Raw genomic sequence first — 52125 nt, 5'->3', positions numbered from 1 at the left:
CTCGTCCAGCTCCATCGAGCCGACCACGGTGCGCAGGTTGGTCTGGGCCAGCTGGGTGATGGCGTACATCAGGTTATCGACCTTGTAGGCCGCCTGGGCCGCGTCCATCACCTGGATGAAGACGATGGCGTCAACCTTCACCGAGACGTTGTCCTTGGTGATGACCTCCTGCTGGGGCACGTCCAGGACCTGCTCCATCATGTTCACCCGGCGGCCGATGGCTTCGAAGAACGGAGTCAGGAAGCTGATGCCGGGCTTCAGCGTTCGGGTGTAGCGCCCGAACCGCTCGACCGTGAATTCGCGGCCCTGCGGCACGATCTTGATGACGTTGAAGACCAGCAAAATCGCCAGGACCAGAAGGACCAGCGGAAAGACAAACGAGGCCAAAACCAAGCTCCCTACACAACCGACAGGCGTAGGTTAGCGCGGGGCGGGGCCCTCCGCCATGGAATCCGGAGCGGTTTCGCCCCGCGGGATCATGCGGATGGATTGCGAGAGCTTCAGGGCCAGGGCTTGACCCTTGCGGGCCGACTGCTGTTCGGCCTTGCGGCTGGCGGCGTCACACAGCGGGAACTCGCCCTGGCGAGCCGCGAAGCCGGTGTTGAACCGCTCGCGCAGCTGGGCGTCGAAGCCCTGTTCGGCTTGTTCGACCTCGGTCAGGCGGACCATGCGCGAGCGCCAGAACTGGTCATTGAGTCCTTCGCAGGTCTGACGCAGGGCGTGGCTTTCGCCCAGCGTATAGGCCAGGTCCAGCAGGCGCTGGCGCTCTTCCGGCTCGCGCTCCTGGGCGACAGAGGCGGCAGCCATGCAGGCGATGATCAGGGCGGCGACAGGCAAGCGAAGCATGACGGCAGTATTCCCGGCTCGCGGTCCGATGTCACCACCACGCGCCCTTCGCGCGAGTCCGTGGCGATGTGAAGGCGCATCAGGCCTTGCGATGGCCATGGATCGGCGCGACGGTGCCTCCACTGCAAGGAGGTCGGTCATGACTGAAGTGCATTACGGCGTCGTGCGCGTCGGCGATCACTGGTCCATCGTGGGCGACCACCTGCGATTTGGACATTACGCCACCCAGCATCAGGCCGCAGAGGCGGCCGGGCGACTGGCCGAGCAGTCCACGGGTGTCGGCATGGCGGTCCTGCTGGCCGTGCAGGACGAAGACTTCACCCTGCCAGCGTCGACCCTCCTCAGCTGAACGGCTCAGGCCTCGAGAGCCGACCGGGCCAGCCACGGCTTGACCACGCGCCAGACCTGCAGGGCCGAGGCGACGAAACCGACAATCGAAGCCACGATCTGGAAGGCGTTCCAGACGGCGGCGATCAGCGGCCCCTCCACCAGCATCGCCACCACCGGATAGATCAACTGGCTGACGACGATCCGGAACTGGGCGTAGGCCTCTGAATATTCGATCGCGACCTGGCCGATCGTCGCGATGATCAGCACGGCCAGAACCGGCGACCACAGCAGCGGCAGGATCAGCAGCAGGGCCAGTAGCGTCACCAGGCACTTGGCGATCAGGCTCGTCCGTGAGGCCACGGTCACCCCCACCCCGATCACCACCGCCAGGCCCAGAAGGGCGAAACTGATGGGCAGGACCATATCGGCGACCTCAATCAGATCTCGCCCCAGGGCGAAGGTGACAAAGCCAACACCGGCCAGGACCAGCACGAAGGACGCCAGCCAGAGGGCGCCATATTCGCTGAGCCGCGTTTTCAGAACATAGCCGGTGCGCATGCCGCGTTCTCCCTGGGACGACCAAGCCTGCCTTGGAAGCTTCGCCGCGTCGATTGGAAACTAAAGCACCGCTTGCGCGCTATGGCCAAGCAAGCTGAACGGTCGTGGAGGATCCATCATGGCTGACACCGGTGAAACCCAGACGCTGCGCGAACCGATCGCCGCGCGTTCCGATCTCGTCTCCAATCGCCTGCTGGGCGCGCTGCGCCGGCGGGAACTGGACCTGCTGGCGCCCCATATGCGCAAGGTCGAGCTGCAACGTGACGCCATGCTGTTCGACTGCGGCGAGGACGTCATCACCACGCACCTGCCCTGCCACGCCACCATGATCTCGCTGCTGGTCGTCTCCCGGGAGGGCCAGGAGGTCGAGGTGGCCAATGTGGGTCGCGAAGGCGCCATCGGCGGCATCGTCAGCGCGGGGTTCAAGCCCGCATATGGCCGCGCCGTGGTCCGGGTGCCCGGCTATGCCTTCTGCATTCCCACCGCCCGCCTGGAAGACGCCAAGGGCCAATCGCCGGCCCTGGCCGATCTCTTCGCCCGCTATGCCGACGTGCTGCTGGCCCAGATGATGCAATCGACGGCCTGCAACGCCCTGCATGGCGTCGAGCAGCGCTACTGCCGCTGGCTGCTGTCGACCCATGACCGGGCCGGCGACGAGCCGATCCGCCTGACCCAGGAGACCCTGGCCCAGATGATGGGCGTGCAGCGCACCACGGTCACCGCCGTGGCCCGCGCCCTGCAGGACGACGGCCTGATCGCGACCGGCCGCGGACGGATCGAGATCCTCGACCGTCCGGGGCTGGAGCGGCGGGCGTGCGAATGCCATGACGCCGTCGAGCGTCACTTCCAGAGGCTGTTGCCCGAGGTCGATATCAACGATTGAGGGCGGCGATCCGGCTGATCGCGGCGCGGGCCTCGGCCACCAGTTGCTCGACGATCACGCCGGCCGGCAGCACCTCGTGGATGCCGCCCGCGCTCTGCCCCATGGCGAAGCACGACTTTTCGGCGTCCAGGCCTTCGATCTGGCCGCCGATGCCGCCCATGGCGCCATTGCGGATCGAGACCATGGCCTGTTGGGGGAAGCCCTGGATGTCGGTGGGGCGCGACTCCCAGTCCTCGACATAGGGATTCTTCCTCACCCGCATCGGCTTGCCCGAATAGCAGCGGGTGCGGACGGTGTCCTCGTCGGCGGCGTCGACCACCGCCTGACGGTAGAGGTCGCCGGCATGGGCTTCGGTCGAGGCGATGAACCGCGTGCCCATCCAGACGCCCTGGGCGCCCAGGGCCAGGGCCGCCGCCAGACCCCGACCATCGTGCAGGCCGCCGGCGGCGACCACCGGGATCTTCACGGCGTCCACGGCCTGGGCGACCAGAGGCAGGGTGCCGACCAGGCCGGTATGGCCGCCGCCCTCGCCGCCCTGGCAGATCACGGCGTCGCAGCCGGCCTGCTCGGCCTTGACCGCATGTTTCACCGCGCCGCAGACGACCATGACCTTCAGGCCCGCGTTTTTCAGGCGCTCGATGATCGGCATCGGCACGCCCAGGCCAGCGATGAAGGATGACGCCCCCTCGGCGATGATGACCTCAACGCTGTCGGTCAGGGCGTCGGGGGTGGCGGCCAGCAGGTCGACGCCGAACGGCCGGTCGGTCAGGGCGCGGACCTGGCGCATCTGGTCGCGGATGAAGTCGGGAGACGTCCCGGCCATGCCCAGCACGCCATAGCCACCGGCGTTCGACACGGCCGCAGCCAGGGGGGCGTAGGAGACGCCGCCCATGCCGGCCAGCAGGATCGGGTGCTCGATGTCCAGAAGATCGCAAAGGGGCGTGTGCAGCGCCATGAAACCCGTCCTCCCGTTATTTTCCGGGAGCATGGGCGTCGCGTCGGCAGGCTAGCAAGCGTGCCGCGAGGTCAGCGGGGTCAGACCCGGTCGGTGCGGACCGCTTCGGCGGTGGCCTCGGTCGTGAAGAAGCAGGCGGCCATCGCCGTCAGCATCATGGCGATCAGCGCCAGCATGCCACGCGGGGGAGCCAGAGCGACGACGTCTTGCGGGGTCATCTTTTCGTTTCCTCGAAAGGCGCCCGGATCTGACGTCCAGGCTGCCTTCCGACAAAGCTTCCCACCAAGCCCCGCGCTCCGCAAGACCCTTGCGACAAAAGGGTTTTCTTCGACTCCGGAGTCCAGAAATCAGAAGATCGAATAGCCGCCGTCGATGATCAGGGTGTCGCCCGAGTGATAGCTCGAGGCGTCCGAGGCCAGATAGACCGCCATGCCGCCAAAGTCGGCGGGCTCGCCCCAGCGGCGGGCCGGGACCCGGGGAATGACCTTCTCGGCGAAGGCGGAATTGCCCTGGGCGCCGGCCGTCATGTCGGTGGCGATCCAGCCGGGCAGGATGGCGTTGGCGCGAACGCCATAGCGAGCGTGTTCCACGGCCACCGACTTGATCATCGAGATCACCGCGCCCTTGGTCGCCGCATAGGCCTCGTTGCGGGCCGCGCCCTCGATGGCGGCCAGCGAGGCGATGCCGACCAGCGAGCCGCCCGGATCGCCCGACTTGGCGCGGTCCACCATGTGGCGGCAGGCCTCGCGCAGGGTGAAGAACACGCCGTCCAGATTGACCGCCAGAACCTTGCGATAGGTCTCGGTCTGCATGTCCACGAAGGACGGCGAGCCAAAGCCCACGCCGGCATTGGCGAACACCGAGTCGATCCGGCCCATGGCCGTCACCGCCTCGACCATGGCCTCGGCCACCTGGGTCTCGTCGGAAACGTCGACCGTCTGGGCCTTGACCCGCACGCCGTGCTTCAGCAGCTCGCCCTCGGCGATCTGATTGCGGTCGGCGTTGGAGCCCCAGATGACGATGTCGGCGCCCGCCTGGGCCATCGCGCTGGCCATGCCCAGGCCGATGCCGCGATTGCCGCCGGTGACGAGGGCGACCTTGCCGGCCAGATTGAACGGCGCGTAGGCCATGGCGTTTCTCCCTTGAACGTTTGTTTGAAAGAGAGGCGCAGCCGCAGCCCGCGTCAAGGGCGCCCCTACGTCCGGGGCCTCAGGCGGCGAACCGCTCATAGGTTTCGGTGATCATCCGCCGGGTCTCGTCCCACTCGACCAGGGCCATGGCTTCCTCGCGGGAGACGAAGCGCGCTTCGGCCGCATCGTCGCCGGCCACCGGCTCGCCCGAGATCCAGCGTGCGGCGTAGTCGATCAGGACATAGTGGCGGGTGATCTCGCCCGGCTTCCCGTCAAGCGAGGGCCTGGCCGGAAACACCCCGTCGATCACGTCGATCAGGCCCAGGATCGTAGCCTCGACGCCGGTCTCTTCCTTCAGTTCGCGCAGGCCGGCGGCGATCGTGGTCTCGCCCAGCTCCATACGGCCGCCGGGCAGGCTCCACTGGCCAAGCCGGGGCGCCGTGCCGCGCTTGATCAGCAGCACCTGGTCGTCGCGCAGGCAGACGACGCCGACGGTTGGCACGGGATGGTTCATGGGAATCCGGTCTTCAGATCGATGCTGGACTTGACGCCGATAAGGGTTCCGCAGTCGTCCAGCCAGGTCTGGGCGGCCGTGCGGCCCCGTTCCTTGAGGTCCAGCAGAAAGCTCCACTCGGTGTTGAACTTGGTCGACAGCGACAGGTCGGCCAGCGGCCCGTCGGCGGTGATGGCGTGGACCAGCATCTTGCGATAGCGGCCCTTGGCGGTGTCCTTCAGCAGCCCCTCATCCAGCAGCTTCTGCACGAAGCCGATGGCCCGCAGCTCCGAGGCCAGGGACGAATTGAAGGTGATCTCGTTCAGCCGGTCCATGATCTCGCCCGGCGACTTGGGCGTCTCGTCGCGGACAAAGGGGTTGAGGCTGACGACCAGGATGTCGTCGGGGGTGTCGTCATAGAACAGCGGCCACAGGGGCGGATTGGCCAGAAAGCCGCCGTCCCAATAGGGCTCGCCGTCGATCTCGACCGCCTGGAACACCTGCGGCAGGCAGGCGCTGGCCATGATGTGCCGGGACGTGAGCTCGCCCTCGCGGAAGATCTTGGCCTTGCTCAGCCGCACCGCCGTGGCGGCGATGTAGAGCTTGATCGGCGAGCGTTCCCGGATCGCCTCGAAGTTCACCGTCGCTTCCAGCACGTCGTGCAGCGGATTGAGGTTGAACGGATTGAACTCGTAGGGCGAGAGGCTCATGGCCAGCGTCTCGGCCATGCGCCAGCCGGGGGTGTTCTTCAGCCAGTCGGGGCCGGAAAAGGCCTTGGTCCAGATGGCGGAGTCGCCGAACACGTTCTGGCCGCCGGCCCGGTTCGTGCCCCGCCAGAAGGCTTCGAGCGTTTCGCGAGCCCCGTCCCTGCCGCCTTCGATGAGGCCGTGGGCCAGGCAGACGGCGTTCATGGCCCCGGCCGAGGCGGCGGTCACCGCCTTGATCTCGATATCGTCTTCCTCGAGCAGGCGGTCGAGGATGCCCCATTCGAAGGCCCCGTGCGCGCCGCCGCCCTGCAGGGCGAGACTCAAGGGCCGGGGGCCGGCGGGCTTCTTCTTGAACGGGCCTATGGGCATGGCCCGTTTCCCCTATTGCGCGGTCCAGCCGCCGTCGATCTGGAACGCCGAACCGTTGGCCGAGGCCCCGGCGTCGGACACCAGATACAGCAGCATGCCCGAAAGCTGGTCGAAGGTGACAAATTGCTTGGTCGGCTGGCTGGCCAGGATCACGTCGCGCATGACGGCCTCCTCACTGATGCCGCGGGCCTTGGCCTGGTCGGCGATCTGGGCCTCGACCAGCGGGGTCTTCACGAAGCCCGGACAGATGGCGTTGCAGGTGATGCCGAAGGTGGCCACTTCCAGCGCCACCGTCTTGGTCAGGCCAAGCACCCCGTGCTTGGCGGCCACATAGGCGGCCTTGAACGGCGAGGCCACCAGGGCGTGGGCCGAGGCGATGTTGATGATCCGGCCGCGTCCCTGGGCCTTCATGATCGGCACGGCGGCCTTGGTGGCGTGAAAGGCCGAGGTCAGGTTGATGGCGATGATCTGGTCCCACTTGTCGGTGGGGAAGTCCTCGATCGGGGCCACGTGCTGGACGCCGGCGTTGTTGATCAGGATGTCCAGCTCGCCGAACTCGGCCTTGGCGGCGCGGACCATGTCGGCGATCTGGTCGGGCTTGGTCATGTCGGCGCCGTTGTACAGCACCTCGACGCCGTGCTTTTCGGCCAGCTCGGAGCGGGTGCGCTCGATGGCGGTCATCTCGCCCAGGCCGTTCAGGACGATGTTGACGCCCTGGGCGGCGAGCGCGTCGGCCATCGCGTGGCCGATGCCGCTGGTCGAGCCGGTGACGATGGCCACCTGGCCCTGCAACCCGAAATCGACGGCCATGAATAGGCGCTCCCTGATGCTGCCCTAACAAATGCTGCAGCGCAGCATATAACTCGCTTCCGCGAAGGGCGAGCTTTTATAAATTCATCACTAAATGAATTCAGGGCTGGGGACGAGCGAAAACCCAGTCGGTGTCGGTGGAAAGCGCGGGTTGGAACCTGTAGCCGTCCAGGTCGAAGCCCTTCAGGTCCTTGGACTGCTCGACGCGGTTGTCGATGATATAGCGCGCCATCCGGCCCCGGGCCTTCTTGGCGAAAAAGCCCAGCACCTTGAGGGCTCCGGCCTTCTCTTCCTTGAAATGGCAGGTGACGACCGGCAGCTTCAGGGCCTTGGCGTCGACGGCGCCGAAATATTCCTGGCTGGCCAGGTTCACCAGGGTCTTGTCGGCGTGGCCTTCGGCGGCGGCGTTGAGGGTCTGGGCGATCGTCTCGCCCCAGAAGTCGTACAGATTGGCGCCGCGCTTGGTCTTCAGCCGCGTGCCCATCTCCAGGCGATAGGGCTGCAGGGCGTCCAGGGGCCGCAGCACGCCATACAGGCCCGACAGGATCCGCAGATGGTCCTGGGCCCAGTCGAGCGCCGCGCGGTCCAGTTCGCGCGCCGCCAGGCCGCCATAGACGTCGCCATTGAAGGCGATCACGGCCTGCAGGCCGTCCTCGACCTCGGGATCGAAGGCCTGGAAGCGCTCGCGGTTCAGGTCGGCCAGCTTTTCGGAAATGTGCATCAGCCGGCGCAGATCGGCGGCGGTCAGCTTGCGCGTCACCTTGGCCAGCTCGGCGATCCGGCTCTTCAGCTCGGGCGTGGTCAGCGGCAGCACCTGATCGGGCGCGGTGAAGTCCAGCGACTTGGCGGGGGAGATGACCATCAGCATGGGCGGGAGATAGAGGGTCCTGAGCGGGATCGCTAGCGGGAGGTTGGTGATTGGGCGTCACGGGCCCCTCCCGACCGGCGCGTTTCATCTTCCCCCTCCCGGGGGAAGACGGCTGCGCAGCAGCCCGTAGGGGGCAAGTCTGGCGGACACGGGCTCTCAGCCTCACGCGACTGCTCGCTGAAGGGATGGAAAGGGTCGCGGAGCGTCCGGACGACGTCCGGATGAGAAATAGAAAATACCGTTTCGACGAAGCCGAGCGCTCCGCGTGGTCGTTATCCATCAGCGTCCCGTCAGGTGGCCCTGTTCAGGCCTTACCGGGAGTCGAACCGCTCCGTTTCCGGAGCCGCTCGGCGGTCGAGGCGGGCGAGCCAATCTAATGACTAATGAACACACCCGTCTGTCCTCATCCACGCCCACGGCGGGCGGGTCTGGCCAGCAACCAGATCCCCGGACCGGTCGAGTATCCCCCTCGACCCCCGTCCCGCTCGATCACCCCCCGCCGCCGCAATGGTCGCTGGCCTTGCGCCCTTTCCTCGCGACGAGGTGGCTACAGAATACGGGAGGTTTCAGCGCGTCTGATTTGCGCGATCAGGTTTTTTACAAGGCGTTGATCTCGCTGGGGTTTGTTTCGGGAAGAACGGGGATAGAGCGCGGCGTATCCCCTCAAGTCCTCCCCCTGAAGGGGGAGGGGTCGGCCCTTTGGGCCGACGGAGGGGGAAGTCACTGCTGAGTCCTTGCGGTCTTCCCCCTCCGGCCTCCGGCCGCCTCCCCCTTCAGGGGGAGGACTTGGGAGCGCGACCGGCGCCGCCTCACTTTCCGAGCTGGAAAGTTTCTACTTGCCAATCTGGAAAGTCTCCAATAACTTTCCAACATGGAAAGTGGAGAAACGAGAATGACCGACCCTGACGCCAGCCGCATGTTGGCCGAGGTCCAGGCCGCCAATGCCGAATTGGCCAAACGCGCCGTGGCGCCGATCTGGTATCATCCTGCTCTGGGCCTGATGGTCGGCGGCCTCATCGCGGTCCAGGGCTCGGAACTGACCTTTCTGGGCGCCTACTACGCCGTCTTCAGCATCGGCCTTGTCATGCTGATGGCGGCCTACAAGAAGCATACCGGCCTGTGGATCAACGGCTATCGACCCGGGCGAACCCGCGTCGTCGCCATCGGACTGGCGGTGACGGTAACGCTCATCATGTGGGGCTCGCTGTGGCTCTACAGGTCCGCCGGGGTGACCTGGGCCATGGTCCTGGGCGGCGGGGTCAGCGCCGTGATCACCACCGCCGGGGGCTTCCTCTGGGAGGCCGCCTTCCGCCGCGACCTGCGCGACGGCGGCAGCCTGTGAGCATCGGCCTCGACCCCGTGATCCACGCGCCAAACCGCCTGCAGATGTGCTGCATGCTGGCCGGCGTCGACACCATCGACTTCGCCACGATCCGCGAGGCCCTGGATGTCAGCGAGTCAGTGCTGAGCAAGCACATCAAGACGCTGGAGGAAGCCGGCTATCTGAAGATCCGCAAGACCCCGTCCGATGGCCGGGTCCGCACCTGGCTCAGCCTGACCGGCGCCGGCCGCAAGGCGCTGAAGGGGCATCTGGCGGCGCTGAAAGCCCTGATGGCGGGCGCGAGCGGCCTGGCGGTCTGAACCGTCGGGAAGACTGGACAGCGGCGCGCGCCTCGACGAGGTTGCGCGCCCGTCTTCTGGCAGCCCCCATGACACCCCAAGCCCTCGCCCACCTCGCCGCCCTCGCCTGGCCGATCCCGATGGTCGTCGCGCTGATCCTGGTCGCCGCGACCAAGGCCCTGCGCTTTCGCGTCCTGTGGTGTCTGGTCAGCCTGGTCGGGGTCGGCGCGTTCTGGATGCAGATCGACACGGGCCGCTGGGGCTTTATTCCGTTGGCCATCAACCTGCTGGGTCCCGGCCATATGGCCGGCTTCCACAAGGCGGTGATCCCGCTGGGCGCGGTGATCGCGATCGTGGCCGCGCTGCGGGCTAGAAGAGCACGCGCGGGTTCATGATCCGCCGGGGGTCCAGCGCCGAGCGAATGGCCCGCAGGGCCGTGACCTCGACGGGATCCTTGTAGCCCAGAGCCTCGGCCGTCTTCATCGCCCCCAGGCCGTGCTCGGCGCTGATCGAGCCGTGCATCTGGGCGGTGATGTCGTGGACGATCTTCGCGCCGGCGTCGCGCAGGGCCTCGTGGGCGTCCTCGTCGCCGCCGACGGGCCGCAGCACGTCATAGTGGACATTGCCGTCGCCCACATGGCCGAAGGCGACGATGCGCGTGCCCGGATAGGCCTTGGCGATGGCGGCGTTGGCGCGCTCGATGAAGACCGGGATCTGCGACACCGGCACGCTGACATCATGCTTCCAGGCCGCGCCCTCGGGTTTCTGGCCGGCCGAGTGGCCCTCGCGGATATGCCAGAAGGCCTTCATCTGGGTCTGGGTCTGGGCCACGGCCGCGTCGCTGATCAGGCCGCGCTCCAGGGCGCTGGTCAGCAGCCGCTCCAGCGCCGCCTCGGCCGCGCCGGGCTCGCCGCTGGCGATCTCGATCAGCACGTACCAAGGATGGATCGACGGCAGCGGATCGCGCAGGCCCGGCACGTTGCGCACCGTCAGCTCAAAGCCCAGCCGGCCCATCAGCTCGAAGGCCTCGACCGCCCCGCCCGTCTCGTCCTTGGCGCGGGCCAGCAGCTGGATGGCGTCGGCCGGCGAGCCCAGGCCGACGATCGCCACGGCGCGCGAGGCCAGCAGCGGGTGCAGCTTGAGGCTGGCGGCGGTGACCACGCCCAGCGTGCCCTCGGCCCCGATCAGCAGTTGCTTGAGGTCGTAGCCGGTATTGTCCTTGCGCAGGCGTTTCAGGCCGTTCCAGATCTCGCCATTGGGCAGCACGGCCTCCAGGCCCAGCACCTGCTCGCGCATCATGCCGTAGCGTAGCACGGCGGTGCCGCCGGCATTGGTCGAGACCAGGCCGCCGATCGTGCATGAGCCCTCCGAGGCGACCCCCACCGTGAACCGGCGACCGACCTTGGCGGCTTCCTCATGGGCCTGGGACAGGGTGACGCCGGCCTCCAGCACCATGACGTCGTCCAGGCCATCGACATCGCGCACGGCCCGCAGCTTTTCGGTGGAGAGCAGGATCTCGCCGTGCGGGATCTGGCCGGCCACCAGCCCGGTATTGCCGCCCTGCGGCGTGATCGCCACGCCATCGGCGGCGCAGATGCCGACCACGGCGGCGACCTCGCCGGTGGTGCGCGGCATCACCAGCAGCGGCGTCTCGCCCCGCCAGCGGCCCCGCCATTCGACCAGCTTGGGCTCGAGGCGGGCGGGATCTTCACTCCATCCGCCCTCGCCGAGCACGGCCTTGAGGCGGGACAGGGTGTCGGCGGGAACGGGCTTGGTCATGGGGCGGGAGGATACGCTTTGTGAGGGGCCGCTGTCAGTATATACTGCGGTCTATACGGAGACCGACATGGGCATCCTGATCAAGAACCCCGAGGCCGAGCGCGCGGTGCGCGAGTTGGCCGCTCTGACCGGCGAGAGCCTGACCACGGCGGTTGAGATCGCCGTGCGGGAACGACTGGCCAGCAAACGGAGCGAGGTTCGCCCTCATCGCCCCCGGAGCGTCGCGGAGATGGATGCGATCACGAAGAAGTATCTGACCCCGGCGGCTCTGGCGGGCCTTCTGCCGCCGATCACCAAGGCCGACTTCGACGAGATCAACGAAATTCCCGGCTATGACGTGTCGGGCTCGTGAGGATCGTCATTGATAGCTCAGCGCTCGTGGCCATCGGGACCTTCGAAGCCGATCGCGCAACCTTCATCGACGTCATGGAAGCCGCCGACGAGATCCTCATTTCGCCGATGAACTATGTCGAAACAGGCATTGTCCTGACGGGCCGGGGCCATTTCGTTTCGCGCGCAGCCTTTGACGAATGGCTCGCCAGCTATCGGGTGCGCATCGCGTCCGGGCCCGTGGTCGACGCGGTCGCCCTCGACGCCTATCTGAAATTCGGCAAGGGCCGCCACCCGGCCAAGCTCAATCTCGCCGACTGCTTCGCCTACGCTCTGGCAAAATCGCTGGATGCGCCCCTGCTGTACAAGGGCGACGACTTTCCGCTCACCGACGTGCGCTCGGCGCTGGACTAGCCCAGGTCAGGATCGGGAATGCCCCGGATCTTGCTCCAGTATTCCTCGCGCGCGTCGTCGTCGATCACGGCCGGATCGCCCGCGCCCTTGTAGAGCCGGTCGCCGCCGTCCTTGCGGGCCTTGGCGATCCAGAAGGGTTGGCCGGTCTCGATGTCGCGGAAATTGGCCTTCAGGCCCGAATTGCGCAGGGCCTCGAACGAGCGGCCGGCATAGTAGAGGGTCTCGCCGGTCTTGGATGACCCCACCCGACCGATGCGGGCGGGACCGTTCAGGCCCTTGGACTTGTCCTCGAGGTACATGATCTTGAATTTCATCGGCCTCTATCCCACGAACCCGGCCGCACGTCTAAGCCGGTCATTGATCGCCTCGCCCAGACCTTCGGCCGGGATGGTCGCCACGGCGATGCCGACAGGCCTGGTCCGATCGGCGGCGCGCAGGAACGAGAACAGGTTGGCGGCGGCTTCGCTCAGCATACCGGTGGGGCTGAGATTGAACACGCCCTCCCCCGCCGGCCAGGGCCCGAAGGCCAGGAACGCCTCGCCGGCGAGGGGCGCGGCGGCGTTGATGCGCACCGGCGCGTCGGGCGCGTAGTGCAGAGCCAGGCGGCCGGGCGAGCGCTTGGCGTCGTTCTCGGCCTCGGCCAGGGGGCCGACCACGGCCTCCAGCTGGGCGCGGGTCACGGCGCCGGGACGCAGCAGGCGGGGCGGGCCGTCCAGCACGGCGACGACGGTGGATTCCAGGCCGACGTCGCAGGGACCGCCGTCCAGGGTGACGGCGCAGGCGGCGCCGGTCTCGGCAAAGGCGTCGGCATGGGTGGTGGGGCTGGGCCGGCCCGAGCGGTTGGCCGACGGCGCGACCACCGGCCCGCCGAACGCCGCCAGCACGGCGCGCGCCAGCGGATGACCGGGCACGCGGATGGCCACGGTGTCGAGCCCCGCGCGGGCCAGATCACAGACCGCCGAAACGTCGCGGATCGGGGCGACCAGCGTCAGCGGCCCCGGCCAGAACGCCTGGGCCAAAGCCAGGGCCCGTTCGTCGAAGACGGCGATCCGCGCGGCGGTCTCGACGTCGGCCACATGGGCGATCAGCGGGTTGAAGCGCGGCCGCCCCTTGGCCTCGAAGATCGCCGCCACGGCCGCCGGATTGGCCGCGTCGGCGCCCAGGCCATAGACGGTCTCGGTGGGCAGCAGCACGAGCTGGCCGGCGGCCAGCGCGCGCGCGGCCTCTACGACTTGCGCGTCGCCTTCAGCGAGAAGCTGACCTTCACCTTCGCCGCGATCTGATCCGTACTCGCCCATTCGCCCTGTCCGACCCCGAACATCGTCCGGTCGAGGGTGGTTACACCGCGCGCCGTGGCCGTGTCGCCGTCGATCTTCAGGCTGAACGGCAGGCTGAGCGGCTTCTTCACGCCGCGCAGGTCCAGGGTGCCGTCGGCGATATAGCGGCCCTCGCCGGTCTTGCGGAACTTGGCGGCCGTGAACGTCGCCTTCGGGTGGCTGGCGCTGTCGAAGAAGTCGCCGCTGGGCAGGCTCTCGTCGCGCTGAGCGTCGCCGGTCTGGGCCGAGGCCGTGTCGATGCTGACGGTCAGCTTCGAGCGATCCAGGGCCTCGGGTGAAAACAGGATGTCGGCGGTCCAGCGGGTGAAGCTGCCCTCCAGGGCGTCGCCTGACCAGGTGGCGGTGAAGCCGAGCTTGCCGCCCTTGGCCACCGTCCAGGCCACGGGGTCCTTCAGGGCCGGATCCGCGACCGGCGCGGCGGCGGCCTCGGCCGGCGTGGCCGCGGCCTCAGGCGTTGCGGGTGCAGCGACCGGGGCGAGCGGGGCGTCAACAGGCTCCTCGGCGACCACCGGCGCGGCCACCGGCTTGACGGCCGGGCTGTAGAGATAGCCGGCGGCGATCACGGCCGCGAGGCCGGCGGCGGCCAGCCAGGCGCGCGGCTCTTTCCAGCCCGGTTTGGCGCCGGGCGTCATGTGGCTGAACACCGCGTCGCGATCGAGAATCTGGTGCTTGGCCACCGCGCCCAGGTGCAGCAGCAGCAGCAGATAGGTGGTCTTGACCAGCAGGCCGTGACCGATCTCGCCGATCTCGTGCCAGACGTGCTTGGCGCCTTCCGCGAGGTCGGGCAGCAGCGGCAGGTGCGGCCAGGGAACCACCCCGAACAGCAAGGTCGGGATGTTGGTGCGGCTGGCCGAGACGATGATCCAGCCCGTCAGCGGCAGGCCGATCATGATCACATAGAAGCCCCAGTGCACCACTTGCGAGGCGATGCGTTCCCAGTTGGGCTGGCCCACCGGCGGCGGGGGGGATTTGTGGGTCAGCTTCCAGGCCAGCCGGAACAGGCTGAGCAGCAGGATGGTGATCCCGATCGACTTGTGCAGCTGGAAGAGGGCGAAGGTCTCCGGTCCCTTGGGACCGTCCCCCGCCCTCCAGCCCAGGATGATCTGGAAGATGATGGCCGCGGCGATCAGCCAGTGAATGACGATCGCCACCGTCGTGTAGCGCGTGCGTGTCGCGGCCATCAGGCTCTCCAGATTCGGTCTGATCAGACTACTTCTTGTCGAACTCGACTTCGATGTTCAGCGTCACGTCATCGGAAACCATCGGGACGTACTTGGAAACCCCGAACTCGGAGCGCTTGATCGTGGTCGAGGCCGAAAAGCCGGTCTTGACGCTGCCGGGCATGAAGCTGCCGCCGACGCCGTTGAACGTGACGTCCAGCACCACCGGCTTGGTCACGCCATGGAAGGTCAGGTCGCCGGTGACCTTGCCGGTCTTGCCGTCGCCCACATCGACCTTGGTCGAGACGAAGGTGATGGTCGGATACTTGGCCGCTTCCAGCCAGCCGTCGCCGGCCAGTTCCTTGTTGAACTTCAGGCCGAAGGCGTCAGCGCCCGTCGAGGTGTCGATCGAGGCGGGGTCGACCGTAACGGTGATCTTGGAGGCTTCCGGCGCCTTGGGATCATAGGTGAAGCTGGCGTCCAGCTTGGTGAAGCGCAGGGTGTAGTGCGAAAAGCCCATATGGGTCAGCTTGGCGGTCAGCGACGCGTGGGTCTTGTCGAGCACGTAGTTGCCGGCCGGCAGGTCGGCGGGCTTGGTCGAGGTGACACCCGGCGCGGCCAGGGCGGCGGGCGCCGTGATCAGCGCGACGGCGAGCGCGGCGTAGGCGAAGGGGCGGGTCATGGTGGGTGGCTCCAAAACTGTGATCGCTGCGGTTACGATTGCTTCGACTTAAGACGTCAACGCTCCGGTTAAAGGGGCATAACATCACGAAGCCGTGACTTCTTGAACGAACCCGCCATCCACTTGGCGTCGCCGGCCCACCCGCCTAAACAGAACGCCGATCCTATGGAGCTTCGTTGTCCATGACTTTCCGCGCGCCTGTTCGCGACATCGCCTTCTCCCTGCGGCACGCCGCCGGCTTCGACCGTCTGGCCGCCGCCTTTCCCGAGGCCGACGCCGACATCGTCGAGGCCGTGCTCGAGGGCGCCGGCGCCCTGGCCAGCGACATCCTGGCGCCGCTGAACCGCAAGGGCGATCTGGTCGGCGCGACTCTGGAGAACGGCAAGGTCCGCGCCGCGCCGGGCTTTGGCGACGCCTACCGGCAGTTCGCGGAAGGTGGCTGGAACGGTCTGGCGGCCCACCCCGATCACGGCGGCCAGGGCCTGCCCAAGAGTCTGGAAGTCGGTGTCTTCGAGATGTTCCAGGCCGCCAACATGGCGTTCGGCCTTTGCCCGATGCTGACCCTGGGCGCCATCGAGGCCCTGGCCCATCACGGCTCCGACAGCCAGAAGGCCCTGTATCTGCCCCGGCTGGTGTCGGGTGAATGGACCGGCACCATGAACCTGACCGAGCCGCAGTCGGGCTCGGACCTGGGCTCGATCACCACGATGGCCACGCCGGACGGCGACGGCGGCTGGCGGATCACGGGCCAGAAAATCTACATCACCTGGGGCGACCACGACGTCGCCGACAACATCGTCCACCTGGTTCTAGCCCGCACGCCGGACGCCCCGCCCGGCGTGAAGGGCATCTCGCTGTTCCTGGCCCCCAAGGTCCTGGTCGGCGAGGACGGCGCCCTGGGCGCGGCCAACGCCGTGCGGGTCGGCGGCCTGGAGCACAAGCTGGGCATCCACGGCTCGCCCACCTGCGTGATGCTTTTCGAGGGCGCCAGGGCCGAGCTGGTCGGCGAGCTGGGCAAGGGTCTGGCCCACATGTTCACGATGATGAACGCCGCGCGCCTGCAGGTCGGGACGCAAGGCGTGGCCATCGCCGAGCGCGCCTATCAGCAAGCCCTGGCCTTCTCGCTGGAACGCCGCCAGGGCCGCTCGGCCTGGACCGGCGAGAACGCAGCCCGACTGTTCGACCATCCCGACGTGCGCCGCACCCTGATGCTGATGAAGGCCCGGATCGAGGCGGCGCGGGGCATCTGCCTGTCGACCGGCGTCGCCGCCGACCTGGCCAGCCACGGCGCCACCGAGGACCAGCGCGCGGCCGCCAAGCTGCGCGAGGAACTGCTGACCCCGATCGCCAAGGCCTGGTCCACCGACATGGGCGTCGAGGTGGCGTCCATGGGCGTGCAGATCCACGGCGGCATGGGCTTCATCGAGGAGACCGGCGCGGCCCAGCACTATCGCGACGCCCGCATCGCCCCGATCTATGAAGGCACCAACGGCATCCAGGCCATCGACCTGATCGGCCGCAAGCTCGCCCTCGGCGAAGGCCAGGCGATCGGCGACCTGATGGACGATATCCGCGACACGATCGACGCCCTGAACGCGGCCGGCGATCCGGCCTTCGGCACGCTGGCCAAGCGTCTGGAGACCGGCCTGGACGCCGCCAGCGCCGCCACGGCCTGGCTGATCGAGCGCCGGGCGCGGGCCATGCCCGACGCGCTGTCGGGCGCCACGGCCTATCTGCAACTGCTGGGCGATGTGGTCGGCGGCTGGATGCTGGCCAAGGGCGGCCTGGCGGCCTCGGCGGCCATCGCGGCCGGTGAAGGCGACGCCGGCTGGCTCTCGACCCGGCTGGCCCTGGCGCGGATCTATGCCGAAAGCGTGCTGGCCCAGGTTCCCGGGCAGGTGGCCGGGGTCATGCTGGGCGCGGCGGATCTGGAAGCGACGACGCCGGAGATGCTGGGGGCTTAGCGTAGAAGCAAAAAGCCTGTCATCCCGGACAAGCCCGGCGAAAGCTGGGCGCAGATCCGGGACCGCCGGAAGCGCCTGCGTTCACGCGTCGGTCCCGGATCTGCGCGCTTCGCGCTTGTCCGGGATGACAACCATTTTTAGTCATAGGCGATAGCCCTCCCCCAGCAGGGGGAGGGCTATTCTACAGATCCCTACAGCTGGCCCAGCATGTAGTCCGCCGACGAGACCTTGAATTCCCCGCCCTCTTCGACGTTCAGCGAGGTCACGACGCCGTCCTTGGCGATCAGCGAATAGCGCTGCGAGCGCGAGCCCATGCCGAACTTGGAGCCGTCGAAGTCCAGGCCCACGGCGCGGGTGAAGTCGCCATTGCCGTCGGCCAGCAGCAGAACCTCGTCGGTGATGCCCTGGTCCTTGCCCCAGGCCTTCATCACGAACAGGTCGTTGACCGAGACGCAGGCGATCGTATCGACGCCCTTGGCCTTGAACTCGGCGGCGTGGTCCTTGAAGCCCGGCAGGTGCTTGGCCGAGCAGGTGGGGGTGAAGGCGCCGGGAACGGCGAACAGGGCCACGGTCTTGCCCTTGAACAGGTCATCGGTGGTGACCGGCGCGGGGCCTTCGGCCGTGCTGGTCATGAAAGTCGCCGCGGGAAGCTTGTCGCCAACCTTGATCGTCATGGGCTTGGTCCTGTCGTTTGAGAGTGCGCAAATCGAATATAGGTCCGACGACAACGCGCCAACCCCAAGGTTGGACTTGAAACCGTCGCGTTCTATCCCGATCCTGTGTCCATGAACCGCGACACGCATGACGAGGCGGACTTCCTGGCCGGGCGCCTGCTGGTGGCCATGCCGGGCATCGAGGACGAACGCTTCGAACGCGCGGTCCTCTACATGTGCGCCCACGATGAAGAGCAGGCCATGGCCATCACGGTCAATCGCCCGGTCGAGGGCCTGACGGTGTTCGAGCTGCTCGACAAGCTGGGCGTGCGCTCCGAGATCAAGACCCAGAACAACCTCGTCCTGCTGGGCGGTCCGGTCGAGCTGGAGCGCGGCTTCGTGCTGCACACCGACGACTTCAATTCGCCCGACTCGACCCTGCACCTGCACGACGGCCTGGCCCTGACCGCCACCCGCGACGTGCTGGACGCCATGGGCAGCCAGATCCACCATCCCCGCCGCGCGATCCTGGCCCTGGGCTATGCCGGCTGGGGCCCCGGCCAGCTGGAGCAGGAGGTGCGCGACAATATCTGGCTGGTCTGCGACGCCGACGAAGAGCTGCTGTTCGACGACGACCACGAGCACAAGTGGACGCGGGCCCTGGCCAAGCTGGGGATCAGCGCGGATCACCTGTCGTCGCAGGCGGGCCGGGCTTAGTCGGTGCGCGAGCCCTTGCCAGGCTTGAGCTGGAGCAGGAACAACAAGCCAAACAGCACGAACTTGGACCAGGAAATCAGAGCCGCGACACCGGTCGTATAGACCACGCCAGAATCCGACATGATCGGATAAGTCGCCCCGGCGGCCTTGTCAGGCGCACTGTGAAACTCAAAGCCGACGACGAAACTGGCAATGAACAGCGCCACGATCACGACAATGAGCAGCAACTGAAACGCCTTACGACGATCGGCGAGAAGCCGCGGCCACATCGACGTTCCCATGGATCTCGGCCAGCGTTGAGCGCGCTCAAGGTAGATCTACAGCGGCGTAGGTCAACCTAAGGATTACCCGCGCGCCTTCACCGGCGCGGCGCCATCCACATAGGCCTCGTTGAGGTAGACCTCGGCCTCCTGCGGCGACAGGGCCGGCGCATAGCCGAAGCCCTGGCCATAGTCGCAACCCAGGGCCTGCAGGGCGGCGGCCATTTCGGCGTTCTCGACGCCTTCGGCGACGACTTCCAGATCCAGGTCCTGACCCAGCTTGACCACCGAGCGGACGATCTTGGCCGAGCCGGGATTGCCGCCCATGGTGCGGACGAAATAGCGGTCGATCTTCAGCGTGTCGAACGGCAGGCGCGTCAGATATTGCAGCGACGAGAAGCCGGTGCCGAAATCGTCCAGCGCCAGGCCGGCGCCGGCCTCGCGCAGGGTGCGCAGGATCACGGCGGCCCGCTCGGGGTCGCGCATGATGTCGTTTTCGGTGACTTCCAGCTTCAGGGCGCCGCGCGGCAGGTTGTTGACCCGCAGCACCTCGGCCACGTCATTGACCAGGCCTGGACGGTCGATCTCACCGGTCGAGAGATTGACGCTGACGGTCAGGGCGCCCACGGCCGGATGGCTGCGGCGCCAGGCGGCCAGCTGCGCGCCGGCGGTGCGCATCATGTGCTCGCCCAGCTCGCTCATCAGGCCCATTTCCTCGATCAGCGGGAGGAATTCGTCGGGCGGCAGCATGCCGCGACGCGGGTGCAGCCAACGGGCCAGGGCTTCGAAGCCCGACAGCGCGCCGGTCGACAGGCGCACGACGGGCTGGAAATAGGGGGTGATCTCGCCGCGGGCGATGGCGCCGCGCAGGTCGGCCTCCAGCGCCAGGCGCGACAGGCCGTCGGTCTCCATCGAGCGGCCATAGGCGGCGGCGCCGCCGCGACCGGCCGAGGACGCGGCCTCGACGGCCAGTTCGGCGCGCCGCAGCAGTTCGGTGGCCTCGGGAGCGTCCTCGCCGCCCTCGGCGTTCACGGCCCCGATCGACAGGGTGGGATGGATGTCGAAGCCGGCGACGCGCAGCGGCTGTTCCAGGGCGCTGCGCAGCAGCTCGGCCGGCTCGAAGCCCTTGGGCTCGCACAGCACGGCGAACTCGTCCTCGCCGATGCGGCCCATGATCGAACCGCTAGGGAAGGCGGCGGCCAGGCGCGAGCCCAGGGCGGCCAGCACCAGGTCGGCGCGTTCGTGGCCCAGGGCCTCGTTCAGGCGGCGCAGGCGATCGACATCAGCGACCACCAGCTCATGCACGCCCTCGTGGCGCAGCCGCTCGCGGGCGCGGGCGATGAAGCTCTTGCGATCCAGCAGGCCGGTCAGGTCGCAGCGCTCGGACGCGGCGAATTTCACTTCGGGGGCGACGACGCCGGCGGCGCGCACGCCCTCCTCCAGCCACACGCCCCGCCAGATGCAGGTTTCGAAGCCGCGCATGCGCAGGCGCGCCATGACTTCCGAGCCGGGCTCGCGGAACTTCAGCACTTCCTCGGCCTGGGCGCGGTCCTGCGGCAGGGCCAGGGCGCGGAAGGCGGCGGAGGAACATTCGGGGGCCAGCGGGCCAAGGCCCAGCGCGCGGGCGGCGCCATTGACCCTCAGGCGGTCGGCTTCAGGCTCCCAGACCCACAGGGCGACATCGGCCGCGCCCAACGCTTCCAGCGTGGCGGTCGTGTCCCAGATCTTACGGTCCGTAGCCCGAAACGACATACTCGATCCCACGCCACCTCGGCGTCTTTTGTCCGGCCCCGCGCTAGGATCGCGCGACAAGTCCGAACAGACGATGATCTCGCCACTCGCCGTTAATTTTCAAATAAGCTGGGGCATAACCCTCCTCGGAAAAGCCGCATTTCAGCAGAAGAGCGGCCGAGGCGGCGTTTTCCGGCATGCAGGCGGCCTCCAGCCGGTGAAGCCCCAGGCCGTCGAAGGCGAAGCGGATGACGGTGGCGACGGCGTCGGTCATGTGGCCCTGGCGCGCATAGGGCTGGCCCAGCCAGTAGCCGACCGTGCCGCTGAGCGACACACCGCGGCGGACGTGAAACAGCCGCACCGCGCCGATCAGGGCGTCGTCGCTCTTGCGGAACACGAAGAACGGCCAGGCCTCGCCAGTCTCCAGTTCGCGGGCATAGGCGCCCAGCCGGGCGCGGAAGGACCGGCGGCCCAGGTCATCCTCCAGCCAGGTCGGCTCCCAGGGCTCCAGGAAGCTGCGCGACGCCCGTCGCAGGTCGGCCCAGGCGCGATGGTCCGACACGCGCGGCGGGCGCAGATAGACGCCGCTGCCCTGAAGCTTGAGGCCGGGTCTGGCGCGGAACAGCTGCAGAAGGGTCGACACTTGAACTCCAGCGGACGCGAAGGGGCGCGAGATTCGGCGATCAGGCGGCCGCGAACAAGGCCTTCTCGAAGGCGGGACCGGCCTTCAGTGCCGACTTGGCGCCCAGGATGGCGGTGGCGCAACGCCGCGAGTCCAGCAGACGCTGACCCAGCCGCGCCACATCGGCCGGGGTGACGGCGTCGACCTCGAAGGCCAGTTCGGCCGGCGGATACAGGCGATCGAACAGCAGCACCTGGCCGGCCGACTGCTCGGCGCGCGACAGCGCCGCCTCGCGGGCCATGAACATGTGCGCCTTCAGCTGGGCCTTGGCGCGGGCCAGCTCGGCCGGCTCGATGTGGCGGGCCAGGGCGACCAGCTGCTCGGCGCAGACCCTGGCGGTCTCGACCGCGTTGCCGGCCGCGCAGCCGGCATAGATGCCCAGCGCCCCGTGATCGGCATAGGTGTCGGAATAGGCGTCGATATTGTAGGCCAGACCGCGCTTCTCGCGGGCCTCCTGGAACAGGCGCGACGACATGCCGCCCCCCAGGCATTCGGCGAAGATCCGCAGGGCGAAATAGTCCTGCTCGCGCGCGCCGCAGGCCGGCAGCATGAACACCAGATGCGACTGTTCCAGCTTGCGCACCTCGCCCTCGTGGCCGCCCACGAACGGCGCGGCGGCGGGTTCGGCCAGGCTCTCGCGCACCGGCACGCCGCCAAACGCGCGCTCGGCGGCGGCCATCAGCTCGGTCTCGCTGACCGCGCCGGTGGCGCTGATCACCAGCCGGTCGGGGGCGTACAGCGCGCCCCGCCAGTCGGACAGGGCGGCGTTGGTGGCGGCATTGACGCTCTCGACCGAGCCCAGGATCGGGCGGGCCACCGGGTGCTGACCCCAGGCCGCGCGCTGGATCAGGTCGAAGACATAGTCGTCGGGCGCGTCGGCTGCCTCGGCGATCTCCTGCAGCACCACCTGCTTTTCGCGGGTCAGGTCGGCCTCGTCGAGGGTGGGGCGCAGCAGCAGGTCGGCGATGACGTCCATGCCCAGGTCCAGGCCGCCTTTCAGCGCCCGCACCTGGAAGCTGGTGCGCTCATAGCCGGTGGCGGCGTTGATCGAGCCGCCCTGGCTTTCGATGACCTCGACGATGTCGCGCGAGCTGCGCGATCCGGCCCCCTTGAAGACCATGTGCTCCAGCAGGTGCGACCAGCCGGACTGGGGGACATCCTCGTGGGCCGCGCCGCGACCGGCGACGACGGTCAGGGCCAGGGTCTCAAGGCCGGGCATCGGATCGCAGACGACCCGGACGCCGTTCTTCAGCGTCTTGAGGACAGCGCTCACGAAGTGGCCGCGAAGGTGCGCACGAAGGCCTTCACCGTGTCGCCGCTGGCGGGCAGGCGCTCGAAGCGCTCGGGCTTTTTCGACAGATCGGGCGTGGCGCGCGGCGTGGCCGGCGTCAGGCCGCAGGCGGCGGCGACGGCTTCCGGGAACTTGGCCGGATGGGCGGTGGACAGCACCACCACCGGGATGGTCGGGTCGTCCAGCTTGACGCCGGCGGCGGCCGCCACGCCCACAGCGGTGTGCGGGTCAATGACCTCGCCGGTCTCGTTCAGGGTCGAGAGCATGGTCTTGGCGGTGTCGGCCTCGCTGACCGACGCGCCACGGAACAGCTCGCGCATGGTGGCGAAGGCGCTGGGCGGGATGTCGATCAGGCCGCTGTCGGTAAAGCCCCGGAAGGCGCGGCCGGTCTCGACGCCGTCGCGACGCACGGCCTCGAAATACAGGCGCTCGAAGTTGGAGGCCACCTGGATGTCCATGGCCGGGCTCTGGGTGGCCGAGACCGATCCCTTGGCGTAGCGGCCGTCCTCGAAGGTGCGGGCCAGGATGTCGTTGGAATTGGTGGCGCAGGTGATCTGGGCGATCGGCAGGCCCATGCGCGTGGCCACGAAGGCGGCGTAGGCGTCGCCGAAATTGCCCGTCGGCACCACGAAGGCGACCTGACGCTCCGGCGCGCCCAGGGCCACGGCGGCGGTGAAGTAATAGACGCTCTGGGCCGCGATCCGCGCCCAGTTGATCGAGTTGACGCCCGACAGGTCGACCGCGTGGCGGAACTGGTCGTCCTGGAAGGCCTCCTTGACGATGGCCTGGCAGTCGTCGAACGAGCCCTGGATCGAGACGCAGGCGACATTGTCGTCGGTCGCCGTGGTCATGAACCGGCGCTGGACCTCGCTGATCCGGCCTTCCGGGAAGAGGGCCACGATGCGGGCGTTCTTGCGGCCCCGGAAGGCCTCGACGGCCGCGCCGCCGGTGTCGCCGGAGGTGGCGCAGATGATGGTCATCTTGCGCGACTGGCGTTCCAGCACATAGTCGTACAGCCGCCCCAGCAGTTGCATGGCGACGTCCTTGAACGCCAGGGTCGGGCCGTGGAACAGCTCCAGCAGGAAGCGGTTGGGACCCAGCTGCTTCAGCGGCGTGACAGCGGTGTGGGCGAAGCTGGCATAGGCCTCGGCGCACATCTCGGCCAGCACGTCGGCGGGGATGTCGTCGCCGACAAACTTGCCCATCACCGCGGCGGCGACCTGGGCGTAGGGCTGGCCAGCGAAGGCGGCGATCTCGGCTTTCGTGAAGGTCGGCCACTCGGCCGGCACATACAGACCGCCGTCAGGGGCCAGGCCCGCCAGGACCGCGTCGAGGAATCCGATGGGGGCGGCCTCGCCGCGGGTCGAAACGTAGCGCATCAGGGTCTCAGTCTCCGCCAGAGCATGGCGGCATAGATAAAGAGCAGGGTTACGGCAAGACCGAACCACGTCAGGGCGTATTCGAGGTGCCGATTGGAAATTTCTGCCGGCAGCGGCGCGGGGGCGATCCCGGCCGGGGCCGGGGTCTCGCGTTCGGCCATCAGGGCCATCGGCGCCGGCTTGCGTCCGGCCAGACCCGCCACGGCCGTGGCGCGGTCGCCGCCCAGCTGGGTCAGCGGGATCAGGATGCCCGTGACCTGCCCGGGCTCGGCGAAGACGCGGGCCGGCGCCTCGACCTGGCCGGTCAGTTCTGTAACCACGCCGCGATCGACCAGGATCAGGTCATAGGGACCGCCGTCCTCGATCCCGCACAGGGCCTGGGCGCGCCAGACGACGTCGCCGTCGCGGATGCCATAGGCCAGGGACAGGGGCGGCAGCGACGCCGGGCGGCAGTCGACGCTGACCCGCGTCCAGGCCACGTTCTGGCCCTTGGCCGCATCGGCCAGTACCGGGTTGATGGGAACCGCCGAGGCGGTCTTCAGGGTCTCGATCCGCGCCAGCAGATCTTCCTTCCAGGCCATGCGCTTGATCTGCCAGGCGCCGAGGAAGCAGAGGATGCCGAAGGCGATGGCCACGGCGATGGTCAAGCCGATCGGGAAGCGCCGCCGCGCCGTGAAGTCAAACGGCTTGGGAAGGGTCTCAGACATCGCGGCGTCCGGCCTCCGAGGCCTTGTTGGCGACCTGGGCGGCGACCATCAGGCCCTTGGCCGGACGCATCAGGCCCAGGCTGAGGGCCAGGGTCACGGGCAGCCAGACCAGCAGCAGCAGCCAGACCGGCCAGTTCCAGGCGAACATCGAAAACAGCGCGCCGAACGCGCCGACGCTGCCGCCGATCAGGATGATGAAGGTCGAAGCTCCGTCGCCGGTCTCGTGGCGGCCCAGTTCGAAACCGCAGGCCTCGCAGGTGGGGGCGATCTTCAGGAAGCCGTCGAACAGGAAGCCCTCGCCGCACTTGGGGCAGCGACCGCTGGCGCCGGCCAGATAGGGGTTGGTGTGGCTCATGGAGCCTCCTGAAATGAAGAAGGCCCGGAACGCTGGTCTAGCGTTCCGGGCCCCCTCGGAAGTTTGGATCTTAGAGCGTAGCGGCTGAAAGTGTGAGGGGTTTAGCCCTCACGCTTCAACTTGGAGGCCTAGTGGGCCGAAGCGCCGAAGATCACGTAGATGAAGGCGAACAGGAACAGCCAGACCACGTCCACGAAGTGCCAGTACCAGGCGGCCGCTTCGAAGCCGAAGTGCTGCTTGGGCGTGAAGGCGCCGTTCATCAGGCGGATCAGGCAGACCAGCAGGAACAGGGTGCCGACGAACACGTGGAAGCCGTGGAAGCCGGTGGCCAGGAAGAAGGTCGAACCATACAGGCCCGAGTTCACCGCCGCTTCCGAATAGAACAGCTGCTCGTGGTTGATGTGGGCGTATTCATAGAACTGGATGGCCGTGAACAGGGCGCCCAGCACGATGGTCAGGATCAGGCCCCACTTGGCGCCCTTGCGGTCGCCGACCTGCAGTGCGTGGTGAGCCCAGGTGACGGTGGTGCCCGACAGCAGCAGGGTCAGGGTGTTGACCAGCGGCAGATGCCAGGGCGAGACGGTCTCGACGCCGGTGGGCGGCCAGGTGGCCCAGGCGGTGCGGACCTCTTCGATGGCCGAGAGCGTGCGGTGTTCATGGAACAGCGCCATCTCGAAGAACATCCAGAACCAAGCCACGAAGAACATCACTTCCGAAGCGATGAACAGGATCATGCCGTAGCGCAGGCCGATCGAGACGACCGGGGTGTGGTCGCCGGCGTTGGCTTCCTTGGCCACATCGCTCCACCAGCCGAAGAAGGTGTAGAGGATGCCGGCGAAGCCCGCGGCGAAGATCGCCCAGTTGCCCTTTTCGATGCCGAGCACGCCGCCCTTGAGCCAACCGATCAGGCCGATGGCCATGATGGTGGCGGCGACCGAGCCCACGAGGGGCCAGGGGCTGGGCGGCAGGATGTGATAGTCGTGTTTGACGGCGCCGTGGGCCATGGTGGTGCTAACCCTTATATCCCTCTGGTCGCGATGGCCGGTCCCCCCGCCCTCGCGCGTCTTGATGAAACGCTATAGCCCCCTAGACGGCGCGCCGCCAAGGGGTTGCACGATGCGCGGCGTCGTCGAAGCCGTCTGTTTTTGCTTCGGATCGTCGAGAACCGCCGGGAAGAAGGTGTAGGACAGGGTGATCTCGCCCTTGCCCTTGGTCTCCGGGTCATCCGCATATTGGGGATCGACGAAGTAAACCACCGGAAACTCGACCGTCTGGCCGGCCGCAATCGTCTGATTGCTGAAGCAGAAGCACTCCAGCTTCTGGAAATAGGGTCCGGCCTGTTCGGGGACCACATTGTAGATGGCCCGGCCGGTCATGGCCTTGTCGCTGTTGTTGGTGACCTTGAAAAAGGCCAGACCCGTGTCGCCGATCCGGACCTGCTGGCTGACCTGCTCGGTCGAAAAGGTCCAGGGCAGCTCGCGGATGTTGGAATCGAATCGGATGGTGACCTTGCGGTCCAGGATCTTGGTCGGGGCCAGCTCGGCCTTGCGCACCGTGCCGTCGAAGCCGGTCATCTGGCAAAACAGCTTGTAGAGCGGCACCGAGGCGTAGGCGGCACCGACCATGCCGAAGAAGGCGGCCGCGCACAGCAGGCCCACGCGCGCATTGCGGCGGGCCGCCAGGTCCTTGACGGACTTCAGCGCCTTGGCCGGGACAGGATCAGAAGGGACGGTGTGCGACATTGGCGCCGAGCCTCACAACGGTGACCACGAAAACCAGAATGACGAACGCCACCAGGCCCAGACCCAGGGCGATGTTGCGCCCCTTGCGCGCGCGCGCGGCGGCGTCGTGCTCGACAGGCTTGTTCATCGCAAAAGCTCCAACGTTTTGACGCCAAAGACCGCTTCGCCCAGCAGGGCCGCGAACATGGCGAACAGATAGAGGATCGAGAAGGCGAACAGGTTGCGGGCCGCCTTGGCCCCGGCGGCCTTCACATCGTCCGTGACCTCATAGAGGTCGCGGTCGGCGGCGCGCGGATCGGCGGCGTCTCCGGCCTTGCTGAGAAACACCCGGAAGGCCAGCAGCAGGAACACCGCGCCGCCCAGACCGGCCACCGCCAGATAGAGCGGGCCGCCCAGGCCGGTCAGCACCGGCGACAGGCAGACCGGGATCAGGATCAGGCTGTAGATCAGGATCTGCAGGCGGGTGGCTTTCGCGCCCTTGACCACCGGCAGCATCGGCACGCCGGCCTTGGCGTAGTCGGTGGTGATGTACAGCGACAGGGCCCAGAAGTGCGGCGGGGTCCAGAAGAAGATGATGGCCACCATCAGCCAGGCGTTCAGCGGGGCCGAGCCCGTGGCCGCGGCCCAGCCGATGGCGGGCGGCAGGGCGCCGGCCAGACCGCCGATGACGATGTTCTGGGTCGTCCAGCGCTTGAGCCACATGGTGTAGACGACGGCGTAGAAGACGATGGTGAAGGCCAGCAGGCCGGCGGCCAGCCAGTTGACGGCCATGCCCAGCAGCATCACGGAAAACAGGCTCAACACCACGCCCAGGGCGGCGGCGTCATCGCCGCGCACCTTGCCCGACGGCACGGGACGGCCGCGCGTGCGGCGCATCAGGCGGTCGATATCGGCGTCGAACCACATGTTCAGAGAGGCGGAAGCCCCTGCCCCCACGGCGATGCACAGCACCGCCACGGCGGCCAGCACCGGGTGCATGGGCGTGCGGGCGGCCAGCAGGCCCGTAAGGCCGGTGAACACCACCAGCGACATGACGCGGGGCTTGAGCAGCTGGAAGAAGTCCTGCCAGCGGGCGACGTCGGGCGTCGTCTGCGGCGGGGCGGTTTCCGGGGTCATGGCGGCGATTTTGGACATCGAATTCTGATTATAGCGGTCTGGATGGGCGAAGGGCGCGGCCCGGACCCTTAAGTGGTCCAGACCGCGCCCCCGCAGGCTTCAATTCAGGCGTCAGGCCCTAGTGGTGGCCGTCTTCGCGGATCACCGGGGGTTCGCTGAACTGGTGGAACGGCGGCGGCGACGACAGGGTCCATTCCAGGGTGGTGGCGCCTTCGCCCCACGGATTGGCCTCGGCCGGACGACGACGGATGGCGGCCTCGATCAGCAGGATCAGGAACACGATCACGCCGACGACGGTGATCATGTAGCCGACCGTGGAGACGTAGTTCCACTTCGCGAAGGCTTCCGGATAGTCGACATAGCGACGCGGCATGCCCTGCAGACCCAGGAAGTGCTGCGGGAAGAAGATCAGGTTGACGCCGACGAACATGATCCAGAACTGCAGGCAGCCCAGGAACTCGTTGTACTTCACGCCCCACATCTTCTCGAACCAGTAGAAGAAGCCGGCGAAGATGGCGAACACCGCGCCCAGCGACAGCACGTAGTGGAAGTGGGCGACGACGTAATAGGTGTCGTGCAGGCTGTAGTCGATGCCGGCGTTGGACAGGACGACGCCGGTGACGCCGCCGACCGTGAACAGGAAGATGAAGCCGATCGCCCACAGCATGGGCGTCTTGAAGCTGATCGAACCGCCCCACATCGTGGCGATCCAGGAGAAGATCTTCACGCCGGTCGGAACGGCGATGATCATCGTGGCGGCCACGAAATAGGCGCGCAGATTGATGCTCATGCCGACGGTGTACATGTGGTGAGCCCACACGACGAAGCCGACGAAGCCGATGGCGACCATGGCGTAGGCCATCGCCAGATAACCGAAGACCGGCTTCTTGGAGAAGGTCGAGACGATGTGGCTGATGATGCCGAAGCCTGGCAGGATCAGGATGTACACTTCCGGGTGACCGAAGAACCAGAACAGGTGCTGGAACATGACGGGGTCGCCGCCGGCGGCCGGGTCGAAGAAGTGGGTGCCGAAGTTGCGGTCGGTCAGCAGCATGGTGATGGCGCCGGCCAGGACGGGCAGCGACAGCAGCAGCAGGAAGGCGGTGATCAGCACCGACCAGGCGAACAGCGGCATGCGGTGCAGGGTCATGCCCGGCGCGCGCATGTTGAAGATCGTGGTGATGAAGTTGATCGCGCCCAGGATCGACGAAGCGCCGGCCAGGTGGAGCGACAGGATCGCCAGGTCCATGGCCGGACCCTTGTGACCGATGGTCGAGAGCGGCGGATAGATCGTCCAGCCGCCGCCGAAGCCCTGACCGGGGCCGCCGTCGACGAACATCGAGGTGCAGAGCAGCACCCAGGCGGCGATCAGCAGCCAGAACGAGACGTTGTTCATCCGCGGGAAGGCCATGTCCGGCGCGCCGATCATGATCGGAACGAACCAGTTGCCGAACCCGCCGATCATCGCCGGCATGACCATGAAGAAGATCATGATCAGGGCGTGGGCGGTGACGACGGCGTTATAGCCGTGCTTGCCCTTAAACAGGCCCATCTGGGCCAGGACGCCGGTGTCGGAGAACACCTGGATGCCCGGCTCCATCAGTTCCCAGCGGATCAGGCCCGACAGGGCGCCGCCCACCAGGCCCGCCATGATGGCGAACAGGATGTAGAGGGTGCCGATGTCCTTGTGGTTCGTCGAGAAGAACCAGCGCTGGAAGAAGGGCGGCTTGTCGTCGGCGCCGTGGGCGTCGTCGTGATGATCAATGTCTGCGGCGTGAGCCATCGGACTAATCCTGCAATCGTATCTTAGACCGCCGGCGCGGCGGGAGCCGCGGCCGGGGCGGTGACGGGAGCGGCGGCCGGGGTCGCGACAGCGGCAGCCGGAGCGGCGGCGTCAGCGACGGGGGCGGCCGCCGGCGGGGCGGTCTTGGACTGGACCCAGGCGTCGAACTCAGCCTGCGACACAACCTTGATCTCGATGGGCATGAAGGCGTGGTCCACGCCGCACAGCTCCGAGCACTGGCCGTAGAAGACGCCGGTCTTCTCGGCCTTGAACCAGGTTTCGTTCAGGCGGCCGGGGATGGCGTCGGTCTTCAGGCCAAAGGCCGGCAGGGCGAAGGCGTGGATCACGTCGGCGCCGGTGACCTGCACGCGGACCACCTGATTGACCGGCACCACCAGGGCGTTGTCGGCGGCCAGGCGATACGGGACGTTCTTGGCCTTGGCGTCGGCTTCCGACAGGCCGACCGAGACGATCTCGCTGATCTTCTGGTCGGGATACTCGTAGCCCCAGTACCACTGGTAGCCCGTGGCCTTCACCGTCATGTACGGCTTGGGCATGTCGTTATAGGCGAACAGCAGCCGGAACGAGAAGATCGCGATCACCATCAGGATGATCACCGGGACGACCGTCCAGATGATCTCGATGGTGGTGTTGTGGCTGAACTTGGCCGGGATCGGGTTGGACTTCTTGTTGTACCGGATCACGATCCAGATCAGCAGAGCCAGCACGAACAAGGTGATGACCGTGATGATCGGCATCAGGATCACGTTGTGGAACCAGATCGCGTCGTGCTTGAGCGACGAAGCGGCCGGCTGAAGGTCGATCGCCCCCGGCGTCGGCTGCCCCAGCAGATCCTGCGCGAGAGCCTGCCCCGCGAACATCACCGTGGCGGCGAGGGCGCTAGCGCCCGTCAAAACCCGCCGAAACCCCTGAAATTGCGCCTTCATATCCCTCACGGCCCGTTTCAGCGGCGATTTGACGTCGATCGTTTGACTTTGATCAACGCCATGTCGCGCCGACATGCACATTACAATCAGGCTCGCGGTATCGCGCAATCGACCCGGTTAAAGAGTCGCGGTCGCGCCCCGCCCAACTGACCATTCCGCTGGCTGCATACGCGCATCGCCAGCGGTTGCCAAGCGCCTGAAACCCCCGCGAAACCCACCATCGCAACGGTTCGGCCGTCAAACTGCGAACCAGTTTCAACAAGCCCCACCCAACACCTCCGGATCATTACGTAACGTTCATTGACAGGTACCTTGCACCGATCAGTACCTTGCCGTAGAAGAGTGCATCAACCGCGGCGAGGACAACGTGCCGGAAGCCATTGAAATACAACTGAAGAAGGGCGTGCTGGCGCTGTGTGTGCTGGCCCTGCTGTCACGCGCTGACAGCTACGCCTACGAGATCGCCAGCAAGCTCGCGAAGGACATCGATATGGGGGAGGGGACAATCTATCCGCTGATGCGCCGCATGCAGTCGGACGGCCTGGTGGAGACCTATCTGGTCGAATCCCAGAGCGGCCCGCCGCGCAAATACTACCGCCTGACGTCGGCTGGCCGCGCCAGCTTCACGCAGCAGAAGGCCGAATGGGCCGCCTTCACCACCGCTGTCGAAGACATCCTGGGAGCCGCCGCATGACCCGTAATGAGTTCATGACCCGGTTGCGCCGGGGACTGGCCGGCCTGCCCGCCACCACGATCGCCGACATCGTCGCCGATCACGAGGCTCACTTCGCCGACGCCATGGCCGAAGGCCGCAGCGAGGCCGAAGCCGCCGCCGCTCTGGGCGATCCCGACCGCCTGGCCCGCGAACTGCGCGCCGACGCCGGTCTCAGGCGCTGGGAGGAGACCAAGACCCCCTCCAACGCAGGAGCGGCGATCATCGCCCTGATCGGCCTGGGCGCCATCGACATCATGTTCCTGCTGCCCCTGCTGATGGGCTTGCTGGCGACCCTGTTCGGCTTCCTGGTGGCCGTGGTGGTGCTGTTCGTCTCCGGCGGCTTCGTCTTCGCCATGGGACCTTTGGCCGCACCTCCCGGCGGACCGATGACGGCCTTCCTGGCCGGCGTGGGCCTGATGGCCGGCGCCACCTTCCTGGGAGCCCTGCTCACCATCGCCACGGTGGGCCTGTTCAATGTGGTCGTCTGGTACGGCCGCCTGCACTTCCGGCTGCTCAAGCCGGCCATCGAAAATCAAGGCTGAGGGGCCCGTCATGATCCGTAATGCGCTCATTATCGGCGGGGCCAGCTTCGTGCTGATGCTCGGCTGCTTCGCCGGCGTCGCCGCCCTGGCCGGTCCGGTCATCATGAAGGACGGCTGGACCATTCCCTTCGATGAGGACGACAACGTCTCGTTCTCGCAGAACGGCCGCCACGTCAGCCTCAAGGGCTCCAGGCCCTCGCCGACCGTCAATCGCGAATTTGCCTGGAGCGGCGGCGACTTCCTGAAGCTGGACGTGCCGTCCGACGTGGAATTCATCCAGGGTCCGGTCGGCAAGATCGAGGTCTCCGGTCCCAAGTCGATGGTCGACCGCCTGACCATCGAGGGCGGCTTCATCCACGTGGCCGACAATATCGAGGGTGAGAGCCTGACCATCGACCGCCACGGCATCCGCGTCCAAAGCGGCTCCGACCGGCTGAAGATCGTCGTCACCGCCCCCGGCGTGCGTCGCTTCGAGCTGTCCGGTTCGGGCGACCTGGAGATCGCGGGCTTCAACCAGCCCTCGCTGTCGGTGACCCTCGACGGCAGCGGCGACGTCTCGGCCAAGGGCCGCGCCGACGCCATCGAGATCACGACCAGGGGTTCGGGCTCGGCCTATCTGGACGACCTGACCACCCGAGACGCCTTTGTGGCCGTCATGGGCAGCGGCGGGGTCGACATCTCGCCCCGCGAGAAGGTCCGGATCGAGATCTCCGGCAGCGGCGACGTCAGCCTCCAGACCGAGGCCGCCAGCGTCGTCAGCAGCATCACGGGCTCAGGCTCGGTGCGCCAGCAATACTGAGACCGCATGTCGCCCCTCCCCTGACAATGGGCGGGGCGACAACGGGGCGGGGTGACGGAACGGCTTCGAACGCTTACCTGTAGGCGTATGAACGCTCCGATCTCCGCTCCCTCCCTTCTGGACGCCGCCGGCGTCGATCCCGACCGCGCCCGCAAGATCCTGGGCGAGGCCCTGGCCGGCGCCGATGACGGCGAACTCTTCATCGAACGCTCCGAGAGCGAGGCCTTCGTCTTCGACGATGGCCGACTGAAGAGCGCCTCCTATGATTCGGGCGAGGGCTTTGGCCTTCGCGTCGTGGCCGGCGAGACCGCCGGTTACGCCCACGCCGCCGAGGTTTCCGAGGCCGCCATCGGCCGGGCCGCCGCTTCGGCCAGCCTCGCCAAGCGCGGCTATGCCGGCGTCAGCGCCGAAGGGCCCCGTTCGACCAACGAGCGGCTGTATGGCGAAGACGATCCGATCTCGTCGCCGGTGTTTTCCGACAAGGTTTCCCTGCTGCAGGAAATCGACGCCTTCGCCCGGGCCCGCGATCCGCGCGTCGTCCAGGTGATGGCCTCGATGGCCGGCGAGCGCCGGGTGATCGAGATCCTGCGCGCCGACGGCAAGCTGGTGCGCGACGTCCGCCCGCTGGTGCGCGTCAACGTGCAGGTCACGGTCGAGAAGGACGGTCGCCGCGAGAGCGGTTCGGCCGGGGCCGGCGGCCGCGCCGGCTTCTCGGCGTGGATCAGCCCCGACAAGTGGCAGGGCCAGGTCGACGAAGCCCTGCGCCAGGCGCTGGTCAATCTGGACGCCATCCCCTGCCCCGCCGGCGAAATGGACGTGGTGCTGGGCTCGGGCTGGAACGGCGTGCTGCTGCACGAGGCGGTCGGCCACGGGCTGGAGGGCGATTTCAACCGCAAGGGCATCAGCGCCTTCTCCGGCCGCATCGGCGAGCGGGTGGCGGCCAAGGGCGTCACGGTGTTCGACGACGGTTCGCTGCCGGGCCGCCGCGGCTCGCTGACCATCGACGACGAGGGCACGCCCACCGAGCGCACCATCCTGATCGAGGACGGCATTCTGGTCGGCTACATGCACGACCGCATGAGCGCGCGCCTGATGGGCATGCAGGCCACGGGCAATGGCCGGCGCCAGTCCTATGCCCACATGCCCCTGCCCCGCATGACCAACACCGGCATGCTGGCCGGCAAGGACGACCCGGCCGAGATGATCGCCTCGATGAAGCGCGGCCTCTACTGCGCCAATTTCGGCGGCGGCCAGGTGGACATCACCAACGGCAAGTTCGTTTTCCAGTGCACCGAGGCCTATCTGGTCGAGGACGGCAAGATCACCGCGCCGGTCAAGGGCGCCACCCTGATCGGCGACGGCCCCAGCGCCCTGACCAAGGTGACCATGATCGGCCACGACTTCGACTTCGACCCCGGCATCGGCGTCTGCGGCAAGTCCGGCCAGGGCGTGCCCGTTGGCGTGGGCCAGCCGTCGCTGAAGATCACCGGTCTTACGGTGGGCGGGACCGCCGTCTAGGGCTGATCAGGCCGACGCGCGGCTTTCGATGATTGTCAGCCGCTGGTTCAGGATTTCCAGGCCGCCCTGGACGCGTTCGACAGGCATGGCTGGCAGCCTTGCCCGCATTGGGCCGATATCGATGATGGACGCCTCCATGGCCGCCACCAGCCAGTCCATATCCTTCTCCCGGCCGGCGCTGAGTTTCGAGAGCGCCAGATCATGGGGCTCCGGAACGAGCGCGGTGACGCCGCCCGTGTTGGCGCTGGTATAGAGCCTGGCGCGGTCTCGCCAGTCAGCAGGCAGAATGGCTGTCTCGGGCCCCACCCCGTCGCAATAATACCCGTAGGCATCATCGAACGGTGACGCCTGGCCCAGGAGAGCGTCCAGTTCGTCAGCGATGCGGTCAGCGTCTTCGGCGTCGGGCGTGTTGGCGAAGAGGTCGGCCTCGCGTGACATGGCCAGGCTATCCGGCACGATCGCCGACCAGACGAAGATCGCGGAAGACCCGATCAGGACGAAAGCCTTCTGACCCGTAGCATTGCCGGCGGCGCGCAGGATGTGCTCCACCTTGGCAAGCGTCATCATGCGGAGCGGCTCGCAAGGTGGCGTGCCGTGTCCGGCGAAATCGTAGTGAAGACCGGCGCGGTTTCCCGGAGGAACGCGCCTTGCTCATCATCCGCGATCAGGCGGCGAACAACCTGTTCCGGCTCGAGGCGCAGAGTCTCGATCCACAAGGCGTATCCGCGCCGCTGGCGCGGATCGTCCTTCACGAAGAGATCCAGGAACGCGCGCCCTTTTTCCAGCAGAGACGGGTCATCGACGATCCGCCGGGCCACTTCCAGCGTACGCTGATAGGCGCGACGCTCATGAGCATCGCGAAAACGCTCCTTCAACGGAGCGGACTGGATGAAGCGGTCGCCGGCTGTCATTTCATTCACAGTCTACACGAAGTTGCCAAGAAGGGGATTCAAGCCCCGCTCGCCGGGCGGCCCAACAAAAAAGGCCCCGGATCGCTCCGGGGCCTTCTTTGTTTCAGCGTTCCGCGATCAGTGGATCGTGGTGGCCGTGTCGACCGGCGTGACGTCGGTGTCGTCCGAGCCGTGCGACCATTTCTTCAGCCAGGGCGACAGCACCAGGAACAGGATCCCGATGCCGATCGAGGCCAAGCCGATGACGTTGAAGACCTTCAGCGAGGTGGCCAGGGCCGCGGCGGGATCCAGCACCTGGCCGCCCACCGTTTCGGTGGTGGTCAGGCCGGCGATCATGCCGCCCACATACTGGGCGATGGCCACGGCCATGAACCAGACGGCCATCATGAACGACACGACCGACGGCGGCGACAGCTTGGTCATCTGCGACAGGCCGACCGGCGACATGCACAGCTCGCCGGTGGTGTGCAGCATGTACATCACCACCAGGAAGACCAGCGGCATGCGGAAGGCGCCGTCGGCGAAGGTGGCGCCGATCTGCAGCACCAGGAAGCCGGCCCCGACCTGAAGCAGGGCCAGGCCGAACTTGACCACGGGGTTCAGGTCGCGGCCGCGCTTGCCCAGCCAGGTCCACAGGAAGGCGAAGACCGGGGCGAAGATCAGGATCCAGCCGGCGTTCAGGGCCTGGGTCTGCGGCGCGTTGAAGCTGGTGTTGATCCAGAAGGTCGAGGCCTTGTCGATGCCGGCCGCGACCAGTTGCTCGGAGGTGGCCAGGGTGACCGCGCCGCCGAACCACTGGATCGGGGCCTTGACCAGGTCGAGCTGGACATTGGTGGCCGCGAACAGGCTGAGCGACGAGCCGGCCTGTTCGAACAGGGTCCAGAACACCACCGCGCCGAAGATCAGGAATACGGCCAGGGCCAAGCGTTCGCGCTCTTCCTTGCCGCACTTGGCGAACATGAACCACAGGATGTAGCCCAGCGAGGCCACGATGCCGGCGATCAGGGCCGCGCCCACCACGGGGTTGCGCTGCACCAGGAAGAAGACGCCGACCACGCCGACCAGCGACAGGATGTAGATCACCATCTCGCGGTCGATCGGGCCCAGCACCTTGGCCTTCAGGGCCTTGGGTTCCGGCGGCTCGCCCTTGCCCAGCAGCCAGGGCTTGCCCAGCACGAAGACGACGAAGCCGGCCAGCATGCCGACGCCGGCCAGACCGAAGCCCGCCCACCACCCGACCGTGACGCCCAGCAGGCCGCACATGATCGAGGCCCAGAACGAGCCCAGATTGATGCCGTAGTAGTAGAGGGTGAAGCCCGGATCGCGGCGCGGATCGCCCTGCGGATACAACTGGCCGACGATGGTCGAGATGTTGGGCTTGAGGAAGCCGACGCCGACGATGATCAGCGACAGGGCCAGCCAGAAGATGTTCAGATAGGTCGGATCGCGATCCTTCACGTCCAGCTTGTAGTCGGCCTTGGGCAGGACGGCCGGCAGCGGCGCGTCGGCGGGCAGGCCCTTGACCTCGAAATCGCCGGCCTTGGTGGCGGCGACGTCATAGGGCTTGCCGTCGACGACCAGCTTGGCGACCAGTTCCTGTCCCCGGCCCTCGGCCTGGAACTCGTAGGTCGCGCCCTGATAGGTCAGGGTCTGGACAGCGGGCTTGCCTTCGATGGCCATGGTCAGGTGGCCGGCGACCAGCAGGATCGCGCCGAACGCGACCGCCTTGCGGGTGCCCAGATACTTGTCGGCCAGGAAGCCGCCGATCAGCGGCAGCAAATAGACCAGCGAAGTGTAGGAGCCGTAGTGAGCCGAGGCGACCTTGGGTTCAAAGAGGAAATGCTGGGTGAGATAGAAGATCAGGATGGCCCGCATGCCGTAGTAGGAGAAACGCTCCCACATCTCGGCGAAGAACAGGATGAGCAGCCCCTTGGGATGCTGTCGGAGAAGCTGGATGAGCACGGGAATGCCGGTCACAAGGGTGACCAGGATGCCCAGGGCGATAACGATGTTCATTCACTAACCTTGACGTGATGAGGGGTCGGGGCGGCCGTTACGGTCGTTTCGCCCTCGCCTCCCCAGTTCGCGGGGAGAAGATCACGCGACAATGCGTTTAACAAGCAATGGCTTGCCAGCAGGGACCCGAGTCGGCTTCCCGCGCGTTCCGCAAGCGCGCCCTTTCCACGTGCGGGAGAAAACCGATGAAGACGCCTGACGAAAGCCATCCGATCACGATCGAGCGAGAAGAGGCGCGCGTTCGGGTGCTGTTCGAGGGCCACGAGATCGCCGACAGCGGCGACGTGGTCGTGCTGCGCGAGGCCGGCTATCCGCCGGTGCGCTACTTCCTGCGCGACGATGTGCGGATGATGTTCCTGCGCCGCACCGACAAGGTCACCCACTGTCCCTACAAGGGCGCGGCGGCCTATTTCTCGATCTATCGCGACGGCAAGCTGATCGACAACGCCGTGTGGTCCTACGAGGACCCCTATCCCGCCGTCGGCGAGATCGGCGGCCGGCTGGCCTTCTATCCGCAACATGTCGAGTTCGAGACCGGCGCCCACACCGCCGCCGAGACCGAGGCGCTGGATGTCGACGAGGTCGTCCGCCACACCGACAGCGGTTCGGGCGCCAGCCAGGCCGAGCGCTGGGCGCCGACCGTCGACACGCCGGGCGCCACGACCTGAACGCGACCGCCACAATTGGGAATAATTGCACACAAACGAGGCAATTGCGGTGAAAGTAACCTTTGCCTCGCCGAAATTGAAAGATTGTCGGAAAAATATTCCAATTTGGCCTCTAGCCTGAGGTGCTTTGACGCGTTACCTCTCTCAGCGAACCACCGTAAAGGTTGGTTAAGTGTCCAGGGCGCTGCATGGCCCTGACGCGAACGCGTTGAGCCTCCATCAGAGAGGCGTGGAGGAGACCATGGCCTACGTCAGCTACGACCGCGCGCCGTCCGTCGGCGCCGCTTCACGGATCACCGGCCCCCGCCTCGCCTGGGGGCGCCTCGCCATGGTTGGCTTCAGCCTGGCGTTCTGGGTCGGCCTGGCCTTCGCGATCCGGGTGATCTTCTAGAATACTAGGCGGGTCGCCGGGCTCTCAGGGCCTGGGCGATCGTGCCGTCGTCCAGCCAGTCGAGGTCGCCGCCGACCGGGACCCCCCGCGCCAGCATCGTCACCGAGACGCCCGAATTCGAGTTGGCCAGGCGATCGGCCAGATAGTGGGCCGTGGTCTGGCCGTCGACCGTGGCCGGCAGGGCCAGGATCACCTCGGCCACCTCGCCCCCCGCCACCCGCGCCAGAAGCTCGCTGATCCGCAGGGCCTCGGGTCCGATCCCGTCCAGCGCCGACAGCAGGCCGCCCAGCACGTGATAGCGGCCCTTGAACTGCCCCCCGCGCTCCATGGCCCACAGCGAGCCGACCTCCTCGACCACGCAGATCAGCCGCCCGTCGCGGGTGTCGTCGGCGCAGACCGCGCAGGGCTCGGTGGTGTCCAGTGAGCCGCATACCGAGCAGGTCCGCACCTTGGCCTGGGCGTCGAGCATGGCCGCCGTCAGCGGCGCCAGCAGGGTGTCGCGCTTCTTGAGAAGCGCCAGGGCCGCCCGCCGGCCCGAACGCGGCCCCAGCCCCGGCAGCTTTGACAGCAGGGCGATCAGGCGCTCGATCTCGGGTCCGGCGGAAGCGGCCATTCTTTTCCTTGAAAATCCCCTTCCAACGGAAGGGGTGGTCCTAGAACTTCATGCCGGGCAGGCCGCCCATCATGCCCGCCATCGGGCCGGCGGCGTCCTGCATCAGCTGGGCCTGGGTGGCGTCGAGCTTTCTCTTGGCGTCGGCGTGCGCGGCCACGATCAGGTCCTCGATCACCTCGCCCTCGCCCGGCGCGACCAGGCTTTCATCGATCCTGACCTTGGCCAGCTCGCCCGTGCCCTTCAGCGTGACCGTGACCATGCCGCCGCCCGAGGCGCCCTCGACCAGGGTCTCGGCCAGCCGCGCCTGGGCGTCGGCCAGTTTCTGCTGCATCGCCTGGGCCTGCTTCATCAGGCCGCCGAGGTCTTTCATCTTAAGTCTCCAAGTCTAGCGCGTTCCCTCCCCCATCGAGGAGGAAGGGAGAAATCAGTCCTCGACCTCGTCCGGCTCGATCGGCGCCAGTTCAGGGCCAGGGATCTTGCGGACCTCCAGCTCCGCGCCCGGGAAGGCGCTGAGCAGGGAGGCCACGAAGGGGTCGGCCTTGATCTGGGCCATCGCCTCGCGGTCCTCGCGCTTCTGGCGCTCCATCAGGGTCTCGGCCCCGCCGCCGCCCTCGGCGGCGACCAGCCAGGGCTGGCCGGTCCATTCCTTCAACGCGCGAACGAGGCGTCCGGCCAGATTGCCGGGCGCGCCGGGCGCGGGCTCATAGGTGATGGCGCCGGGCCGGAAGCTGATCGGGCGTACGAACTGCTCGACATCCAGCCGCAGGCCGATGTCGCGCTTGGCGGCGATCAGGGCCAGCACGTCGTCGAACGAAGCCAGGACCGGCATGGCCTGGGCCGCCGGCGAAGCCATGGACACGATCTGGGCGCTGACGCCGCCGCCGGATCCGCCGCCGCCACCCAGCGCGCCGCCGCCCGGCGCGCCGCCGGCGGGGGTTCCGTCGCGCATCGCCTTCAGAGCTTCTTCGGGACCGGGCAGGTCGGCCGCATAGCACAGGCGGATCAGGGCCATCTCGGCGGCGGCCATGGCGTCGGGCGCGCGGCGCACTTCCTCATGGGCCTTCAGCAGCATCTGCCACAGGCGCGACAGGGTGCCGGCCGAGGTGTGGGCCCCGATGGCGGCCAGGCGCGCGGCCTGTTCCTTGGGCAGGGTCAGGGCGTCGGGGCCCAGGGCCTTGGCCACGGCCGAGCCGTGGCAATGGTCCAGCAGGTCCAGCATCACCACCGCCGGATCGGCCCCGAAACCCCACAGGGCGCGGAAGCCTTCCAGGGCGTCGGCCGGCTTGCCGCTCATCACGGCCTCGAACAGGGCGATGGTCTGGCCGCGATCGGCCAGGCCCAGCATGTCGCGGATCACGGCGGCCGAGACGGTGGCCCCGCGCTCGGTCTGGACGATGGCCTGGTCCAGCAGGGACAGGCCGTCGCGCACCGAGCCCTCGGCGGCGCGAGCGATCAGGGCCAGGCCATCCTCGTCGACCCGCGCGCCTTCCCGGGCGGCGATGCGGTCGAAATGCTTGACCAGTACGTCCGGCTCGACCCGGCGCAGGTCAAAGCGCTGGGTGCGCGACAGGATGGTCACCGGCACCTTGCGGATCTCGGTGGTGGCGAAGATGAACTTGGCGTGCGGCGGCGGCTCTTCCAGCGTCTTCAGCAGGGCGTTGAACGCCGCCGTCGACAGCATGTGCACTTCGTCGATGATGTAGACCTTGTAGCGCGCCTCGACCGGGGCGTAGCGCACCCCGTCCAGCAGCTCGCGCATCTCGTCGACCTTGGTGCGCGAGGCGGCGTCGAGCTCCAGCACGTCCATGTGCCGGCCTTCGATGATCGCCTTGCAGTGGCGACCGTCGACGGTGAGGTCGACCGAGGGCTGGTGGACGGTGTCGGTCTCGTAGTTCAGGGCCCGGGCCAGCAGGCGGGCGGTCGTGGTCTTGCCCACCCCGCGGACGCCGGTCAGCATGAAGGCGTGGGCGATGCGGCCGCTGGAGAACGCATTCGCCAGGGTGCGGACCATGGCCTCCTGGCCGATCAGGTCCTCGAAGGTGCGCGGGCGGTATTTCCGCGCCAGCACGGTGTAGGCGGCGCCGGACTCGTCATGCACCGCGTCGGACGAGGCCTCGACCACCGGACGCGCCGGGACGGGCGCTGGCGCGGCGACAGGCTCGGCCGCCGGCGGCGCGCCGAAGATGTCGGCCGTGTTCTCGTCCCGCTCGGCGGGCTCGTCTTCCCACGGCGGCGCGGAATCGGATGTGAGGTCGTCGTGGTCGGCCATGGCGACAACTGTAGAGCGCCGGAGCGCCCAGCAAAAGGCTCGCTCGCATCCGGCGACCATCTGCTGACAGATTTAAGGGAGAAAGGTGGAGACCGGCGGACGACCCGAAGCTTGGCTCGTTGTGGCTGCTGCCTCTCGGCCCTGACCAGATTGGCGAGGGCTCCGCCCGTCACCGATCTCCGAGGCCTATATCGCGAGTCATCGCCCCATATGCAAGTCCGCGCGACGTCGTGACGACTCTTCTTGGCTGGGTTACAGGAATCGCATGGCCCTCTCGATCATCACCAACACCTTCGCCGGAAACCCTCTGGATCGCTCCAGCGAGCGACGGGGCGACGCATCCTGGCTGGCTGAAAAGCTGGCCGATCCCGGCTCGCTGGCCGTGGCGGTCTGGAACGGCAAGCCCCTGGTCGAGGACGTGCTGGGCGAGGACGGCCAGCCGACCGGCGCCCAGATCGCCTATCTGCGCGCCGACATGGCCCAGGAGCTGGCCGGCGGCGACGAAAAGCTGCTGTTCCTGGGTCTGTGGAAGGACATCGCGGTGTTCGCCGTCGATCTGGACGGCAATGCCGATCCGGCCGAAGGGCCGCTGAAGGGCCTGGGCCGGTTCGAGGAGCTGCGCGGAATCGCCGCCGCGATGCCACCGGCCGACGCCGGCATCCTGGCCACCGCCCGTTCGATGTTCGAATGGCGCCGCCGCCATCGCTGGTGCAGCGCCTGCGGCCAGCCCTCGGACGTCGGCGACGGCGGCTGGAAGCGCATCTGCCCCGCCTGCAAGGCCGAGCATTTCCCGCGCACCGACCCGGTGGCGATCATGCTGGCGGTGCATGAGGACAAGTGCCTGCTGGGCCGGCAGGCCCTGTGGCCGGCCGGCATGTTCTCGGCCTTGGCCGGCTTCCTGGAGCCCGGCGAGACCATCGAGGAAGCCTGCGCCCGCGAGCTGATGGAAGAGGCCGGCCTGACCGCCACCAGCGTGCGCTACCACTCCAGCCAGCCCTGGCCCTGGCCGTCATCGCTGATGATGGGCCTGATCGCCCAGGTCGACAGCAATGAGGCGCGCCCCGACCAGACCGAGCTGGAAGAGGTGCGCTGGTTCACCAAGGAAGAAGCCGGGGCGCTGATCCGTGGCGAAATGGAAGGCGTCTTCGCGCCGCCGGCCCTGGCCATCGCGCATCAGCTGATCAAGGCGTGGGTGGAGGAGGCTTAGGCCGAGAAGCCCCCTCCGGCCCTTCGGGCCACCTCCCCCATAAAGGGGGAGGACAAATCCGGATTTGCTTCCCCTTTATGGGGGAGCTGTCGGCGAAGCCGACTGAGGGGGCTGCGCCCTACCGGAACGGCGGCTCGTCAAACGCCCGCAGCTTGCGCGAATGCAGGTTGGCGCCCTCGTCCAGCAGAAGCTTGCAGGTCAGAATGCCGATCTGCAGGTGCTGGCTGATCGCCCGCTCGTAGAAGGCGTTGGCCTGGCCCGGCAGCTTGATCTCGCCGTGCAGCGGCTTGTCGGACACGCACAGCAGCGTCCCGTAGGGCACGCGGAAGCGATAGCCCTGGGCGGCGATGGTGGCCGATTCCATGTCGATGGCGACCGCGCGGCTCTGGTTGAAGCGCAGGGCCGACAGGCTGTGGCGAAGCTCCCAGTTGCGGTCGTCGGTGGTGACCACCGTGCCGGTGCGCAGGCGCTTCTTCAGCTGGTCGCCGCTGTCGCCGCTGATGGCTTTCGAGGCGTCGTAGAGGGCGCGCTGCACCTCGGCGATCGACGGCACCGGGATTTCCGGCGGCAGGACGGCGTCCAGCACATGGTCGTCGCGCAGATAGGCGTGGGCCAGCACATAGTCGCCGATGGTCTGGGTGTCGCGCAGGCCGCCGCAGTGGCCGATCATCAGCCACGCTTGCGGACGCAGCACGGCCAGGTGGTCGCAGATGGTCTTGGCGTTGGACGGGCCGACGCCGATATTGACCAGGGTGATGCCCGTGCCGCCCGGACCCATCAGGTGGTAGGCCGGCATCTGGTGCTTGCGCCAGGTCGACTCGGCCACCGCCAGCTCGGGATTGGCGGTATTGGCGGTGATCATCAGCCCGCCCGAGCACGACAGGCCCTCATAGCGCGTGCCGGGCTGGGCCAGCTGCTCGATGCCCCAGCGGACGAACTCGTCGACATAGCGGTGATAGTTGGTGAACAGGATGAACTGCTGCACGTGCTCGGCCGGGGCGCCCGTGTAGTGCTTCAGGCGGGCCAGCGAGAAGTCGGTGCGCAGGCCGTCGAACAGGGCCAGCGGCCGGGTCTCTTCCAGGGCCGCGTCCCAGACGCCGTCGGCGATCTCGTCGCCGATGAAGGCCAGGTCGGTCGTGGGGAAGAAGCGGGCGATGTCTTCCGACCGCACATCGGCCTGGTTCAGGTCGATGCTGGCGTCCAGCACGTAGGGATAGGGGATCTCCTGGCGCGAGCGATCGACCTCGATCTCGACGTCGAAATCCTTGAGCAGCAGGGTCAGCTGTTCGACCAGATAGTCCTTGAACTGGTTGGGCTTGGTGACCGTGGTCGCATAGACGCCGGGCCGGCTGACCCGGGCGTAGGACCGCGCCAGCTTGGGCGGCAGGGCCTCGGGATCATAGGTGATGCGCAGCTCGGGATAGGCGAAGGTCCCGTCGAAGCGCTGCTGCGGATCAGGCCGCGCGCCGGTTTCGAGATAGGCCTTGAGGGCGGTCCGGAGGGCGCCCACGGCGCGCTCATATTCCTGATTCAGCTGTTCAACGACAGCGATTGCTTTTTCTTGGTTTGACATGGCGCCTTATAGCGGCGTTTCGCGACAATGGCGAGATGGGCCCGCCGCCGGGCCTTGAAGGGCATGGACGAACTTGCCTGCGTCGGCCACAAGGACGGACATGCTCAAGACTGAGGCAGGCCATGGCGGGTTCATGCTCGTGCTTCGTCGAAACAGTCAGAGCTGAAAAAGACTGCTGGCGCCGCGCGGCGCGGCGCCCGAGGGGAGCTTCATGAACAAGCGTTTCGCCTATCTGATCATCGCGTCCATGATCCTCGGGGTCACGGTGGGCTGGGCCTGCAACCAGTTCCTCGACCCGGTCGCCGCCAAGGCCGCGGCGGGCAACCTGTCGATCATCACCGACATCTTCCTGCGCCTGATCAAGATGATCATCGCCCCGCTGGTCTTCACGACCCTGGTGGCCGGCGTCGCCCACATGGAGGACGCCGCCGCCGTCGGCCGGATCGGCGCCAAGACCATGACCTGGTTCATCGGCGCCTCGGCCGTCTCGCTGCTGCTGGGCCTGCTGATGGTTCACCTCCTGGATCCGGGCGCGGGCCTGAACATGGCCCACATGGACGTGGCCGGGACCAAGACCGCCGCCAGCACCGACGCCTTCACCCTCAAGGGCTTCATCACCCACCTGGTGCCGACCTCGATCTTCGACGCCATGGCCAAGAACGAGATCCTGCAGATCGTCGTCTTCTCGCTGTTCGTCGGCACCGCCGTCGCGGCCCTGGACAACAAGGCCCCGCAGATCCTGGAACTGGTCGAACAGGCCGCCCAGATCATGCTGAAGGTCACCAGCTTCGTGATGAAGCTGGCCCCGCTGGCCATCTTCGCGGCCCTGGCCTCGACCATCGCCACCCAGGGCCTGGGCATGCTGGCCACCTATGGCAAGTTCGTGCTGGGCTTCTACGCCACCATGGGCGTGCTGTGGCTGCTGCTGTTCATCGCCGGCGCCCTGGTGCTGGGCAAGCGGGTGATCCCGCTGTTCGGCGTGATCCGCGACCCGACCCTGCTGGCCTTCTCGACCGCCAGCTCGGAAGCCGCCTATCCGCGCATCCTCGACAGCCTGCCCAAGGTGGGCGTGCGCCGCCGCATCGTCTCGTTCGTGCTGCCGCTGGGCTATTCGTTCAATCTCGACGGCTCGATGCTGTACTGCACCTTCGCCACCATGTTCATCATGCAGGCGCACGGGGTCGAGCTGTCGGTGTCGCAGCAGATCTTCATGCTGCTGCTGCTGATGGTGACCTCCAAGGGCATCGCCGGGGTGCCGCGCGCCTCGCTGGTGGTGATCATGGCCACCCTCACCTATTTCGGCCTGCCCGAAGCCTGGATCGCCCTGGTCCTGGGCGTCGACCACCTGCTGGACATGGGCCGCAGCGCCACCAACGTGGTCGGCAACAGCGTCGCCGCCGCCGTGGTCGCCAAGTGGGAGGGCGAGCTGGACGACATCGTCCCCGACGAGGAACCGGAAGCGGCGAAGGCCTGATCCTTCCGGCTTCAGACCCTAGCCATCGACACGTCAGACGGCCCGCCTCGCACCCCGAGGCGGGCCGTTTTCGTTCCGGCGCGCCTTCACATTCAGTAATTACTGCACAAAGCCGTTGACAGGGGCGCGCCGACGCCCAATCTTCAGGACAGGGGACTGATTAGGATGACAAAAATGCCCAAGATCATGCCTGTCACTCGCATCGGCCTGATGGCCCTGGCCACCGCCGGCCTGCTCGCCTCGACGGCCCACGCCCAGACCAGCGCTCCGGCCCAAGCCAAGCCGCGCCCGCCCTGCTTCTCGCTGTCGGACTGGCACGGCTGGAGCTCGCCGCGTCGCGACGTGCTCTACATGAAGGTCCGCAACAAGGACGTCTATCGCCTGGACCTGACCGGCGGCTCCAACCAGCTGGGCTCGGCCGGAACGCACATCGTCAGCGTGGTGCGCGGCAGCGACCGGATCTGCCACCCCCTCGACCTGGACCTGCGGGTCTCCGACGGTTTCGGCTTCGCCATGCCGATCCGCGCCAAGACCATCACCAAGCTGACGCCGGAGGAAATCGCGGCGATCCCCAAGAAGGACCGGCCGTAAGGCTCAGCCGTCGGCCGGGGGCATGCCCTCGAAGATCGTGAGCCCGGCCGGGATCGTCACCCAGTCGGGCTTGCCGCGCGCGAAGATGGCGATCTGCGGCTGGAACAGGGACGGGTCGTCCAGCGAGCCCGCATAGAGGGTGTGCGAGTCGTCCACCCCCACCTCACCGCCAAACACCAGACCGCCACAGACGGGGCAGGAGTTGCGCAGGGCCAAGCCGCCATTGGCCGCCGGACTGGAGAACTTCAGGGTCTCTCCGGTGATGGTCAGGGCGCTGGCGGCGAACCCCATGAACGGAATGAAGCCCGAGCCCGACGCCTTGCGGCAGTCGGCGCAGTAGCAGTGGCCGGCATACAGCGGCTCGCCGCTGGCCTCATAGCGCACCGCGCCGCAGAGGCAGCCGCCGGTGTAGCGGGTGGGATTTTCGTCCATGCCCGCCACGCTACAAGCGGCAAAACCGGCCAGCAAGCCGTCAGCCGGCCGCCGCCTTGATCAGCGCCACCACCATGGCGTTGGCCGGGGTGGGGATGCCATGGGCCGCGCCGCGCCGCACGATCACGCCGTTGCGGGCGTCCAGCTCCATCGGCCGTCCCGCCAGGCGGTCGGCGTGCAGCGAATTGATCCCGTCGGGCGCCCCCGCGCGATAGCCGGCGATCACGGCGTCGGGCAAATCATCCGACAGGTCGGCGCCCTCGGCCCGGCCCACGGCCACGCATTCGGCCACCAGGGTCCGCATGACCTGGGCCGCGCCCTCGTCATGGGCCAGGCCAGCCGGCTTCAGCAGCAGGGCGTTGACCGCCCCGGCGCAGTTGAGGGCCAGCTTCTTCCACGCCTCGGTCCTGAAGTCGGGCGTGGTCGAGACGGCGATCGGGGTGTGGGCGAACAGGGCCACGAACGCGCGGCCGGTCGCGTCGTCCGGAACCCGGATCCAGCCGTCGCGGCGCTGCAAGATGCGGCCCGGCGCGTTGCGCTCGGCGGGGATGTCGACCACCGCCGGCGCGATGCGGTCGGCCGGCAGGCGATCCAGAAACGGCTCGACATGCTCGACCCCGTTTCGCAGCACCGCCAGCCGGGTCGCCGGCCCGACCAGGGCGTCCAGCCAGCCCTGCGCCGAAGCGGTGTCATAGGTCTTGGTGGCGATCAGCACCCAGTCGACGGGGCCGGCCTGCGCCGGATCGGTCAGCACGGCGGGATTGGCCGTGATCATGCCGCCGGGCGTCTCGATCTCCAGCCCCTCGAACGGCGTGCGGGCGCAGACCGTGACCGACAGGGCCGGGTTCTGGGCCAGCCAGGCGGCGATGGTTCCACCGACCGCGCCGGGTCCGATCAGGGCGATGGTGGTCATGACGCGACTCCAAAACGAAAACGCCGCCCTGATAGAGGGCGGCGCTTCCTACGTCACGTTGCGAAAAATCATTCCGCCGGCAGCGACGCTTCCGAACGCTTGGCCATCAGCTGTTCGAAGCTGGACCACACGCCTTCGCCACCATGCCACTGGCCCTTGGTCGCGGCCTTGGAATATTCGGTGGCGCGGGCCTCGAAGAAGTTGGCGTGCTCGACGCCGCTCAGCAGCGACTGCAGCCACGGAAGCGGGTTTTCCTTGACGCCATACACTTCCGGTAGGTGCAGCTGGCGCAGGCGCCAGTCGGCGATGAAGCGGATATATTGCTTGATGTCTTCCGGGGTCATGCCCTGGATCTCGCCGGCCTCGAAGGCCAGGTCGATGAACTTGTCTTCCAGGCCCACCACGGTCTTGCAGCAGTCGACGATGTCGTCGGCCACGGCCTTGGTCACCGCGCCGGTCTCGGCGTTGAAGGCGTGGTACAGCTTGATGATGCCTTCGCAGTGCAGGCTCTCGTCGCGGATCGACCACGACACCACCTGCCCCATGCCCTTCATCTTGTTGAAGCGCGGGAAGTTCATCAGCATGGCGAAGCTGGCGAACAGCTGCAGGCCTTCGGTGAAGCCGCCGAACATCGCCAGGGTGCGGCAGATGTCGGCATTGGTCTCGACGCCGAACTTCTGCATGAAGTCGTGCTTGTCGCGCATGGCCTCGTATTCCATGAACGCGCCGAACTCGCTTTCCGGCATGCCGATGGTCTCGAGCAGCAGGGCGTAGGCCGCGATATGGATGGTCTCCATATTGGCGAACGACGACAGCATCATCTTCACTTCGGTGGGTTTGAACACCCGGCCGTAGCGTTCCATGTAGTTGTCGGCGACCTCGATGTCGGCCTGGGTGAAGAAGCGGAAGATCTGCGTCAGCAGGTTCCGTTCCTTGTCATTGAGCTTGACGGCCCAGTCCTTGAGATCCTCGCCCAGCGGGATCTCTTCGGGCATCCAGTGGACCTGCTGCTGCTTCTTCCAGAACTCGTGAGCCCACGGATAGCGGAAAGGCTTGTAGGCTGCCGAGGGCGTCAGGAGGCCAGGAAGGGTGATAAGCTTGGCGGACATCGGCAGCGGCTCCAGGGACGGGCGGACACGAATCGGACGGACGAGTTAGGCTCTCTTCGTACCGCAGCCAACAGGTTCATCTAGTGGTCAGTTGGTCGCAGCACACAACATGTTGTGGGTAGATTGCTAATCGATGGTTAACGCAGCATACACCATATACGGCGCGCTTGGCTCGGGTTCCGTGCCGGTCGAAGCCACTTTGACCCTGCTGGGGCAGCCCTATGCGGTCATAGAGGCGCCGACCTGGGAAGGCGAGTCCGAGCAGGCCAAGGTGGCCGTGGTCAATCCGCTGAAACAGATCCCGGCCCTGGTCACCCCGGCCGGCGAGACGATCACCGAGAGCGCCGCCATCCTGATCTGGCTGGCCGACCGCCATCCTGAGGCGGGCCTGTCCCCGGCGCTGGATTCACCGCTCCGCGCCCAGTTTCTGCGCTGGATGACCTTCATCCCGGCCTCGATCTATTCGCTGTTCTGGGTGCGGGATGAGCCCTCGCGGCTGGTGGGCGACGACGCGGCGATGCAGGCGAAGGTCAAGGCCGCCACCGCCGACCGCATCCTCGATTGCTGGGCGATGATGGAGAGCCAGCTGACGCCGGGGCGGTACCTGCTGGGCGACCAGATGACCGTGCTGGACCTCTATGTCGCCGTCGTCAGCCGCTGGGGCCCCCGGCGGGTGCGGTTCTACGAGGCCGCGCCGAGGATGGCGGAGGTGGTCCGGCGCGTGGACGCCGATCCGAGGCTGACGGCGTTCTGGGCGGAGCGGTTTCCGTTTTTTGACGGGTGGGAGCGGTTGGGGCAGCAGGCGTGATCGTCATCCAGCCGGCTTCGCAAGAGGCTTGATGACGATGTACTTGATTGAGACGTTAGTCGCCTTCAACACCTTCAAGCGTGCCCCGCGAAAGCCAATCTCATCGCCGTCAGCTAGATCGTAGGTCAATTCCTGAGAAAAGGCCGGACGTGCCAAATCGCGCATGAACTCGCGGTACGACAACGCAATGGTACCCTTAGACACACCGCTGTAGAGCAGTTGAACCCGGAAACCGTCGGGGCCGAGGTCTTCCGTGCCAGCGTCTGATACTGTCGCGCCCTCGGTTGGACCGCTGGCACGCATTCCATAATCGTTTTCCCAGTAAGCTTTTGGAGGACCACCTTCGGACGGCAGCAGAATTCCTCCCTTCTGCCACTGAGTACGGATACCGAATGCTTGCAGCGTCACCCCAAGGCGAGACTGGTAATAGCGACCCTTGTCGTTTTCACCGACCAGAGTGTAGACGCCCGGCGGCAGGATCATCTTGTTTCCAACGATGGAGCCAGTTTTGACGAGGCTCTCGAGACGGACAGCTGGGGCACGGTAGTAGCGCTCAAGCATCATGATTGCCTGACCGACTTCGGCCTCCATCTCGGCGCCGGGCGCGGGGGTGCTACGCTCAACCAGGTCTTGAGCCTGTGTCGCCGAGGTCAGCAGCATGGTTAGCGAGATAGCCCCAGCAAGATACTTCATAGCCACCCCGTTCGAGCCACATGCAGAAACCTGACCATAGAGTGGTAGATTTACCCAGACCGCAACCGAGGCGCGTCTTCGGGCAGATACATGCTGGCATTTTTTAGGATCGCGAGCGCTAGAACGTTGTCAGAGGTCGACCCGACCGCCCCGGTCGGGTGCGATCCTTAAATCTCTTGGAGGCTGCAGCGTGCAGGGCTGTTCGGGTTGGTCAAGGACCGCCCTCCGGGCGGCCGCCACGCGGCGGCGCTGCGCGCCGTCCTTGAGCAACCCGAACAGCCCTGCGATCGTCTCGCCGTGAGATTTAGGGAGGGCTCCTTCTCCGGCGAGAAGGAAGCAAACCCACTCCTTTCATCCTGGAAGCCTCTCAGAGGCTCTCCGGGATGACACGGGAAGGGGAGTTCGGCAGTTGAGGCGCCCGCCTCGAACGCTCTAGAACCACTCACCCGACCACCGCCCCACCGGAGCCCCATGGACCTCAGCCAGCTCGACGTGATCGTGCGAGTCGCGGGGGCCACCCTGCTGCTGTTGCTCGCGGCGCTGCTGGCCCGCGATCCGCGCACCCGGCGGCTGGCCGCCTATTTCGCGCCCATGGCCCTGTGTCTGGCCGGGTTCCTGGCCGGAAACACGCCCGAACCGGCGCTGCGCCTCTCCGGGCCGCTGAGCGCGACGGCCGCGCTGATCGCCGGCTACGCCGCCGTCTTTCTGTGGTGGTTCTGCCTGGCGAGCTTTGATGCAGCCTTCCGGCCGCGTGGCGGAGTCCTGGCCGCGGGTCTGGCCTGGCTGACCATCGCCAGCGCCGATCGCGGCCTGCTGGGGCCGGCGCTGGAGAGCAAGGGCCTGTCGTGGGCGCTGATCGCGCTCGGCCTGGGCATGATCGGCCATCTCGCCTGGCGGCTGGTCCGCGACCACGCCGGTGATCTGGTCGACGAGCGGCGGCGCGCGCGGGTCCTGGTCGTTGCGCTCCTGGCCGGCCAGCTGGCCGGCGACTTCCTGGTCGACCTGATCATGGGGCTGGACTGGGGGCCGCAGGGCTTCACCATCATCCAGAACGCCGCCCTGCTGGCCTTCGCCGCCTGGCTGGCGCTGCGCCTGCTGCCGGTTCCCGCCCCGGCCAGCGCCGCCGCGCCCGTCGCCCTGCCCGCCCAGGGCGAGGAAGCGCGCCTGACCGAGCGCCTGCGGGTGCTGATCGAAGTCGAGAAGGTCCACCTGACGCCCGACCTCACCTTCGCCGATTTCGTGCGCCGGATGGGCGCGCCCGAGCGGACGGTCCGCCGGCTGATCAACCACCGTCTGGGCCACGACCACTTCCGCGCCTTCCTGAACACCTGCCGCGTGGCCGAGGCCAGACGGCTGCTGACTGATCCGGCGCGGGCCGACGACAAGCTGATCGCCATCGCGCTGGACAGCGGCTTTGCCTCGCTGGCCTCATTCAACCGCGCCTTTCAGGCGGTGGAGGGCCGGCCGCCCAGCGCCTTTCGCGCCGTGCCGACTCCTGAGGAACGCCCCGCCGTCTTCTGAGGAGCGGGCGCCCCCTTGGCCGCCCTAAGGCCAAGCCTCGATCGGAACGCGAGGCGATTTCATGGACGGCATCTTGAGCATCAGCGCGATCGTGGCGCTGCTTCTGGCGGCGGGCGGGGCGATCGCGCTGCCGGGTGGGCGTCAGGGCGTCTCGCTGCGATGGCTGCTGGTGGCGGCGGGACTGGTCCTGCTCAATGACGCCCTGCTGACGCGCGTCTATCGGCTGGTTCCGGATCTGATCCCCGGCGACTGGAACTGGCAGGGCAAGCTCGCGGCCCTGGTCGCCACCCTGGCGGTGGCCGCCCTGCCCGTCTTCGGCTGGCGCGCCAGCGGCCTCACCCTGCGCCAGTCCCGCCTGAAGGCGCCGCTGATCGTCGCAGGCCTCTATGGCCTGCTGTTCGTCGGTCTGGCCCTGGCCTTTCCCAATGAACCCGCGTCCGCCGAGACCATCGCCTTCCAGCTGACGATGCCCAGTCTGGAAGAAGAGGCCTTCTATCGCGGTGTCCTGCTGCTGGCGCTGGACCGCGCCTTTACCGGCCGAGCGCGCTTTCTGGGCGTCGAATGGGGCTGGGGCGCGGTGCTGTCCTGCGGCCTGTTTGGCCTGGCCCACGCCTTCGGAGTGTCGCACGGCAAGGTCTCCTTCGACGTCCTGACGATGGCCCTGACCGCCGGCCCGTCGTTCATCGCCGTCTGGATCCGCCTGCGCACTGGCAGCGTGCTGCTGCCCATGGCGATGCACAGCGTAGGCAACGCCGCCTCGCTGT

At 67.3% G+C, this 52125-nt stretch carries 61 protein-coding genes and 1 other RNA gene (2 of these 62 running past the window's edge); 21 read left to right on the top strand and 41 right to left on the bottom strand.

Translation table 11 applies throughout. The features are described from left to right. Together ACW17V_RS01340 and ACW17V_RS01335 are read right to left on the bottom strand one after the other, a co-directional pair. Positions 1 to 366: the 5' portion of an SPFH domain-containing protein gene (locus ACW17V_RS01340; RefSeq protein ID WP_492108713.1), read on the bottom strand. Its footprint begins 591 nt before the window's first position; only the first 366 of its 957 coding nucleotides appear in the window; its start codon is at positions 364 to 366; its stop codon lies beyond the left edge, outside the window. A gap of 54 nt (positions 367 to 420) precedes the next feature. Beyond that, complete coding sequence (locus ACW17V_RS01335) at positions 421 to 846, bottom strand: TIGR02301 family protein (protein ID WP_492107110.1); 426 nt, start codon at positions 844 to 846, stop codon at positions 421 to 423. Positions 847 to 985: 139 nt separating this feature from the next. Here ACW17V_RS01335 and ACW17V_RS01330 point away from each other — a divergent pair, with 139 nt between their 5' ends. Continuing rightward, complete coding sequence (locus tag ACW17V_RS01330) at positions 986 to 1195, top strand: hypothetical protein (RefSeq protein ID WP_492107109.1); 210 nt, start codon at positions 986 to 988, stop codon at positions 1193 to 1195. Between the two features lie 5 nt (positions 1196 to 1200). Here ACW17V_RS01330 and ACW17V_RS01325 read toward each other — a convergent pair whose 3' ends face one another. Next, positions 1201 to 1734: a hypothetical protein gene (locus ACW17V_RS01325; protein WP_492107108.1), complete on the bottom strand. Its 534-nt coding sequence runs from the start codon at positions 1732 to 1734 to the stop codon at positions 1201 to 1203. A 118-nt stretch (positions 1735 to 1852) separates the two neighbouring features. On the opposite strand from ACW17V_RS01325, the gene ACW17V_RS01320 reads away from it, so the two are divergent. Next, entirely contained in the window at positions 1853 to 2617 is a 765-nt protein-coding gene (locus ACW17V_RS01320) for a Crp/Fnr family transcriptional regulator (RefSeq protein ID WP_492107107.1), read from the top strand. Here ACW17V_RS01320 and ACW17V_RS01315 read toward each other — a convergent pair. From ACW17V_RS01315 to yaaA, 7 genes are all read right to left on the bottom strand, one after another. Next, entirely contained in the window at positions 2607 to 3572 is a 966-nt protein-coding gene (locus ACW17V_RS01315) for an NAD(P)H-dependent flavin oxidoreductase (protein WP_492107106.1), read from the bottom strand. The two genes, ACW17V_RS01320 and ACW17V_RS01315, sit on opposite strands and share 11 nt — an antisense overlap. Positions 3573 to 3652: 80 nt before the next feature. Next, entirely contained in the window at positions 3653 to 3790 is a 138-nt protein-coding gene (locus ACW17V_RS01310) for a hypothetical protein (RefSeq protein WP_492107105.1), read from the bottom strand. A 129-nt stretch (positions 3791 to 3919) separates the two neighbouring features. Further along, the gene (locus tag ACW17V_RS01305) at positions 3920 to 4702 is read right to left on the bottom strand and encodes an SDR family NAD(P)-dependent oxidoreductase (protein ID WP_492107104.1); all 783 of its coding nucleotides are present in this window, start codon (positions 4700 to 4702) and stop codon (positions 3920 to 3922) included. A gap of 79 nt (positions 4703 to 4781) precedes the next feature. Then, positions 4782 to 5216: an NUDIX hydrolase gene (locus tag ACW17V_RS01300; RefSeq protein ID WP_419319764.1), complete on the bottom strand. Its 435-nt coding sequence runs from the start codon at positions 5214 to 5216 to the stop codon at positions 4782 to 4784. Continuing rightward, complete coding sequence (locus ACW17V_RS01295; protein WP_492107103.1) at positions 5213 to 6271, bottom strand: patatin-like phospholipase family protein; 1059 nt, start codon at positions 6269 to 6271, stop codon at positions 5213 to 5215. Before ACW17V_RS01295 ends, ACW17V_RS01300 begins: the two co-directional genes overlap by 4 nt. Positions 6272 to 6283: 12 nt before the next feature. Then, positions 6284 to 7081 carry a 3-hydroxybutyrate dehydrogenase gene (locus ACW17V_RS01290; protein ID WP_492107102.1) on the bottom strand — a complete coding sequence of 266 codons (798 nt, stop codon included), beginning with the start codon at positions 7079 to 7081 and terminating at the stop codon, positions 6284 to 6286. 100 nt (positions 7082 to 7181) lie between these two features. Then, positions 7182 to 7949: a peroxide stress protein YaaA gene (gene yaaA, locus ACW17V_RS01285; RefSeq protein ID WP_492107101.1), complete on the bottom strand. Its 768-nt coding sequence runs from the start codon at positions 7947 to 7949 to the stop codon at positions 7182 to 7184. Between the two features lie 892 nt (positions 7950 to 8841). On the opposite strand from yaaA, the gene ACW17V_RS01280 reads away from it, so the two are divergent. From ACW17V_RS01280 to ACW17V_RS01270, 3 genes are all read left to right on the top strand, one after another. Then, positions 8842 to 9291 (top strand): hypothetical protein, encoded by a 450-nt coding sequence (locus ACW17V_RS01280; protein WP_492107100.1) that lies wholly within the window; start codon positions 8842 to 8844, stop codon positions 9289 to 9291. Continuing rightward, a complete protein-coding gene (locus tag ACW17V_RS01275; protein ID WP_492107099.1) occupies positions 9288 to 9590 on the top strand; it encodes a transcriptional regulator in 303 nt (100 codons plus the stop codon). The genes ACW17V_RS01280 and ACW17V_RS01275 overlap by 4 nt, the downstream gene beginning before the upstream one ends. A gap of 68 nt (positions 9591 to 9658) precedes the next feature. After that, positions 9659 to 9964, top strand: a complete 306-nt coding sequence (locus ACW17V_RS01270) for a hypothetical protein (RefSeq protein WP_492107098.1) — start codon at positions 9659 to 9661, stop codon at positions 9962 to 9964. Here the strand turns inward: ACW17V_RS01270 and ACW17V_RS01265 are convergent. Then, positions 9939 to 11348: an FAD-binding oxidoreductase gene (locus ACW17V_RS01265; protein ID WP_492107097.1), complete on the bottom strand. Its 1410-nt coding sequence runs from the start codon at positions 11346 to 11348 to the stop codon at positions 9939 to 9941. The genes ACW17V_RS01270 and ACW17V_RS01265 overlap by 26 nt on opposite strands. A gap of 67 nt (positions 11349 to 11415) precedes the next feature. On the opposite strand from ACW17V_RS01265, the gene ACW17V_RS01260 reads away from it, so the two are divergent. Both ACW17V_RS01260 and ACW17V_RS01255 read left to right on the top strand, forming a co-directional pair. Further along, entirely contained in the window at positions 11416 to 11700 is a 285-nt protein-coding gene (locus ACW17V_RS01260; RefSeq protein WP_492107096.1) for a type II toxin-antitoxin system VapB family antitoxin, read from the top strand. Between the two features lie 26 nt (positions 11701 to 11726). Then, complete coding sequence (locus ACW17V_RS01255) at positions 11727 to 12092, top strand: type II toxin-antitoxin system VapC family toxin (protein WP_492107095.1); 366 nt, start codon at positions 11727 to 11729, stop codon at positions 12090 to 12092. Here ACW17V_RS01255 and ACW17V_RS01250 read toward each other — a convergent pair. Genes ACW17V_RS01250 through ACW17V_RS01235 form a run of 4 tightly spaced genes read right to left on the bottom strand, consistent with a single transcriptional unit; the run spans position 12089 to position 15271 of the window. Continuing rightward, positions 12089 to 12406 carry a 1-deoxy-D-xylulose-5-phosphate synthase gene (locus tag ACW17V_RS01250; protein ID WP_419319752.1) on the bottom strand — a complete coding sequence of 106 codons (318 nt, stop codon included), beginning with the start codon at positions 12404 to 12406 and terminating at the stop codon, positions 12089 to 12091. The two genes, ACW17V_RS01255 and ACW17V_RS01250, sit on opposite strands and share 4 nt — an antisense overlap. A 6-nt stretch (positions 12407 to 12412) precedes the next feature. Further along, positions 12413 to 13390, bottom strand: a complete 978-nt coding sequence (locus tag ACW17V_RS01245; RefSeq protein WP_492107094.1) for an L-threonylcarbamoyladenylate synthase — start codon at positions 13388 to 13390, stop codon at positions 12413 to 12415. Continuing rightward, the gene (locus ACW17V_RS01240; protein ID WP_492107093.1) at positions 13318 to 14610 is read right to left on the bottom strand and encodes a YceI family protein; all 1293 of its coding nucleotides are present in this window, start codon (positions 14608 to 14610) and stop codon (positions 13318 to 13320) included. The genes ACW17V_RS01245 and ACW17V_RS01240 overlap by 73 nt, the downstream gene beginning before the upstream one ends. A gap of 28 nt (positions 14611 to 14638) precedes the next feature. Then, positions 14639 to 15271 carry a YceI family protein gene (locus tag ACW17V_RS01235; protein ID WP_492107092.1) on the bottom strand — a complete coding sequence of 211 codons (633 nt, stop codon included), beginning with the start codon at positions 15269 to 15271 and terminating at the stop codon, positions 14639 to 14641. Between the two features lie 182 nt (positions 15272 to 15453). Here ACW17V_RS01235 and ACW17V_RS01230 point away from each other — a divergent pair, with 182 nt between their 5' ends. Next, positions 15454 to 17235 (top strand): acyl-CoA dehydrogenase family protein, encoded by a 1782-nt coding sequence (locus ACW17V_RS01230; RefSeq protein ID WP_492107091.1) that lies wholly within the window; start codon positions 15454 to 15456, stop codon positions 17233 to 17235. A gap of 191 nt (positions 17236 to 17426) precedes the next feature. Here ACW17V_RS01230 and ACW17V_RS01225 read toward each other — a convergent pair whose 3' ends face one another. After that, complete coding sequence (locus ACW17V_RS01225) at positions 17427 to 17909, bottom strand: peroxiredoxin (RefSeq protein ID WP_492107090.1); 483 nt, start codon at positions 17907 to 17909, stop codon at positions 17427 to 17429. A 111-nt stretch (positions 17910 to 18020) separates the two neighbouring features. On the opposite strand from ACW17V_RS01225, the gene ACW17V_RS01220 reads away from it, so the two are divergent. Next, positions 18021 to 18605, top strand: coding sequence for a YqgE/AlgH family protein (locus ACW17V_RS01220; protein ID WP_492107089.1), 585 nt, complete (start codon positions 18021 to 18023; stop codon positions 18603 to 18605). On the opposite strand, the gene ACW17V_RS01215 is transcribed toward ACW17V_RS01220, so the two are convergent. From ACW17V_RS01215 to coxB, 13 genes are all read right to left on the bottom strand, one after another. After that, positions 18602 to 18886: a hypothetical protein gene (locus tag ACW17V_RS01215; protein ID WP_492107088.1), complete on the bottom strand. Its 285-nt coding sequence runs from the start codon at positions 18884 to 18886 to the stop codon at positions 18602 to 18604. The two genes, ACW17V_RS01220 and ACW17V_RS01215, sit on opposite strands and share 4 nt — an antisense overlap. 63 nt (positions 18887 to 18949) lie before the next feature. Further along, a complete protein-coding gene (locus tag ACW17V_RS01210) occupies positions 18950 to 20617 on the bottom strand; it encodes a putative bifunctional diguanylate cyclase/phosphodiesterase (RefSeq protein ID WP_492107087.1) in 1668 nt (555 codons plus the stop codon). A gap of 43 nt (positions 20618 to 20660) precedes the next feature. Then, complete coding sequence (locus ACW17V_RS01205; protein ID WP_492107086.1) at positions 20661 to 21239, bottom strand: GNAT family N-acetyltransferase; 579 nt, start codon at positions 21237 to 21239, stop codon at positions 20661 to 20663. A gap of 40 nt (positions 21240 to 21279) precedes the next feature. Then, entirely contained in the window at positions 21280 to 22551 is a 1272-nt protein-coding gene (locus tag ACW17V_RS01200) for a M16 family metallopeptidase (protein WP_492107085.1), read from the bottom strand. Next, a complete protein-coding gene (thrC, locus tag ACW17V_RS01195; protein WP_492107084.1) occupies positions 22548 to 23948 on the bottom strand; it encodes a threonine synthase in 1401 nt (466 codons plus the stop codon). The genes ACW17V_RS01200 and thrC overlap by 4 nt, the downstream gene beginning before the upstream one ends. Further along, positions 23948 to 24655, bottom strand: coding sequence for an SURF1 family protein (locus ACW17V_RS01190; protein WP_492107083.1), 708 nt, complete (start codon positions 24653 to 24655; stop codon positions 23948 to 23950). The genes thrC and ACW17V_RS01190 overlap by 1 nt, the downstream gene beginning before the upstream one ends. Further along, the gene (locus ACW17V_RS01185; protein ID WP_492107082.1) at positions 24648 to 25010 is read right to left on the bottom strand and encodes a DUF983 domain-containing protein; all 363 of its coding nucleotides are present in this window, start codon (positions 25008 to 25010) and stop codon (positions 24648 to 24650) included. Before ACW17V_RS01185 ends, ACW17V_RS01190 begins: the two co-directional genes overlap by 8 nt. Positions 25011 to 25138: 128 nt before the next feature. Then, positions 25139 to 26014, bottom strand: coding sequence for a cytochrome c oxidase subunit 3 (locus ACW17V_RS01180; RefSeq protein ID WP_492107081.1), 876 nt, complete (start codon positions 26012 to 26014; stop codon positions 25139 to 25141). A gap of 72 nt (positions 26015 to 26086) precedes the next feature. Continuing rightward, complete coding sequence (locus tag ACW17V_RS01175; protein WP_492108712.1) at positions 26087 to 26635, bottom strand: cytochrome c oxidase assembly protein; 549 nt, start codon at positions 26633 to 26635, stop codon at positions 26087 to 26089. A gap of 94 nt (positions 26636 to 26729) precedes the next feature. Beyond that, a complete protein-coding gene (locus ACW17V_RS01170) occupies positions 26730 to 26879 on the bottom strand; it encodes a cytochrome c oxidase system small membrane protein (RefSeq protein WP_492107080.1) in 150 nt (49 codons plus the stop codon). After that, positions 26876 to 27886, bottom strand: a complete 1011-nt coding sequence (gene cyoE / locus ACW17V_RS01165; protein WP_492107079.1) for a heme o synthase — start codon at positions 27884 to 27886, stop codon at positions 26876 to 26878. The genes ACW17V_RS01170 and cyoE overlap by 4 nt, the downstream gene beginning before the upstream one ends. 100 nt (positions 27887 to 27986) lie before the next feature. After that, positions 27987 to 29651 (bottom strand): cytochrome c oxidase subunit I, encoded by a 1665-nt coding sequence (gene ctaD / locus ACW17V_RS01160; protein WP_492107078.1) that lies wholly within the window; start codon positions 29649 to 29651, stop codon positions 27987 to 27989. 23 nt (positions 29652 to 29674) lie between these two features. After that, a complete protein-coding gene (coxB, locus tag ACW17V_RS01155) occupies positions 29675 to 30598 on the bottom strand; it encodes a cytochrome c oxidase subunit II (RefSeq protein ID WP_492107077.1) in 924 nt (307 codons plus the stop codon). 367 nt (positions 30599 to 30965) lie between these two features. Between coxB and ACW17V_RS01150 the strand changes: the two genes are divergently transcribed. The 4 genes from ACW17V_RS01150 (at position 30966) to tldD (ending at position 34172) form a co-directional block, all read left to right on the top strand. Next, positions 30966 to 31292: a PadR family transcriptional regulator gene (locus ACW17V_RS01150; protein WP_062143126.1), complete on the top strand. Its 327-nt coding sequence runs from the start codon at positions 30966 to 30968 to the stop codon at positions 31290 to 31292. Beyond that, positions 31289 to 31855 carry a DUF1700 domain-containing protein gene (locus ACW17V_RS01145; RefSeq protein WP_492107076.1) on the top strand — a complete coding sequence of 189 codons (567 nt, stop codon included), beginning with the start codon at positions 31289 to 31291 and terminating at the stop codon, positions 31853 to 31855. The genes ACW17V_RS01150 and ACW17V_RS01145 overlap by 4 nt, the downstream gene beginning before the upstream one ends. Positions 31856 to 31865: 10 nt before the next feature. Beyond that, positions 31866 to 32654 (top strand): GIN domain-containing protein, encoded by a 789-nt coding sequence (locus tag ACW17V_RS01140; protein WP_492107075.1) that lies wholly within the window; start codon positions 31866 to 31868, stop codon positions 32652 to 32654. A gap of 87 nt (positions 32655 to 32741) precedes the next feature. Further along, positions 32742 to 34172 carry a metalloprotease TldD gene (gene tldD, locus ACW17V_RS01135; protein ID WP_492107074.1) on the top strand — a complete coding sequence of 477 codons (1431 nt, stop codon included), beginning with the start codon at positions 32742 to 32744 and terminating at the stop codon, positions 34170 to 34172. Positions 34173 to 34178: 6 nt separating this feature from the next. Here the strand turns inward: tldD and ACW17V_RS01130 are convergent, their stop codons facing one another. The 3 genes from ACW17V_RS01130 to ACW17V_RS01120 all read right to left on the bottom strand — a co-directional run bounded on the left by ACW17V_RS01130 (position 34179) and on the right by ACW17V_RS01120 (position 37099). Beyond that, on the bottom strand, positions 34179 to 34739 hold the full coding sequence (locus ACW17V_RS01130) for a DUF6036 family nucleotidyltransferase (RefSeq protein WP_492107073.1): 561 nt from the start codon (positions 34737 to 34739) through the stop codon (positions 34179 to 34181). After that, positions 34736 to 35083, bottom strand: a complete 348-nt coding sequence (locus tag ACW17V_RS01125; RefSeq protein WP_492107072.1) for a hypothetical protein — start codon at positions 35081 to 35083, stop codon at positions 34736 to 34738. Before ACW17V_RS01125 ends, ACW17V_RS01130 begins: the two co-directional genes overlap by 4 nt. A gap of 117 nt (positions 35084 to 35200) precedes the next feature. Further along, positions 35201 to 37099 carry a peptide MFS transporter gene (locus ACW17V_RS01120; RefSeq protein ID WP_492107071.1) on the bottom strand — a complete coding sequence of 633 codons (1899 nt, stop codon included), beginning with the start codon at positions 37097 to 37099 and terminating at the stop codon, positions 35201 to 35203. A gap of 185 nt (positions 37100 to 37284) precedes the next feature. On the opposite strand from ACW17V_RS01120, the gene ACW17V_RS01115 reads away from it, so the two are divergent. Beyond that, positions 37285 to 37767: a DUF427 domain-containing protein gene (locus tag ACW17V_RS01115; protein ID WP_492107070.1), complete on the top strand. Its 483-nt coding sequence runs from the start codon at positions 37285 to 37287 to the stop codon at positions 37765 to 37767. A gap of 241 nt (positions 37768 to 38008) precedes the next feature. Beyond that, a complete protein-coding gene (locus tag ACW17V_RS01110; RefSeq protein WP_492107069.1) occupies positions 38009 to 38158 on the top strand; it encodes a hypothetical protein in 150 nt (49 codons plus the stop codon). A 4-nt stretch (positions 38159 to 38162) separates the two neighbouring features. On the opposite strand, the gene recR is transcribed toward ACW17V_RS01110, so the two are convergent. From recR to ffs, 4 genes are all read right to left on the bottom strand, one after another. After that, positions 38163 to 38771, bottom strand: coding sequence for a recombination mediator RecR (gene recR, locus ACW17V_RS01105; protein WP_492107068.1), 609 nt, complete (start codon positions 38769 to 38771; stop codon positions 38163 to 38165). A 40-nt stretch (positions 38772 to 38811) separates the two neighbouring features. Beyond that, positions 38812 to 39141 (bottom strand): YbaB/EbfC family nucleoid-associated protein, encoded by a 330-nt coding sequence (locus tag ACW17V_RS01100; protein ID WP_492107067.1) that lies wholly within the window; start codon positions 39139 to 39141, stop codon positions 38812 to 38814. 54 nt (positions 39142 to 39195) lie between these two features. Continuing rightward, a complete protein-coding gene (locus ACW17V_RS01095; protein WP_492107066.1) occupies positions 39196 to 41040 on the bottom strand; it encodes a DNA polymerase III subunit gamma/tau in 1845 nt (614 codons plus the stop codon). Positions 41041 to 41127: 87 nt separating this feature from the next. After that, positions 41128 to 41218, bottom strand: an RNA gene (gene ffs, locus ACW17V_RS01090) — signal recognition particle sRNA small type. Positions 41219 to 41305: 87 nt separating this feature from the next. Here ffs and nudC point away from each other — a divergent pair. Continuing rightward, positions 41306 to 42247 (top strand): NAD(+) diphosphatase, encoded by a 942-nt coding sequence (gene nudC / locus ACW17V_RS01085; RefSeq protein ID WP_492107065.1) that lies wholly within the window; start codon positions 41306 to 41308, stop codon positions 42245 to 42247. Between the two features lie 118 nt (positions 42248 to 42365). Here the strand turns inward: nudC and ACW17V_RS01080 are convergent, their stop codons facing one another. Beyond that, positions 42366 to 43820: an AMP nucleosidase gene (locus ACW17V_RS01080; protein WP_492107064.1), complete on the bottom strand. Its 1455-nt coding sequence runs from the start codon at positions 43818 to 43820 to the stop codon at positions 42366 to 42368. Positions 43821 to 44031: 211 nt separating this feature from the next. Here ACW17V_RS01080 and ACW17V_RS01075 point away from each other — a divergent pair, with 211 nt between their 5' ends. Together ACW17V_RS01075 and ACW17V_RS01070 are read left to right on the top strand one after the other, a co-directional pair. Further along, positions 44032 to 45294, top strand: coding sequence for a dicarboxylate/amino acid:cation symporter (locus ACW17V_RS01075; protein ID WP_492107063.1), 1263 nt, complete (start codon positions 44032 to 44034; stop codon positions 45292 to 45294). Positions 45295 to 45468: 174 nt separating this feature from the next. Beyond that, positions 45469 to 45885 carry a DUF6491 family protein gene (locus tag ACW17V_RS01070; protein WP_492107062.1) on the top strand — a complete coding sequence of 139 codons (417 nt, stop codon included), beginning with the start codon at positions 45469 to 45471 and terminating at the stop codon, positions 45883 to 45885. A gap of 3 nt (positions 45886 to 45888) precedes the next feature. Here ACW17V_RS01070 and ACW17V_RS01065 read toward each other — a convergent pair whose 3' ends face one another. From ACW17V_RS01065 to ACW17V_RS01055, 3 genes are all read right to left on the bottom strand, one after another. Further along, positions 45889 to 46317, bottom strand: coding sequence for a GFA family protein (locus ACW17V_RS01065; RefSeq protein ID WP_492107061.1), 429 nt, complete (start codon positions 46315 to 46317; stop codon positions 45889 to 45891). A 40-nt stretch (positions 46318 to 46357) separates the two neighbouring features. Then, a complete protein-coding gene (locus tag ACW17V_RS01060) occupies positions 46358 to 47230 on the bottom strand; it encodes a 2-dehydropantoate 2-reductase (RefSeq protein WP_492107060.1) in 873 nt (290 codons plus the stop codon). 68 nt (positions 47231 to 47298) lie between these two features. Beyond that, complete coding sequence (locus ACW17V_RS01055) at positions 47299 to 48339, bottom strand: ribonucleotide-diphosphate reductase subunit beta (RefSeq protein WP_492107059.1); 1041 nt, start codon at positions 48337 to 48339, stop codon at positions 47299 to 47301. 133 nt (positions 48340 to 48472) lie between these two features. On the opposite strand from ACW17V_RS01055, the gene ACW17V_RS01050 reads away from it, so the two are divergent. After that, a complete protein-coding gene (locus tag ACW17V_RS01050; RefSeq protein WP_492107058.1) occupies positions 48473 to 49147 on the top strand; it encodes a glutathione S-transferase family protein in 675 nt (224 codons plus the stop codon). Positions 49148 to 49150: 3 nt separating this feature from the next. On the opposite strand, the gene ACW17V_RS01045 is transcribed toward ACW17V_RS01050, so the two are convergent. Then, complete coding sequence (locus ACW17V_RS01045; RefSeq protein ID WP_492107057.1) at positions 49151 to 49807, bottom strand: hypothetical protein; 657 nt, start codon at positions 49805 to 49807, stop codon at positions 49151 to 49153. Positions 49808 to 50311: 504 nt separating this feature from the next. Between ACW17V_RS01045 and ACW17V_RS01040 the strand changes: the two genes are divergently transcribed. Further along, a complete protein-coding gene (locus ACW17V_RS01040) occupies positions 50312 to 51361 on the top strand; it encodes an AraC family transcriptional regulator (RefSeq protein ID WP_492107056.1) in 1050 nt (349 codons plus the stop codon). Positions 51362 to 51422: 61 nt separating this feature from the next. Continuing rightward, a protein-coding gene (locus tag ACW17V_RS01035; protein WP_492107055.1) for a CPBP family intramembrane glutamic endopeptidase, BDIM_20840 family crosses the window boundary here: on the top strand, positions 51423 to 52125 show its 5' portion. Its footprint extends 8 nt past the window's final position; 703 of the gene's 711 nt are visible here — the first part of the coding sequence; its start codon is at positions 51423 to 51425; the stop codon falls past the right edge of the window.

This window comes from Caulobacter sp. FV2ye17ST (assembly GCF_058680955.1).
Note: the sequence above shows the minus strand (reverse complement) of the source record. Positions and strands in the feature narration are given on the sequence as shown.

Excerpts from the sequence above, each read along its gene's own strand:
- ACW17V_RS01335 (WP_492107110.1), bottom strand. The coding sequence starts at position 846 with ATGCTTCGCTTGCCTGTCGCCGCCCTGATCATCGCCTGCATGGCTGCC.
- ACW17V_RS01330 (WP_492107109.1), top strand. The coding sequence starts at position 986 with ATGACTGAAGTGCATTACGGCGTCGTGCGCGTCGGCGATCACTGGTCC.
- ACW17V_RS01325 (WP_492107108.1), bottom strand. The coding sequence starts at position 1,734 with ATGCGCACCGGCTATGTTCTGAAAACGCGGCTCAGCGAATATGGCGCC.
- ACW17V_RS01320 (WP_492107107.1), top strand. The coding sequence starts at position 1,853 with ATGGCTGACACCGGTGAAACCCAGACGCTGCGCGAACCGATCGCCGCG.
- ACW17V_RS01315 (WP_492107106.1), bottom strand. The coding sequence starts at position 3,572 with ATGGCGCTGCACACGCCCCTTTGCGATCTTCTGGACATCGAGCACCCG.
- ACW17V_RS01310 (WP_492107105.1), bottom strand. The coding sequence starts at position 3,790 with ATGACCCCGCAAGACGTCGTCGCTCTGGCTCCCCCGCGTGGCATGCTG.
- ACW17V_RS01305 (WP_492107104.1), bottom strand. The coding sequence starts at position 4,702 with ATGGCCTACGCGCCGTTCAATCTGGCCGGCAAGGTCGCCCTCGTCACC.
- ACW17V_RS01300 (WP_419319764.1), bottom strand. The coding sequence starts at position 5,216 with ATGAACCATCCCGTGCCAACCGTCGGCGTCGTCTGCCTGCGCGACGAC.
- ACW17V_RS01295 (WP_492107103.1), bottom strand. The coding sequence starts at position 6,271 with ATGCCCATAGGCCCGTTCAAGAAGAAGCCCGCCGGCCCCCGGCCCTTG.
- ACW17V_RS01290 (WP_492107102.1), bottom strand. The coding sequence starts at position 7,081 with ATGGCCGTCGATTTCGGGTTGCAGGGCCAGGTGGCCATCGTCACCGGC.
- yaaA (WP_492107101.1), bottom strand. The coding sequence starts at position 7,949 with ATGCTGATGGTCATCTCCCCCGCCAAGTCGCTGGACTTCACCGCGCCC.
- ACW17V_RS01280 (WP_492107100.1), top strand. The coding sequence starts at position 8,842 with ATGACCGACCCTGACGCCAGCCGCATGTTGGCCGAGGTCCAGGCCGCC.
- ACW17V_RS01270 (WP_492107098.1), top strand. The coding sequence starts at position 9,659 with ATGACACCCCAAGCCCTCGCCCACCTCGCCGCCCTCGCCTGGCCGATC.
- ACW17V_RS01265 (WP_492107097.1), bottom strand. The coding sequence starts at position 11,348 with ATGACCAAGCCCGTTCCCGCCGACACCCTGTCCCGCCTCAAGGCCGTG.
- ACW17V_RS01260 (WP_492107096.1), top strand. The coding sequence starts at position 11,416 with ATGGGCATCCTGATCAAGAACCCCGAGGCCGAGCGCGCGGTGCGCGAG.
- ACW17V_RS01250 (WP_419319752.1), bottom strand. The coding sequence starts at position 12,406 with ATGAAATTCAAGATCATGTACCTCGAGGACAAGTCCAAGGGCCTGAAC.
- ACW17V_RS01245 (WP_492107094.1), bottom strand. The coding sequence starts at position 13,390 with ATGGGCGAGTACGGATCAGATCGCGGCGAAGGTGAAGGTCAGCTTCTC.
- ACW17V_RS01240 (WP_492107093.1), bottom strand. The coding sequence starts at position 14,610 with ATGGCCGCGACACGCACGCGCTACACGACGGTGGCGATCGTCATTCAC.
- ACW17V_RS01235 (WP_492107092.1), bottom strand. The coding sequence starts at position 15,271 with ATGACCCGCCCCTTCGCCTACGCCGCGCTCGCCGTCGCGCTGATCACG.
- ACW17V_RS01230 (WP_492107091.1), top strand. The coding sequence starts at position 15,454 with ATGACTTTCCGCGCGCCTGTTCGCGACATCGCCTTCTCCCTGCGGCAC.
- ACW17V_RS01225 (WP_492107090.1), bottom strand. The coding sequence starts at position 17,909 with ATGACGATCAAGGTTGGCGACAAGCTTCCCGCGGCGACTTTCATGACC.
- ACW17V_RS01220 (WP_492107089.1), top strand. The coding sequence starts at position 18,021 with ATGAACCGCGACACGCATGACGAGGCGGACTTCCTGGCCGGGCGCCTG.
- ACW17V_RS01215 (WP_492107088.1), bottom strand. The coding sequence starts at position 18,886 with ATGGGAACGTCGATGTGGCCGCGGCTTCTCGCCGATCGTCGTAAGGCG.
- ACW17V_RS01210 (WP_492107087.1), bottom strand. The coding sequence starts at position 20,617 with ATGTCGTTTCGGGCTACGGACCGTAAGATCTGGGACACGACCGCCACG.
- thrC (WP_492107084.1), bottom strand. The coding sequence starts at position 23,948 with ATGCGCTACGTTTCGACCCGCGGCGAGGCCGCCCCCATCGGATTCCTC.
- ACW17V_RS01190 (WP_492107083.1), bottom strand. The coding sequence starts at position 24,655 with ATGTCTGAGACCCTTCCCAAGCCGTTTGACTTCACGGCGCGGCGGCGC.
- ACW17V_RS01185 (WP_492107082.1), bottom strand. The coding sequence starts at position 25,010 with ATGAGCCACACCAACCCCTATCTGGCCGGCGCCAGCGGTCGCTGCCCC.
- ACW17V_RS01180 (WP_492107081.1), bottom strand. The coding sequence starts at position 26,014 with ATGGCCCACGGCGCCGTCAAACACGACTATCACATCCTGCCGCCCAGC.
- ACW17V_RS01175 (WP_492108712.1), bottom strand. The coding sequence starts at position 26,635 with ATGGTCGGTGCCGCCTACGCCTCGGTGCCGCTCTACAAGCTGTTTTGC.
- ACW17V_RS01170 (WP_492107080.1), bottom strand. The coding sequence starts at position 26,879 with ATGAACAAGCCTGTCGAGCACGACGCCGCCGCGCGCGCGCGCAAGGGG.
- cyoE (WP_492107079.1), bottom strand. The coding sequence starts at position 27,886 with ATGTCCAAAATCGCCGCCATGACCCCGGAAACCGCCCCGCCGCAGACG.
- ctaD (WP_492107078.1), bottom strand. The coding sequence starts at position 29,651 with ATGGCTCACGCCGCAGACATTGATCATCACGACGACGCCCACGGCGCC.
- coxB (WP_492107077.1), bottom strand. The coding sequence starts at position 30,598 with ATGAAGGCGCAATTTCAGGGGTTTCGGCGGGTTTTGACGGGCGCTAGC.
- ACW17V_RS01145 (WP_492107076.1), top strand. The coding sequence starts at position 31,289 with ATGACCCGTAATGAGTTCATGACCCGGTTGCGCCGGGGACTGGCCGGC.
- ACW17V_RS01140 (WP_492107075.1), top strand. The coding sequence starts at position 31,866 with ATGATCCGTAATGCGCTCATTATCGGCGGGGCCAGCTTCGTGCTGATG.
- tldD (WP_492107074.1), top strand. The coding sequence starts at position 32,742 with ATGAACGCTCCGATCTCCGCTCCCTCCCTTCTGGACGCCGCCGGCGTC.
- ACW17V_RS01130 (WP_492107073.1), bottom strand. The coding sequence starts at position 34,739 with ATGATGACGCTTGCCAAGGTGGAGCACATCCTGCGCGCCGCCGGCAAT.
- ACW17V_RS01125 (WP_492107072.1), bottom strand. The coding sequence starts at position 35,083 with ATGACAGCCGGCGACCGCTTCATCCAGTCCGCTCCGTTGAAGGAGCGT.
- ACW17V_RS01120 (WP_492107071.1), bottom strand. The coding sequence starts at position 37,099 with ATGAACATCGTTATCGCCCTGGGCATCCTGGTCACCCTTGTGACCGGC.
- ACW17V_RS01115 (WP_492107070.1), top strand. The coding sequence starts at position 37,285 with ATGAAGACGCCTGACGAAAGCCATCCGATCACGATCGAGCGAGAAGAG.
- ACW17V_RS01110 (WP_492107069.1), top strand. The coding sequence starts at position 38,009 with ATGGCCTACGTCAGCTACGACCGCGCGCCGTCCGTCGGCGCCGCTTCA.
- recR (WP_492107068.1), bottom strand. The coding sequence starts at position 38,771 with ATGGCCGCTTCCGCCGGACCCGAGATCGAGCGCCTGATCGCCCTGCTG.
- ACW17V_RS01100 (WP_492107067.1), bottom strand. The coding sequence starts at position 39,141 with ATGAAAGACCTCGGCGGCCTGATGAAGCAGGCCCAGGCGATGCAGCAG.
- ACW17V_RS01095 (WP_492107066.1), bottom strand. The coding sequence starts at position 41,040 with ATGGCCGACCACGACGACCTCACATCCGATTCCGCGCCGCCGTGGGAA.
- nudC (WP_492107065.1), top strand. The coding sequence starts at position 41,306 with ATGGCCCTCTCGATCATCACCAACACCTTCGCCGGAAACCCTCTGGAT.
- ACW17V_RS01080 (WP_492107064.1), bottom strand. The coding sequence starts at position 43,820 with ATGTCAAACCAAGAAAAAGCAATCGCTGTCGTTGAACAGCTGAATCAG.
- ACW17V_RS01075 (WP_492107063.1), top strand. The coding sequence starts at position 44,032 with ATGAACAAGCGTTTCGCCTATCTGATCATCGCGTCCATGATCCTCGGG.
- ACW17V_RS01070 (WP_492107062.1), top strand. The coding sequence starts at position 45,469 with ATGCCCAAGATCATGCCTGTCACTCGCATCGGCCTGATGGCCCTGGCC.
- ACW17V_RS01065 (WP_492107061.1), bottom strand. The coding sequence starts at position 46,317 with ATGGACGAAAATCCCACCCGCTACACCGGCGGCTGCCTCTGCGGCGCG.
- ACW17V_RS01060 (WP_492107060.1), bottom strand. The coding sequence starts at position 47,230 with ATGACCACCATCGCCCTGATCGGACCCGGCGCGGTCGGTGGAACCATC.
- ACW17V_RS01055 (WP_492107059.1), bottom strand. The coding sequence starts at position 48,339 with ATGTCCGCCAAGCTTATCACCCTTCCTGGCCTCCTGACGCCCTCGGCA.
- ACW17V_RS01050 (WP_492107058.1), top strand. The coding sequence starts at position 48,473 with ATGGTTAACGCAGCATACACCATATACGGCGCGCTTGGCTCGGGTTCC.
- ACW17V_RS01045 (WP_492107057.1), bottom strand. The coding sequence starts at position 49,807 with ATGCTGCTGACCTCGGCGACACAGGCTCAAGACCTGGTTGAGCGTAGC.
- ACW17V_RS01040 (WP_492107056.1), top strand. The coding sequence starts at position 50,312 with ATGGACCTCAGCCAGCTCGACGTGATCGTGCGAGTCGCGGGGGCCACC.